The sequence below is a fragment of the Sphingomonas hankookensis genome, assembly GCF_001619955.1.
GTDB classification, from domain to species: Bacteria; Pseudomonadota; Alphaproteobacteria; order Sphingomonadales; family Sphingomonadaceae; genus Sphingomonas; species Sphingomonas hankookensis_A.
This window is the reverse complement of record NZ_LQQO01000009.1, coordinates 1-40,377: the sequence shown is the minus strand read 5'-3', so window position 1 is coordinate 40,377 and position 40,377 is coordinate 1. Positions and strand designations below refer to the sequence as shown.

The window sequence follows — 40,377 nt, the reverse complement described above, 5'->3', positions numbered from 1 at the left end:
AGTCGATGGACCACTCAGAAGGGGGCAGCTCAGAAGCGCGCCGTTGCTCACGGTCAGTCCATCTTCTGTTCGCTGTACTGAACCAGTCGATCACCGTCGGCGTCCTTGAAGCTGCGGTAGTAGAGCTTCGCTTCCTGTCCGCTGCTGACCAGTACGCGACCCGAGCAATCCAGCTTGTCCGGGGTGTCGACAAGCGTTTGGGGCTCGTAGATTTTGACGATGTTGACCCCGTTTTGTCCGGCGATGCGAATTACGTCGTCGCGGATGCTCTCGCAGGTACGGACTTCGACGGGTTCGGTCGAAGCGAGATTGTCGGCTGGTTCGTCCAGGCCGCAGGCGGACAACAGAATCATCGATGTGATGGGAAGGTAGCGTGTCATGACAATCATAGCTTTTCTCCTGATTGCTGGTTCAGTTCTTCCACTGCGCTTCGGCGAAGGCGCGGCAGGTGGTGAGGCCGACGATGCCGTTGCGACCAGCCGACACACGGATCGTCTGCTCGTTAATCGGTTGGATCTCGCGGCCCCGTTTCCTCGCTTCTTCGTAGGCTCGCGCGGTGGCGATCGATCGGCAGGCCGTAAGCACGGCTTCGGTTTCTGGAATGAACTGGTAGCGGCTGTATCGGACGTCGACGCTGAAGCCGGTCGTGGTGTCGGCAACCTTGATCTTGGCGTCGTTGCCTTTGCCTTCCGCCAGCGGCTTGGAAACGTCGGCGGCGGTGGTGCAGGCGGCGAGCGCGAGCAGCCCCGCCAGAACGGTGTGCTTCGGTGACATGGTGTTCTCCTTCGTTGTTGAACTGGATCGTTCCCGGTTCGCGATGACCGGGCAAGTAAAAATGACACGTCTGGTGGACAGGCATGGACGCGCGAAGGCGGCCACATCCGCGCATGGACGTGGTGAAGCTTCTGGGTGAGAACGTGCGCCGCTATCGAAAGCTGGCGGACATATCGCAGGAGGAACTTTCGCTGCGGACGGGTATCAAACGCAGCTACATAAGCGATTTGGAGCGCGGCACGCGAAACCCAACGGTTCGGGCTCTCGGTCAGTTGGCAAAAGGTCTTCGGATTGAGCCTTCAGCGCTACTTAGTTCGGAATAGTGCACCTTAGTATATAAGGTGCCAGTATTGCCGTAGTATTGTATATCAGCTAGATTGACGCTTCGAATGCAGCGAAAGATCTAGTCAAGTGCTGCGCGAACGCAGTTGCGAATAACCGAAAAAATTCTGTCCATCTCTGGAAGGTGGGCTGCCCGACTCCTACGTTCTGGGCTATAGAATGAATTATACCGTTCCGTAACTCATAAAAGTCATTGAGAATTCTAGTTATTTCTCTAGCTCTGAAATCTCGGTGTGGATTTCCAATGGAATTGTCGAAATCGGTATGTCGACACATGCCAGTATGTACATCAGAAATACTCAGTTTTTTGCATAATTCCAATATCGTCTCATACCGCATATTATTTTCATGTTCACTAATAAGTTTGTAATCGAACTGAGATGTATTTCCGTTAACTGGATAGGCTAATAGATTATTTAAAGTTTGCTGGGCAACGTTTGCCCAATTCGAAGATCCTTTTGGTCGTATACGTGAAAGTTTCGATGCCGCGGACCTCCAATACGAATCGACAAGTTTTTCTCGGAAATTGATTTCCAGATTGTTATAACTAATTACCACTCCTTTGGCATACTCCTCAATCTGTTGGCGAATATACTCTTCAAAATGAGCTGCAAGCAGTACAATACCGGCCGCTGCCATTGTATTCTGGCCACCAGCTATAACTATTGGTAGCAATCGACCCGATATATTGACCGGATTTGCAGGGTCTTGGGCCGATGTTGTCGTGATAATTGCGACCAAGTTATCTAAAATGCCTGTTTGGCGATCAAACTCGGCATTTGCGAAATTAAAATCCTGCATCACGAATCGCACTGCGTAGGAGTTCAGTCATACTAGATATTCTCTGACGTATGTCGGCAGCGGTGTTTGCGCGTCCGCTAAACCGAGAAATCTGTTCTGATGAAGAAAGTGCTTGCCAATAACGGCGTTGGACATGCGCCTTCGCATAGATGAGGCTCTCGGCCTCAGGGTACAGTTCATCGACCGCCGCCATTACTGCGTCGTACATACTCTCGGACGGCGGGCTGTCAAAGGTGAGTCTAAAAGGCTTTCCATCAAACAGCAAAGAGCATAAGCCTAGCGTATTCTCAAAAGCAAATCGATATTGAGAAATTTCTTGTTCTGTATCTGCAACGTGTCGTTCCATACATTTATCTAAGATGGATCGCATCGAACCTTTGATGGCATCTCGTTGCCGGAGAGCAAAAAATCGAAGTACAATTTGGCAATCACCCATTGTTCGATAAAGAGTATTCTTCTTTCGATCTGGGCTCTCGTACTCCTCATCGGAGTAACTATGGTATGCTGGAATGCCCCAAATTTCGGTAAATGTAGGATGCCGAGCAAGATCAATAACTAGTTCGTTAAACATTCCTGAGAATACGGCGTTTCTAATTTCCTGTGGATTAAGATGCTTGCCGCCGGTATTCAGCCTTTCAAAAACAAACCTTTTTAGTTCTAGAACTCTTTCAGAGTGTGCATCTCTCAAGGCGCTGCGAGATTCTTTAAGAAGCACGATCGCTGACAAAGAAGCGCGTTCCAAGGTTCGCTTTGTGCGCGGCGGTAGGTCGGCGTAACGGCGTCCGTTCAACGGAGATAGAATGCTAAGTGATGTCAGCTTCACCTGATTTGCAAAGAATTCTCGGATGGCGAGTAGCCTTTGTTGGCCGTCCATGACTTCGTATCGTGCAAAATCCGCCTCAAACAGAAATATTGGTGGAACTGGTACGTTGAGGAGAAACGATTCTATTAGCAGGGATTTTTGTTTATTTGTCCATCGAGAGCGACGTTGATACTCTGGTCGTAAATTTACTGTTTTCGATTCGTCGACTACGTCTTGAATTTGAGGTAACAAAAAATTGTTTGTCTGGTAAATTGCCCGAAAAGGGGATTCAACAATCGATTTCTCAATCTCGTCGACTGTTTTGAATGATATAACATCAAAGCTTTCCTCTCCTTCATTCAGAGGATCTTCGATGTTGTAGGGGCTGGCTTCTATCACTTTCTGTTCGGGATTGGTCTGGTCGCCTTCCAAGCCGTTATTTGCCAACGGTTTAATTTGGTTTTCGTCACTCATGCCATTCTGTTCCCAATCGTCGGACATGCTGCGTTCCGCGATTTCCTAGCCGTAACCGAATTTCGCGATGCCTTGTAATCGCAGCAATCTGTTTCCTTGCATTTCCGTGGATGGGGTATTTAGCAAGCAGGGCAGGACGTAAAGCTGTTATCTGCCCATGATCAGGGTTCGCCGAGCAAGGCTCGCGAGTCAGCTGGGGTTCGTCGCGCAGTTCTTAGGCCTGCCGCTGCATGGGGGCGACTATGCGCTGATCGTCATGGTGTCGGTGCTGGGATCGGCGGCGACCGCCGGGCTGACCGGGGCGACCGTGATGCTGACACTGACGCTCACCACGCTCGGCCTGCCGCTGGAGGGGGGGGCGGGGCTGTTGCTCGCGATCTACCCGATTCTCGACTTGGGGCGCACCGCCGTCAATGTCGCGGGGCGGATGCTGGTGCCGGTTATCGTGGCGAAGTGCGAGGGGTTGCTGACTTCACCCGCCGATGCCCCGCCAGAGTTGGCCTTAGGGTGGCAGCAGCGATGCGTCGCCATAGGGTGCGGCCCATCAGCGCCGATACCAGCATGTCCGGCGTCATGTCAGCGTTCGTTAGACAATGGGTTGCTGGATACGGAAAGCGACTCGCCAGCCAGTCTGTCGAGCTTTGATTGCCTAACCAAAGCGCCCCAGTCCCAACCCAAACGGCAACGAACGCTAGCGGACTTTCACAAGGCAACGCCTCGCTAAGCTTCGTTATGCATCATAAGGAAGGTGGTGCCCCTCAAAGGCCGAAAATGGGCACTCAGAACATTGGACAATTTCGATATCGCGGCGCTGATGCAACGTCCGATGCTGGATTAATAAATAGCACGCGGTTAGTCGTGAACCCCCGAGGTTCGCATGGTCCCTGTCCATGCCATATGCTGCGGAAGAATGCCGTTACCACAGCATATGGTAGCTACGAGCGTGCGCCGGGCGGGCGAACAAAAGCCTTTTGCAGGATTTAATACATCCATTATGCTGGATGCATGGAAAATGATTCGGCTATCGTTGCGCTTGGGGCGCTGGCGCAGGCAACGCGCCTAGACGTGTTCCGCCTGCTGGTTCGGCACGAACCCGCCGGGATGGCGGCTGGCGAAATCGCCCGTCAGCTCGACGTGCCGCAAAACACCATGTCGGCACATCTCGGCATTCTCGCCCGCGCGGGCCTGGTCCGCTCCGAACGCCATAGCCGGTCAATCATCTATCGCGCCGATCTGGACGGCCTGCGCACGCTGATGCTGTTCCTCGTGAAGGACTGCTGCGCTGGTAACGCGGAACTGTGTGCGCCGCTGATCGCCGAACTCGCCCCCTGCTGCTGAAAGGACGCCCTGTGGCCGTCGATATCGTGATCTATCACAACCCCGAGTGCGGCACTTCCCGCAATGCCCTTGGGCTGATCCGCAATGCCGGCATCGAACCGCATGTCATCGAGTATCTCAAGACGCCGCCCGCGCGCGCGCTTTTGGTCGCGCTGATCGACCGCGCCGGTGTGAAGCCGCGCGATCTCCTGCGCGAGAAGGGTACGCCCTATGCAGAGATGGGCCTGAACGACACGTCGCTGTCCGACGACGCGTTGGTCGATGCGATGTTGGCGCACCCGATCCTCATCAACCGACCGCTGGTCGTCTCGCCGCTCGGTGTGAAGCTGTGCCGCCCTTCCGAAACCGTTCTTGATCTGCTACCGAGCGGCCAGCTCGGCGCGTTCGCCAAGGAAGACGGCGAACAGGTGGTCGATGCGTCGGGCCGGCGCGTCGGCTGATGCTGCTTGCGGCCCTGATCTTCGTCGCGACGATCGCGCTCGTCATCTGGCAGCCTAAGGGCCTCGGCATCGGGTGGAGCGCGATGGGCGGGGCGATCGTCGCGCTGCTCGCGGGCGTCGTCACCCTGTCCGACGTGCCGGTGGTGTGGGGGATCGTCTGGAATGCGACCGCCGCGTTCGTCGCGATCATCGTCATCAGCCTGTTGCTGGATGAAGCCGGGTTCTTCGAATGGGCGGCGCTGCATGTCGCCCGCTGGGGCGCAGGCCATGGTTACCGGCTGTTCGTCCTGATCGTGCTGCTCGGCGCAGGCGTGTCCGCACTGTTCGCCAATGACGGCGCGGCGCTGATCCTGACCCCGATCGTCATCGCCATGCTGCGGGCACTGGGGTTCGAGGACAAGGCGATGCTGGCGTTCGTCATGGCGGCGGGGTTCATCGCCGATACCGCCAGCCTGCCGCTGGTCGTCTCGAACCTCGTCAACATCGTGTCGGCCGACTTCTTCGGGATCGGGTTCGGGGAGTATGCGGCGGTGATGGTGCCGGTCGACCTGGTGTCGATCGCCGCCACGCTGGGCGCGCTGCTGCTCTTCTTCCGCCGCGACATACCGCGGGATTACGATGTGGCCGCGCTGCGCGCGCCCGGTGCCGCGATCCGGGATGCGGCGACCTTCCGCGCCGGATGGATCGTCCTTGCCCTGCTGCTCGCCGGCTTCTTCCTGCTCGAACCGATGGGCGTGCCGGTCAGCGCCGTCGCCGCTGCCGGCGCCATCCTGCTGCTGGTGATCGCCGGGCGCGGCCACGAAATACAGACCGGCAAGGTGCTACGCGGCGCACCGTGGCAGGTCGTGATCTTCTCGCTCGGCATGTACCTGGTCGTCTATGGCCTGCGGAACGCCGGCCTGACCGATTATCTGGCGGCGCTGCTCGATCGCACCGCGCAAGGCGGGGTATGGGGCGCGGCGCTGGGAACGGGCGTGATCGCGGCCGTCCTGTCGTCGGTGATGAACAACATGCCGACCGTGCTGGTGGGGGCGCTGTCGATCGACGCCACCCACGCGACCGGGGCGGTCCGGGACGCGATGATCTACGCCAATGTCATCGGCTGCGACCTCGGCCCCAAGCTGACGCCGATCGGCTCGCTTGCGACGCTGCTGTGGCTGCATGTCCTGGGGCAGAAGGGCGTCAGGATCGGATGGGGCTATTATTTCCGGGTCGGGGTTACGCTCACCGTGCCGGTCCTGCTCATCACCTTGGCGGCGCTCGCGCTGCGAATTGGACTCGCTTGATGCCGCTCCGCAACCTTGCCGACCCCGACCATCTGCCCGCGCTCGATCGGCGCTATGCGCTCGATCGGCCCGCCCTTGGGCTGGGCGCTGGTGATCCGCCGCCCCGCATCCTGCTGCTCTATGGCTCGCTCCGGGAGCGATCCTATTCGCGTCTGTGCGTCGAGGAGGCAGCGCGGCTGCTCCGCTTCTTCGGCTGCGAGACGCGCATCTTTGATCCCGCGACGCTGCCGCTACCCGACCAGTACGTCGGCGACGACCATCCGGCCGTCCATGAATTGCGCGAATTGTCGCTATGGTCGGAGGGGCAGGTGTGGTGCAGCCCCGAGCGCCACGGCCAGATCACCGGCATCATGAAGCTGCAGATCGATCACCTGCCGCTCAGCATGGGCGGGATGCGCCCGACCCAGGGCCGCACGCTGGCGGTCATGCAGGTGTCGGCCGGATCGCAGTCGTTCAACAGCGTCAACAGCCTGCGCGTGCTGGGCCGATGGATGCGGATGGTGACGATCCCCAACCAGTCGTCGGTCGCCAAGGCGTTTGCCGAGTTCGATGACGCCGGCCGGATGAAGCCGTCGAGCTATTACGACCGGATCGTCGACGTGGCGGAGGAACTGGTGCGCTTCACCGTCCTGTTGCGCCCGCATACCGCGCAACTGGTCGATCGCTATTCGGAGCGGAAGGAAGCCGGCGTGCCGATCAACGCCGCCACGGACCTGTCCAGCATCGCGACCTCGCCGCAATCCTGACGGCAACGATCGGCCCGCTGCAACGAGCTGCGCTCGAACAATCCATGTTCGCAGTTGCAATATGGTCCGATCAGTGACTATCTACGGGCCTTCGACGGACCCGAATCGTTTCGGGTGGCTCGGCCCGGCGCCTATCCCCGGGATAACCATAGCGAATTTGGGTCTCGCTCCGAGCATCGTTGATTGAACGCGTCTGACGGCGTGCGCCCCTCGCTATTGCGATCAGGTTTCTACATGACATTTGCTACTTCGCTTCGACGCGAATGGCTCTCGAACCCACGCGCGGACGTGCTTGCGGGCATCGTCGTCGCGCTCGCGCTGATCCCGGAAGCCATCGGCTTCTCAATCATTGCTGGCGTCGATCCAAGCGTCGGGCTGTTTGCCTCTTTCTCCATCGCCGTCATCATTTCGCTCGCGGGCGGTCGCCCCGGCATGATCTCGGCCGCAACCGCCGCAATTGCGGTTCTCGTCCTGCCGCTGATCCGCGATCACGGCGTCCAATACCTCTTCGCCGCCACCATCCTCATGGGGTTGATCCAGGGCGTCGCCGGGTTCCTGAAGCTCGACCTGCTGATGCAGTATGTGTCACGCTCGGTCATCACCGGCTTTGTCAATGCGCTCGCGATCCTGATCTTCATCGCGCAGCTCCCCCAGCTCACGAACGTCGGGTGGGAAACCTACGCGATGGTCGCAGCGGGGCTGGCGATCATCTACCTGTTCCCGTGCATCACCAAGGCGATCCCGTCGCCACTGGTTGCGATCGTGATCCTGACGATCGTGTCGATCTATGCAGGTATCAAGGTCAACACGGTCGACGACATGGGCAAGCTGCCCTCGTCGCTGCCGGCGTTCGGCATCCCGCAGGTGCCGTTCACGCTGGAAACGCTGCGCATCATCTTCCCCTATTCGCTGACGATGGCGGCGGTGGGCCTACTGGAATCGATGATGACCGCGCAGATCGTCGATGATCTGACCGACACTCCGTCCAACAAGCGTCGCGAGATAAAGGGGCAGGGCATCGCCAATTTCCTGACCGGGTTCTTCGGTGGAATGGGCGGCTGCGCGATGATCGGGCAGTCGGTCATCAACGTGAAGTCAGGCGGCTCTACCCGCCTCTCCACCTTCGTCTCGGGCGCATTCCTGCTGTTCCTGATCGTCGTGCTGGGGCCACTGGTTGCCCGCATTCCGATGCCGGCATTGGTCGCAGTGATGATTATGGTGTCGATCGGCACCTTCTCCTGGGGATCGATCAAGAACCTCAAGAGCCATCCGTGGCAGTCGTCGGTCGTCATGCTGGTGACGGTGCTGGTCGTCGTCTCGACGCACGATCTGGCGCAGGGCGTCGTTGCAGGCGTGATCCTTTCGGGTCTGTTCTTCGCCAGCAAGGTCAAGCGTCTGTTCGATGTGGCAACCGAGCTGAGTGCGGATGGAAGGACGCGAACCTACCGCGTCTCGGGTCAGGTGTTCTTCGCCTCGTCCGAGCGGTTCGCTGATGCCTTCGACTTCAAGGAGGTGCTGGACAATGTGGTCATCGACCTGACCGCCGCGCATTTCTGGGACATTTCGGCGGTGGGGAGCCTCGACAAGGCGATCCTCAAGTTTCGCCGCGAAGGCACCCATGTCGAGGTCATCGGCCTTAATCAGGCAAGCGCGACGATGATCGATCGCTTCGCCGTCCATGACAAGCCCGGCGCCGAAGCAGCGCTGGGCGCCCACTGAGGAGAGGGCTTATGAATCGCATATTGGCCTGTATCGACGCATCCACCTACGCAACCAGCGTCGTCGATCTGGCGGCCTGGGCCGCGACCCGGCTTGGGGCTGATGTCGAGCTGCTGCATGTCGTCCAGCGGAAGGATGCCGTGGCATCGCGCAACGATCATAGCGGCGCGATCGGCCTCGGCGTCAAAAGCGATCTGCTGGAGGAGCTGACCCGCCTTGAGGAAGCGGCGGGGCGTCTCGCCATCGAGGAAGGGCGCATCCTGCTGGACGCAGGCGGTGCCCGCCTGAAGGAGCAGGGCATCACGGTCGCGTCGATGCACCTGCATGGCGGGATCGTGGAAACGATCGTCGAGCGTGAAGCTGATGCCGCGCTGGTCATTATCGGCAAGCGCGGTGCCTCGGGCGAGTTCGCGACCGACCATATCGGCTCGAAGGTCGAACGGGTGGTGCGCGCCAGTGACAAGCCGGTGCTGATCACCTCGCGTGAGGCAAAGGCACCTGACGCCGTAGTGATCGCGTTCGACAACAGCCCTGCTGCCTGTCGGGCCGTGCGTCATGTCGCAACGTCGCCGCTGTTCGGCGGCTTGCCCGTGCACCTCGTCATGGCGGGACCGGACGATGCCAGGCATCGCGATCAGCTCGGCGCGGCAGCGGCTTCGCTTCCGGCCTGCGCCGAAACCGTCCTGCGCGATGGCAAGGTTGATGCCGTCATCGGCGATCACATGGCCGCGCATCCCGGCGCAATGCTGGTGATGGGTGCTTATGGTCACTCTCCGCTCCGCACGCTCATCGTCGGCAGTACGACAACGACGATGGTCCGCACCGTCCGCGCGCCGGTCTTGCTGGTACGCTGACATGACCGGGTGCGCGCCGGACTTGGAAGCGCGGCGTCGGCAATTACTGGCGCTGCGCGATCAGCTCGTTGCTGACGATGCGGTAGCCGAGGACATGCGCGCGCCGGTCACGCTCGATCAGGAAAGCGTCGGCCGCCTGTCGCGGATCGACGCCATGCAGGTGCAGGCAATGGCTCTGGCGGCGCAGCGGCACCGCCAGGCCGAGCGCAACCGCATCGATGCCGCGCTGAAGTGGATCGATAGTGGCGACTATGGCTGGTGCGTCCGGTGCGGAGAGGAAATCGAGGCCAAGCGCCTCGATCATGCGCCTGCGACGGCCATGTGCCTCACCTGCGCCAAGGAGGGCTAAGCCCGAAAGGAAGGCGTCATGCCGACCGGAACGATCAAATATCTCGACCGTGGTGGAGCCTGGGGCTTCATCTCCCGTGACGACAAACAGCCCAAGGTCTTCGTCCACGTCCGTGCAGCGGAGCGCGCCGGCTTCACCGAGCTGCGGCGCGGGCAGCGATGGCGTTTCGATTTGGTCGAGCGTCCCAAGGGAGGTTTCGAAGCCGACAACCTGGAAATCCTGTTAGACGACCCGCTACCGCCGGGACGATAGCCCACCGGCAAAGCCGGTAGCTCATCGATCGCCGTCTTGATGCTTCTTCCAATTCACGGGGATACGCAGGTAGGTGACGCCGTTCGCCTCGGCCTCGTCAAAATGGCCCGCGCGGATGTTGACTTGGATCGAGGGCAACAGGAGCTTGGGCACGGACAGTCCGGCGTCGCGCTTCTCGCGCATGGCGACGAACGCGTCTTCGCTTACGCCGTCATGGACGTGAACGTTCGACCAGCGCTGCTCGCCCACGGTCGTCTCCCAGCGATAGTCGTCGCGACCCGGCGCCTTGTAGTCGTGGCAGAGGAACAGCCGCGTCGCGTCGGGCAGCGCCAGCAACCGCCGGATCGAACGATAGAGCGTACGCGCGTGGCCACCGGGAAAGTCGGCACGGGCAGTGCCATAGTCGGGCATGAACAGCGTATCGCCGACGAACGCCGCATCACCGATCCGATAGGCGACATCGGCGGGGGTGTGGCCGGGGACGTGCAGCACCTCGACCTCCAGCGCGCCGATCGTGAACCGATCGCCGTCCTCGAACAGGCGGTCGAAGTCCGATCCGTCCGCCTTCAGGCCATCCATCGCGAACACGGGGCGGAAGATTTTTTGCACGTCGCGGATATGCGTGCCGATCCCGATCCATGCGCTGGTATGCGCCTTGATGAAGGGGGCGGCCGACAAATGATCGGCATGGGCGTGGGTCTCCAGCACCATAGCGATCCGCCAGTCCTGCTCGCGGGCGAAGGCGACGATGCGCTCGGCCGAGCGCGTATCGGCGACGCCACTCGCCATGTCGAAGTCGAGCACTGGATCGATCACTGCCGCTGTTCGCGTCGCAGGATCGCCGACAAGGTAGCTGATCGTGTTCGTCGGCTCGTCGAAAAATGCCTCGATGAAGGGCCGGGTCATGATTTCCTCCGTTAGCTCTTGCTAATATATTAGAGGGATCTACATAAGCAACACCTAATGGAGTGGCGGTGATGCTCAAACCCCCGATGGATCTGGCAACGTTCGAGGCGAAGGCCGGCCAGGTCGCCGACACGCTGAAGGCGATCGGTAATGCGCGACGGTTGATGCTGCTGTGCAAGCTGGTCGAGCATGGCGAGGTGACGGTCGGCGATCTGGCGCGCGATGTGGGGCTGTCGCAATCGGCCTGCTCGCAGCATCTGGCCAAGATGCGTGACGAAGGCCTCGTCACCTATCGGCGCGAGAGCCAGACGCTCTGGTACGCCATTGCCGACCCGCGCGTCGAAACGCTGCTCGCCACCCTCTATCAGCTCTATTGCAAGGATTGATGCGATGACGCTTGCGACCCTTTCCCCCGCCGACACTCGCACCGCGATCGATGCCGGTGCGCGCCTGATCGACATTCGCGGTGCCGACGAACATGCGCGGGAGCGCATCCCCGGTGCGATCAACGTGCCGCTCGATCGGATCGGCGATCTGCCGCGCGACGGCCGTCCGGTCGTCTTCCACTGCAAGTCGGGGATGCGCACCGCCGCTAATGCCGCGAAACTCGGCGCGGCAATGGGTAGCGCACCGGCCTATATCCTCGAAGGCGGCATCGATGCGTGGCGGCAGGCGGGACAGCCTACGCTTGCCGATCGATCGCAACCGCTGGAGATCATGCGGCAGGTGCAGATCACTGCCGGCGCGCTGGTGCTGACCGGCGTGCTGCTCGGCACGTTCGTCGCCCCCGGCTTCTTCGGGCTGTCGGCGTTCGTGGGGGCAGGGCTGATGTTCGCCGGCGTGACGGGATGGTGCGGCATGGCAAACCTGCTGCGCGTTATGCCGTGGAACCGGCGCGCGGCCGCCTGAGGCAATCATGGACACCGCCACCATCCTTGCCGCGCTCGCATCGGGCGGCGTGATTGGCTTGATCCTCGGTCTTGTCGGCGGGGGCGGGTCGATCCTCGCCGTGCCGCTGCTGATCTATGTCGTCGGCGTGGGATCGCCGCATGCCGCGATCGGGACGGCCGCTGTCGCCGTCACGGTGAATGCGCTCGCCAGCCTGATCGGCCATGCGCGGGCGGGCCGGGTGAAGTGGCGGTGCGCCGGTGTCTTCGCCATCTCGGGGATGATAGGCGCGGCGCTGGGTGCCGAACTGGGCAAGGCGTTCGACGGCAAGCGGCTGCTCGTCCTGTTCGGGCTGGTGATGATCGGGGTCGGCCTGTCGATGCTGCGCAAGCGCCGCACGGCGGACGCGCCTGCCGTGCGCCTGACCCGCGACAGTGCGGCGACGTTGCTACCGCGTCTGGTGCCGATCGGGCTGGGCGTCGGGCTTGCCGCCGGCTTCTTCGGGATCGGGGGAGGGTTCCTGATCGTGCCAGGGCTGATCCTGGCGACGGCGATGCCGCTGCCCTTCGCCATCGGCACGTCGCTGGTCGTCGTCAGCGCGCTGGGGCTGACCACCGCCACCTCCTACGCCCTGTCGGGTTTGGTCGACTGGGGCGTGACGGCATTGCTGGTCATGGGTGGCGTCGTTGGAACGGTCGGCGGCATCGCGACGGGTCGCTTGCTCGCCGCGCGCAAGGGCCTGCTCGAGCGGTCGTTCGGCATCGTCGTGGCCAGCATCGGTTTCTACGTGACCGCTTCGCCGATCTGAACGCCGCCGGCTGCCCCGCCACGTATCAGTAATGGGCAACATATCCACGCCTTCTGCGGTCGCGGATTTCCAGCGGCGGCCAGGGTGGATTTCCCAAGGCGTCCGCTATGCCCCCGCCGTTTCATTGCCGGATGGACATGCACTAACGTATGAAAGCCCGAGCGTGCGATGGAACAGGCAGTGACCCGTCTCATTTTGTGAGGATGATCTCTTCGCTAGCGTCCGTCCGCAGTCTGCTGTTTGCGATTTTCGTTCTGATGCTCGGCTCTGGATTCCTGACCACCTTGATAAGCATACGCTTGCAGGTGAATGGAACGGTCCCGATTGTTATCGGCTTGATCGCAACAAGCTACTTTGCAGGCTTGGCCACCGGGGCGATGCACGTTGGCAAATTGGTGGAGCGGGTCGGGCATATCCGGACGTTCGCGGTCGTAGTGGCGGTGTTGTCCGCCAGTACTTTGTCGTACACATTCTCAGAACATGCTTTGCTATGGATGCTGCTGCGTTTTATCGACGGCTTCTGTGTCGCCGGTGTTTATGTCTGCCTCGAGAGCTGGCTCAACGATCGGGCCGAAGGTCCGTCACGCGGAGGCGTTCTCGCCGGATACATGATTGCCTTGTATTTAGGCCAAGGCATCGGCCAGCAGATACTGAATGTGACCGGATCTACGCCGACAACACCATTCATACTGGCTTCTCTTCTCATCTCGCTTGCCGTTCTTCCGGTGGCTTTGACCCGAATGAACGGCCCGACCTTGCCCAGCACGGTATCACTGTCGATCTGGCGCCTGTACGCCACCTCGCCGCTGGCGATCGTCGGGGTTGCGGCCACTGGCGTCATACTTGGTGCATTTTACGGCCTTGGTCCGGTGTATGCAGGGGCGTCGGGCCTGTCCGTATCGGATACCGCCGGATTCATGACCGCGGTGATCCTGGGAGGCGTTGCCTTGCAGTGGCCGCTGGGACGCCTGTCCGACCGCTTCGATCGACGTACGGTGATTGTTGCGACCACGGCGGGAGCTGCCATCAGCGCCCTTGTTTTATCCCTGACAGTCCCGACAGGCCTCGGCCTTGCGTTGGGCACATTGTTCGGTGGTGCAAGCTTTGCACTATATCCGCTCTGTGTAGCGCATGCCAACGATCAGCTTGCGCCAGCAGAGCGCGTCAGCGCCACTGGCGGACTGGTCTTGGTCTATTCCCTTGGCGCGGCGGTTGGCCCGCTGGTGGTGTCGGCCGCGATGACTGTTCTCGGGCCGCAGGGGTTGTTTCAGGTCGTCGCCATTCTGGCGGTAAGCGTATTCGGCTTCGGCATGTGGCGCCGCTGGGTGGGAGACGCGGTGCCTGCTGAGATGCAGCAAGCTTATCAACCACTGCCCCGAACCACAGCAGTTGCGACGAAGTTGGTAACAATCGTCCCTGCTGAAGACGATACCGGCCAAGACTGACGATCCCCTTGCTCATAGCCGCAAGGATTTTGTCGGTGCGGCGGTGCCATTTGCCCCTGCCATAAGTTATTAGTGACATGTCTCCTCCGGTTTCCACCGCCACTTCGGCGTGTCCCATAGCTCGCTTCGCTAACGATGGAGCCGTGGCGTAATGCGGGGATGGCAATGGGCCGTTCGTCTCCTCACGCGTCAGATGTGGTTTCGTGCCGGACTGTTCTGCGTTTTCGCGGTGCTGCTCGCGCTGGCCAGCGCATTCCTCGGTCATACCATTTCGTACGACTTTGCCGCCAAGGTGGGGTCGAAGTCGGTCGACGGCATCCTGAATCTGCTCGCGTCCTCGATGCTCGCGGTAACCACCTTTTCATTGACCGCGATGGTTCAGGCCTATGCGGGAGCGACCAGCAGCATCACACCGCGCGCCGTCCAACTGTTGATCGATGACAGCACGTCGCAGAACGCGCTGGCGACCTTCCTCGGCAGTTTCCTGTTCGCGATCGTCGGCATCATCGCGCTGTCGACCGGCATCTACGGCAATACCGGGCGCGTCATTCTCTACGCCGGCACAATTCTGGTCATCCTGTTCATCGTCGTGACGTTCCTGCGCTGGATTCAGCACATCGCCCGCTTCGGCCGGGTGTCCGATACGATCGACCGGGTCGAGCGCGCGGCAACCGATGCCGTACGCATGATGATGCAGCCGCCCCGCTTCGGCGCTGAGGACAACGCCTCGGTCCCGAGCGACGCCCATGTCGTCCATCATGAAAAGATCGGGCGGATCACGCACGTTGACCTTGCCCAGATCGGTGAGGTCGCCGATGCGATCGGCGCGGATATCCACCTCGTCAGCATTCCCGGTCATCTGGTGGACCCGGCCAAACCGCTCGCCTGGGTCAGGGCGACGATCGACGACGATCAGGCCTGCCTGATCCGGGATGCATTCACGATCGAACATCATCGGACGTTCGATCATGACCCGCGCTTCGGTCTGGTCGTGTTGGGGGAGATCGCGGCGCGCGCCTTATCGCCCGCCGTCAACGATCCCGGAACCGCCATCGCCGTGGTCGAGGCGGCAACGCGCGTCCTGGCAGCGGCCCTGCGCCATCGGCCAGACGAGGAGCGGTCGCCGCCCGCGCGCGTGACGGTGCCGCCCTTTGCCTTTTCCGATATGCTCGAAGACGTGTTTCGCCCCATTGCCCGGGATGGGGCGGGGACGATCGAAGTCGGATTGCGCCTTCAAAAGGCCCTGGCGGCCTTGGTCGTAATCGACGACCGCTCCACGATCGATTGTCGGAACGAAGCGCAGGATGCCGTTGATAGAGGACGGACTCGGCTGTCCAGTGATCGAGATATCGCCGAACTGTCGCGCCTTCATCACACGCTGTGGGGCAACCACGGCGTTGCGGCATCATAGCATGGAAACCAGAGCAACCCGTCCGCTCAGCAGATTCCTAGTCCAACCGTTTTTCAACAATCCATCCCAACCGGTGCTACCCTGCTAATATGATCAAGAGTGAAATCAATTCCCGGGTTTTCTGGGGCGCATCCGCGATCATCGCCCTGTTGTTGGTGACGACGCTCGCCATGCCGGGGACGGCCGACGCCGCGTTCAAGGCGGCGCAGAACTGGGCGATCGACACGTTCGGCTGGTTCTATATCTCGGCGGTCGCAGTATTTCTGGTGGTGGTATTGACGCTCGGTTTCGGACCTGCGGGCAAGCTGAAGCTCGGTCCCGACGATGCGGAACCCGACTTTCCCTATTTATCGTGGCTGGCGATGCTGTTCGCTGCGGGCATGGGGATCGGGCTGATGTATTTCGCTGTCGCCGAGCCGATCCAGCATTACATCTCGCCGCCCGAGGCACCGAGCGGCACGATCCTCGCCGCGCGGGAGGCGATGGCGATCACCTTCCACCATTACGGCGTCCACGCTTGGGCGATCTATGCGCTGGTTGGCCTGAGTCTCGCCTATTTCACCTATCGCAAAGACATGCCGCTAACATTGCGGTCCGGCCTTTCGCCGATCCTAGGCAAACGGATCGACGGACCGCTGGGCGACGCGATCGACATCTTCGCGGTGTGCGGAACCGTGTTCGGCGTATCGACCTCGCTGGGCTTCGGCGTGTCGCAGATGACGGCGGGGTTGGCCTATGAATATGGCGTGCCGGACACGACGACGATGAAGATCGCGGTGATCGTGGTGGTCATGGGGGCGGCCACCCTATCGGTGTTGAGTGGAGCGGACCGCGGCATCCGCCGATTGTCGGAACTGAACCTGACCGTCGCCGTGCTGCTGATGCTGTTCGTGATGGCGGTCGGGCCGACGCTGTTCCTGCTGCGGGCGTTGGTGCAGAATTTTGGGCTGTATCTCGATCATTTCGTGATGCGGACCTTTACCCTCTATGCCTATGAACCGCGGGCGTGGATGGCGGACTGGACGTTGTTTTATTGGGCGTGGTGGATCGCCTGGTCGCCGTTCGTCGGCATGTTCATCGCCCGCATCTCGCGCGGGCGGACGATCCGCGAGTTCGTCATCGGCGTGTTGTTCGTGCCGACCGCCTTTACGTTCCTGTGGATGACGGTGTTCGGGAACACGGCGATCTCGCTCGACCTGGGGGTCGCGCAGGGTGGCATCGCCGATGCGGTGCAGGCGAACCTGTCCACGGCGCTGTTCAAGTTCCTCGAATATCTTCCCGCCGCCGGCGTCACGTCGACTTTGGCGATCGCGCTGGTCGCTATCTTCTTCGTCACGTCCGCCGATTCCGGCGCGCTGGTGATCGATACGCTGGCGTCCGGCGGGGCAGAGGAAACGCCCCGTTGGCAGCGCATGTACTGGTGCGTGCTGCTGGGGGTCACCGCCACCCTGCTGCTGATCGCTGGCGGTCTTGGCGCGTTGCAGTCGGCGACCCTGCTGGCGGCCTTGCCGTTTTGCTTCATCATGCTGCTGCTGGCGGTCGGCCTAATTCGCCAGACCAACGCCGATCTGTCGGGCGTAATACTGCCGGGCGATACGCCGTCGATCAGCGAGCGGATCAAGCGCCTGCTGGTCCCGGCACGCCGTGCCGACATCCTGCGACAAATGGCAGACAGCGGCGAACCCGCGCTTCGATCGGTGCAGGAGGCGATAGAGAAGGAAGGCTGGAACGCGAGTGAAGTGGAACAGCACGCGGACTCGGTCGAACTCACCATCACCGCAGCGGATGGTCGTCCGTTCGTCTATCGCCTGACGCCACGATCGCGTCCGCTTGCCGCCTATACTGCGCTGGATGCACCTGAAAGTCGTCGCAGCCTGACGTGGATACTTGCCGCACAGACCAATGGTGAAACCGGCTTTCGCGATCTGTCCGGATTTACGGCCGACCAGATCGCGAGCGACGTCCTGACGCAGATGGAGCGGTGGCGCCTTGCCGATACCAAGGTCCAGCGGACTTGAGCGGTCCCCGACGATCGAGTGGGTTGTGAATCGTTTGCCCATCGTGCAATATCGACCCAGGGTGTTCGCCGATCGCTGGTGCGGGCAGGTTCTAACGTTGGTCGGGCCGCCAACGCGGAACCTTTGCGCCCGGAGTATCGGCTTGCCCGAACGAACCTTCCTGCCTGCCGCCTTGCACATCGTCACATAGCGGGGAATTGCAGGTGGCTTTGCTGACCCTCATTTCCATGCCGTTCCTCGCGGTCATTCTGTTGATGGTGACCCGGCGAGCATCGCGGCAGGTCCATATGCTAATCGCTGGGACCGCCAGCGCGGGCGGATTGGCCATTCTGTTGTCGCAAGCGAACGCGGTGCTTTCCGGCCGGACGCCGATGGCAGGCATGGCGTGGCTACTGACGCTCGGTCTCGATTTCCGCCTGTGGCTTGACCCGCTGGCGTTGCTGTTCGCGGGGTTGATCCTCGGCATCGGGCTGCTGGTGATCGTGTATGCGCAAGGGTATCTGGCAAAGAACGAGCCGACGGCGCGGTTCCTGTCGTTCCTGATGTTGTTCCAGGGTGCGATGGTCGGGATCGCCCTGTCCGGCAATGTGCTGCTGATGCTGGTGTTCTGGGAGCTGACCAGCCTGGCGTCCTTCCTCTTGATCGGTTTCTGGCGCGACCGTGCCGACGCGCGACAGGGCGCACGGATGGCGCTGACCATCACCGGCGGGGGCGGTCTCGCCTTGATCGCGGGCATGATGCTGCTGGGCAAGGCGGCGGGCAGCTATGATCTGGCGACGATCCTGGCACGCGCCGATCTGGTGCAGGCCTCGCCGCTCTATCCCGCGATCCTGGTCCTGATCCTGGCGGGGGCGTTCACCAAGTCGGCGCAGTTTCCGTTCCACTTTTGGCTGCCGCACGCGATGGCCGCGCCCACCCCGGTCAGCGCCTATCTCCATTCCGCGACGATGGTGAAGGCGGGGGTGTTCCTGCTCGCGCGGCTGTGGCCGGTACTGGCAGGAACCGATCTGTGGTTCGGTATCGTCGCGTCGATCGGCCTGGTCACCATGGTGTTCGGCGCGGGCGTCGCACTGTTTCGCCACGATCTGAAGGCCATCCTCGCCTATTCGACGATCAGCCAATTGGGGCTGATGGTGATGCTACTCGGCTTCGGGACGGGCGCGGCGGTGACGGCGGCGGTCTTTCACATCCTCAACCATGCGGCCTTCAAGGCGACGCTGTTCATGCATGCGGGTATCGTGGACCATGAGACGGGCACGCGCGACATGCGGCGGCTGGGCGGCCTGGCGGCGGTCATGCCGCTGACCGCGACGCTGGGCGTGCTGGCCGCCGCCGCGATGGCGGGTCTGCCGCCGCTCGGCGGGTTCATTTCCAAGGAGATGATGCTGGAGCAGAGTGCCCATACCGCGTGGGCGGGACAGGCCTTGCTGGTGCCCGTGCTGGCGACCATCGCGGCGATGCTGTCGGCGGCCTATTCGCTGCGCTATGCGGTGGCGCTGCATTTCGGCGCGCGGCGTACCGGCGATGTCGCTGCGCCGCACGATCCGGGGGCCATGCTGCTGGGGCCGCCCGCGATATTGGGAGCCGCCGCGCTGGCGCTCGGACTGTTGCCGATGACGCTGGCGGGGCCGTTGGTGGCCGCTGCCAGTGCCGCGGTGACGGGCGGCGCAGCGCCCGAACTGCATCTCGCGCTATGGCATGGCGTCAATCCGGCGCTGCTGATGAGCGTGGGCGCGGTCGCGATCGCGATCCTGGTCCTGTGGTGGTATCCGGCCGTGGCCAGAACCGTTGCCCGCATCCCGTCACCCGACGCCAAGCATCTGTTCGACCGAAGCCTGACGGCGATCGTCGAGGGGCTGCGTCGCGTGTCGGGCATGATCCATGTCGCGTCGCTGCAACGCTATCTGGTGATCTTGTTCGTCGTCGCGCTCGCGCTTGGCAGCGACGCCGCCTTCCGGTCCGGCATCGCCGCCGGGGATCGGCCGACCACGCCTGCGTCGCTGGCGGCCATCGTCGCCTGGGCCGCGCTCGTCGTCGCGACGGTCGCCGTGGTGGCGGTCGACCGGCGGCGGTATCTCGCGCTGATATTCATCAGCGTCATCGGCCTCGTCATGGCGCTGGCGTTGATCCACCTCTCCGCCCCCGATCTCGCGCTCACCCAGATTTCGGTCGAGGTGGTGACGATCCTGCTGATGCTGCTGGCGCTGCACCTGTTGCCGGGCAACCCGCCTCGCCTGTCGAAGATGCCGCGAAGGGTGCGTGACGGCGTGATTGCCATGGCGGGCGGGCTGGGCACCGGCTGGCTTGCCTGGGCCATCATGACGCGGCCGGTGCGCGCGGGGGTTTCGCGCTTTCACTGGGACAACAGCTATTCCGGCGGGGGCGGGACCAACGTCGTCAACGTCACGCTGGTCGACTTTCGCGCGTTCGACACCCTGGGGGAGATCACGGTGCTGGGCATTGCGGGCCTGGCCATCTTCGCCCTGCTCGAACCCGCGGTGCACGGTGTTGCCGGTCGACGACTGCGCGAATGGCGGTCGGGGGATCGTTTCTCGCCCGAGCGCCACCCGATGATGTTCGTCATGGCGACCCGGCTGCTGCTGCCGCTGGCATTGCTGGTCGGCATCTACATCTTCCTGCGCGGGCACAATCAACCGGGCGGCGGCTTTATCGCGGCGCTGATCTTCTCCATCGCGATCCTGCTGCAATATCTCGCGTCCGGCTTCGACTGGACCAATGTCCGGCGACGGATCGGTGAGCATCAGCTGATCGGGTTCGGCGTGCTGATCGCGGTCGCGACGGGGCTGGGCTCGCTGGTGTTCGGCGCGCCGTTCCTGACGAGCAGCTTCGGGTATTTCCACCTTCCGTTGATCGGCGAGTTCGAACTGGCGACGGCGATGCTGTTCGATCTGGGCGTCGCCTGCGTCGTCGTGGGTGCGGTGATGATGGCGCTGGAACAGCTCGCCCATGTCGCGCAGCGCGCGGCAAGCCAGGACGGCGAGGACGCGGCATGAGCCTGGAGTTTCTGGTCGCGTCCGCCATCGGCGTGCTGGTCGCCGGCGGCATCTACCTCGCCCTGCGCGGACGGACGTTTCAGGTCGTGCTGGGGCTGACGTTGCTGTCCTATGCGGTCAACCTGTTCCTGTTCGCGATCGGGCGGCTGATCGTCGATCGCCCGCCGCTTTATGCCAAGGGGGTGGCCGACCATGCCGATCCCCTGCCGCAGGCGCTGGTCCTGACCGCGATCGTCATCACCTTCGGCATGACCGCGCTGACCGTCATCCTGTCGCTGCGCAGCTTCCTGGAAAGCGGATCGGATCAGGTCGACGGCTTGACCGAACCGGACAAGGAGGGGGAGGCATGATGCTTGCCGACCATCTGCTCGTGGCCCCGGTCCTCCTGCCGGCGGTGACTGCGCCGGTCGCCATGCTGCTGATGCGGCGTCATCGCTCACTCGCGCTGGCCGTGTCGCTGGGCGGGGGCATCGCGATGCTGGTCGCAAGCATCGCGCTGTTCGTGATGGCGCAGGACGATGCGATCCGCAGCTATGCGCTGGGTGCATGGCCTGCGCCGTTCGGCATCGTCCTGATGCTCGACCGGCTGGCCGCGACGATGCTGGTGCTGGCGGCGGTGCTGGGGATCGTCGTGCTGGTCCATGCCGTCGTCACCGGCGCAGACCAGCGGGGCTGGCATTTCCATCCGCTGTTCCATTTCCAGCTAATGGGACTGAACGGCGCGTTCCTGACCGGCGACCTGTTCAACCTGTTCGTCTTCTTCGAAGTGCTGCTGATCGCGTCCTATGGCTTGATGTTGCACGGGCAGGGCGCGCTGCGGCTGAAGGCGGGCGTGGCCTATGTCGTGGTCAATATCGTCGGGTCGGCGCTGTTCCTGATCGCGCTCGGGCTGCTCTACGGCCTGACGGGCACGCTCAACATGGCGGACCTGGCAGTGAAGGTCGCGGCACTGGGGGCGGGGGATCAGGGGCTGCTGCGCGTTGCCGGGCTGTTGTTGCTGACGGTGTTCGCGCTGAAGGCGGCGGTGGTGCCCATCCATCTCTGGCTGCCACGCACCTATGCCGCGACGATGCCGGTGGTCGCGGCGCTGTTCGCGATCATGACCAAGGTCGGCGTCTATGCGATGATCCGTACCGTGCCGCTGATCTTCGGGGCCAAGGCTGGTGCGGCGGCGTGGGTGCCCGCGCCCTATCTGCTCCCGGCGGCGCTGCTCGGGGCGATCCTTGGCTTTGTCGGGGTGTTGGTGGCGCGCGGCATGCGCGAACAGGCGGCGTTCGCGGTGCTCGCGTCGACCGGCACGCTGTTGATGGCGGTATCCTTCTGGCAGGAGGCGACATTGGCCGCCGCGCTCTATTATCTCGTGCAGGCGACGCTGGCCGGGGCAGCCCTGTTTCTCGTCGCCGATGTCACGATGCGGCGGCGCGGCCAATATGCCGATGCGATCGTCCCCAGCCCGCGCTTCGCCGGGCAGGATGGCGCGGGGCTGCTATACCTGATCGCGGCGATCGCGGCGGTCGGGCTGCCGCCGCTGGCGGGCTTTGTCGGCAAGCTGCTGATCCTCGATGCCAGCTTTGCCCTGCCGGGTTGGCAATCGGTTTGGACGACGATCCTTGTGACGACCCTGGTCGGCGTCATCGGTTTTTCGCGCAGCGGGTCGACCCTGTTCTGGAAGGAAGCTCCACCGGCCACCGCCGCCATTGCAGGCGCAAGCCGGTCGCGCGCCGAGTTCGTGGCCCCGGTTGTTCTTCTTGCCCTGCTGGCGGTGCTGACTGTCACGGCCGGTTGGGTGACCGCGCAGACGCGTGCGACGGCGGCGCAGGTCATGGCGCCCGAACGCTATGTCGCGGCGATATTGGGGGCGACGCGATGAAGCGGCTGCTGCCCCATCCCGCGCTGTCGGCGATGCTGCTGATCGTCTGGCTGCTGATGGCGAACACCATCACCATGGGCGGCATCGTGCTGGGCGGAATCTTCGCGCTGATCCTGCCGAAATTCACCCAGCCCTTCTGGCCCGACCGCCCCCGGATGCGTTTCGGTCGCGCCTTTCTGGCCTATCTGGCGATCGTGGTGTTCGACATCGTCGTCGCCAATTTCCAGGTCGCGCGGCTGATCCTGTTCCGGCGCAATCGCGATCTTCGCGCCCGCTGGTTGATCGTGCCGATCGAGCTGACCACGCCGGAGGCGATCACGATGCTGGCAGGCACGATCAGCCTGACGCCGGGCACCGTGTCATCCGACGTGTCGGCAGATGGCCGTTACCTGCTGGTCCACGCGCTTGACGTCGCCGACGATGCTGCGGAGGTGGCCCGGATCAAGACGCGCTATCAGGCGCGCTTGCAACGGATTTTCGTATGATCGCCATCGCGCTCCACATCGCCGCGGGCTGCATCGCACTGGCGCTGTTGCTGAACCTCTGGCGGCTGCTGCGCGGGCCCGCGCTCGGCGACCGGATCGTCGCGCTCGACACGATGGTCATCAACGCCATCGCCCTGATTGTGCTGATCGGCATGATCGGCGGCAACGACACCTATTTCGAGGCTGCGCTGCTGCTCGCCATGGTCGGGTTCGTCAGCACCATCGCCTATTGCAAATTCATCCTGCGCGGGGACATCGTGGAATGAGCCTCATCGCCGATATCGTCATCGTCACCCTTCTGCTGTTGGGGGCGGGGTTCGCGCTGATCGGCAGTTGGGGGCTGGTCCGCCTGCCTACGACCATGGAGCGGCTGCACGGGCCGACCAAGGCGACAACCCTGGGCCTCGGTGCGCTGCTGATCGCTTCCGTGGTCTATTTCCAGACGCGGCTCGGCATCTGGACCGCGCACGAATTGCTGATCTCGCTGTTCCTCTTCATCACCGCGCCGATCTCGGCCAACATGATCGCCAAGGTCCATCTCCATCGGGCGCGAACGGGTGCCGCCAACGAACCGATCGGTATCGCCGGTCCGCCACCGCGGCCAGGTGAGGAGGGCGACTGGGCGACGTTCGAAGCGCCGAAGCGGGAAACCCCCGCATCGACCGCGAACAGCTGACGCTCGCCCCGTGGAAATCGGCCATCAGACACCGGATTACCACCTGTACCGCCGCAGCCGTACGCCGGTCTGGTTGGCGCTGTCGTGGCGGGCGCTGCTGGCGCTGGCGCTGATCGGCGTCGCACTGGCCGTCCACTGGTTCGACCGTGAAGGACTGCGTCAATCGTCCGGTGAGCCGGTCACCTTCGCGGACATTCTCTACTTCACCATGATCACGGTCACGACCGTCGGTTACGGCGATATCGTGCCGGTCACCCAGCAGTCGCGGATGTTCGACACTTTTGTCGTTACGCCGATCCGGTTGTTCGTGTGGCTCATCTTCCTGGGGACCGCCTATGACTTTCTGCTCAAGCGCGTGTGGGGACGATGGCGCATGTCGGTGATCCAGCGCCAGTTGCGTGACCATGTCGTGATCGCCGGCTTCGGCAACAGCGGATCGGAAGCGGCCAGCGAACTGATCCGTCGGGGCGCACACCCGGACACGATCGTCGTCATCGACGAAAGCCCCGCCGCCCTGCGCCTGGCTGAAGCGCTCGACGTCGCTGTCATGGAAGGCAATGCCACGCGCGACGCCGCGTTACAGGCGGTTCGGGTCGGTACGGCCCGCGCGCTGATCGTGGCCGCTGGGCGCGACGACACGTCGATCCTGATCGTCCTGACGGCGCGTCGCATCGCGCCGACCTTGCCGATCAGCGTGGTGATCCGGTCGCTCGATAACGAGGCCATCGCCCGGCAGGCCGGCGCCGATACCGTCATCAACCCTGCTAGCTTTGCTGGATTGCTCCTCGCCGGATCGACGCACGGCGTCCACCTCGCTGATTACATGGCTGATCTGGCGGCGACCGATGGCCGCGTCGCACTGCGTGAGCGGTGCGTCACGGCGGAGGAGATCGGAATCCCCCTGCGGGCGATCACGTCAGGGCTTGGCCATCGAATCTATCGGGGCGGAACGATGATCGGTTTCTGGGAACCGGGGGCGAACCGTCTCGTAGCGGGCGACGTGATCCTTGAGGTCGTGCCTGCAGCGGGCCAGGACTCGGATGGCCCGGCATGACCGACTGGTTGGTGGCCATCGACGCCCATCGCGCCGTGTTGGGGCTGGTATTCGTCGTCGCCCTGTTCGTCGCCTTTGCGCTCGAACGCTTTCCGCCTGTCACGATTGCGGTGGCGGGGGCCGCGATCATGATCGCGCTGGGTTGGCTGACGCCGCCCCTTGTCACCGCCGCGTTCGCCAATTCGGCACCGATCACCATCGCGGCGTTCTTCATCCTGTCGGGCGCATTGGTGCGGACCGGCACGATCGAGGCTCTGGCCAGCCTGATCGTTCGGCGAGCAGGCCGCGCGCCCCGGCGAACCGTGGCCGAAATGTTGACCGGTGCGGCCATCGCGCCGGCCTTCATCAACAATACGCCGGTCGTCATGGTGCTGATCCCGCTGGTCCGGCGGCTAGGCCGAACCGTCGGTATTCCGGCCACCCGGCTGCTGATCCCGCTCTCGTATCTCTCGATCCTGGGGGGCACACTGACCTTGGTCGGCACCTCGACCAACCTGCTGGTCGACGGCGTGGCACAGGCGAACGGACAGCCGGGGTTCGGCATTTTCGAGATCACCACGGTTGGGCTGGTGACCATGGCGGCGGGGGTGGCGACGATGCTGATTCTCGGTCCCCGATTGCTGCCCGCCCGACCCGACAATGCCATCGCCGACCGGCACCAGCTCCCCTATCTCACTGAGATCGCCCTGCTGCCGGAGGCGTCATCCCAAAGCCCGCGCATCGCCGACCTGTCGTTCCTGCGGCGTGATGCAGTACGTCTGATCGCCGTCCGGCGCGGATCGCGGGTTGATCGCAACCCGGATCCCGACATGGTGCTGCTGCCCAGCGACCGGTTGATCGTCAGCGCCACGGCCGACGAACTCGACGATCTGGCGCGAAGCGAAACGTATATGGTCGGTCTTCAGAATGTGGGGCGTCCGATCCGCCTGTCCGATGGGGCGCGTTCGGACGATGTGCAACTCATCGGCCTGACGATCAGCCCGACGCATCCGGCACTGGGCCGCGAGTTGCGCGATATTCCCTTTCTGTCGAACCTGCCGGCACGCGTTCTAGGAATCGGTCGGGCGCGGCATTTGCCGGGACCCGACCTCGCTAGCGTAAGGCTGCGGGCCGCCGACAGTCTGCTGGTCGCGGCGGATGCTACCGCCATGGCCGAACTGCGCGCCAACACCAATTTGATCGCGGAGGATACCAGCCATATCCGCCGCTTCCGTCGGCAGCGCGCACCGATCGCGATCGGTGTGCTGGTCGGCGTGATCGCGCTGGCTGCGCTCGGCATCCTGCCTACCGCGCTGCTGGGCATGATCGGCGTCGGTATCGTCCTCGTGACCCGGTGCGTCGATGCCGAAGAAGCATGGCGATCGATCGACGGCAGCGTGTTGGTACTTATCTTCGCCATGCTCGGCATCGGCAGCGCGCTGGAGGCAATCGGGACCGTCGACCTGATTGTCGGTGCAATCTCTCCATGGCTGGCGACCCTGTCGCCGCTAGGAGTAATCCTCGTCCTGTATTTCTTGACCTCCGCCCTGACCGAAACCGTCACGAACAACGCGGTTGCCGTCATTATGACGCCGGTCGCCATCGGGCTGGCACAGGCGACCGGGCAAGATCCCCGCGCGCTCATCATCGCCGTGATGTTTGCGGCGTCGGCTAGTTTCGCGACGCCCGTCGGGTATCAGACCAATACGATGGTCTATGCGGCAGCCGATTACCGCTTTTCCGATTTTGTCAGGATCGGATTGCCGATGAACGTCTTTGTTGGCCTGTCCACCTGCCTGGCTATCAGTTGGCTTGTATAGCTTCGGTGGGTCCGAACTGGCTTTGCAAGCTGCTCGACTGATAAGAATAGGCCGTTTGCCGCACCATCATCGTTTATCAGAACGAACTGCCATGGCTGAACCACGTAAAGGATGTGGTAACGGCTCGGGAAAAATGAAAAGATGGCGCATATCTCCGCACAATGGCATTGTTATCAATCGACTTGAGGCATTCTACCTTAGCCGATGAAGAAGCGGTGCTCAGGGATGACGTCGAGCAAATATAACGATTGGTTAGGTGCAGTGGCATTGCCATGATGATCATTCAATTCGCGACTTCTTCGTTCGGTAAGGAAATCGAGCGATGCCTTGGCGGCTTTCCATGGCCGGCTTGACGCGTCCGGCTTGCCCCCCGCGTAATCGAAAATCGCCTCACGATAGAATGCGAGTAATCCTTCCAGTCGGCTGACGTATCCGTGATATTGCTGGCAGTGTTCATACGGCGCCAACGGCGTCGCGAGCACTTTGCCCGCAATCAGGGCGTCGACCATTACCGGCAATTGTTGCTCTGCCTGCATGAGACGGCGGATGGCCACGGCCAAGGCCGCGAGCGGCGGCAACCCGTACCACTCGGTTGCGAACACCCTGGCCCCAACGCCGCGCGTCTGCGGCGTCGCGGTTCGCGCCATCAGCGCATCGTCTTCGCGAAGGCGTCCTGCGACGTGCTGCATCAGGCGGGGCAGATCGAGTTGTTTGCCGCCATGTTCCAGCATATCGGGATGCTTGCGAATCCGCTTTGCGATCATGCGGATGAGTGGATCGGCATGCTTCGTCAGCGGCAGGTTCACGCCGCTCGGCACGCATGCGCTTTCGCCAAAGCGCCAGTCGCCCGAGCCGAAGTACAAGTCGAGCGCGGTCTCTAGCGCGGTACGACGCGCCCGCATCTGGTTGAGCGCCCGTTCTGGTGCAATCGATTGGCTGGACCCGGGTACCAAGTAACCGAACGACGGGGTCTTCGTCAGCCTCGCTCCAACCATTTGCACGTCATGTGCGCACCAGATCAATGCCTGTGCGACGAGCAGATTGCGCAGCTTCGACATGGAGGTAGGATCGTTGCTTGCCAAGTTCCGCAAGCGACGGATTACCAGCCCGAACCTTCCGCCGACCAAGGCTGTATAAAGTTCCTGGTCGCAATCGCGCAGCGTTACCAAGGCGTGAATATGGAAGTCGAACGCCGTTTTCGGTGCAAGCTTTCCTGCCCAGCCACCGACGATGACGTCGATATTGTTGTCCGCACCATTGCGCATCATCAGCCCGCGCAGGAATGTCTCAAGCGCCCCGCGATCGGTCGGGATCAGATCGAGCGGGGGCAGTTCTTCCTTGGCGTCAAGGATCGCTGCGGGCAATGACCGGATGTCGCCGAGGGTGGGCGAGAAGAGACGTCGGCCGTAATCTGCCTCAGCGATGCCTTCGGCATAGATACGGCCATGCATGTCGCTGACCAGCGTGGTGAAGTCCCCACCACTGGCGATCGCACCTGCGAGCAGTGTATCGATGTCGGTCTTGCGCCCGGAGGTGTCGAGAAATTGATGATAGCTGCCTTCGTAACGCTGCTGGCCGAAGGCCGCCTGCTGCTTGCGCCGCTCCTTGCGGCTGACCCGGACCTGCGTCACAGCTTGCCGACTATGTCGTCGATCCGCGCCTGCAGCGCCCCGGCGCTTTCCGCCAGTCGCCTGCACAGTCCCTCGGCGTGACGATAGGCGTCATGGCCGGTCCGCTTTGCGGCGATCTCCGCATCGAACGCGGCCATCGCGTCCTTGAATCGTCGTTCGAGGCGCAGGTGGGCAGCATATGCCTCATCTATCGATGGGTGGTCATCATTCATCGTCTTCCTCCAGATGGGGCGGGAGCGAAGGCTCACGCCAGAAAGCGGGATTGCCGCCGCGCGCGCGGAGCCATTCGAAGGCAGCGCCACGGGTTGCGAGATCGGGGGCGGGTTCGCCGAGCAGGCCGACCAGCGCATCGATGAGCGCGGCCTGCCCGATGGTGATCGGCTTGCGCCGCCACGACGCGCGCGGGTCGAGTGGCCCGGTCTCGATAAAGCGCCGCACTTCCTGTTCGTAGAGCGCGGTGCGCCTGCGCCATTGCAGGATCACGCCCCACTGTTGGCACCAGGTCAGGCGTGCGGGATCGCTGAAGATCCAGCGGACGATATCGCCGAACAATGGCCCGGCGCTGGCCGCCGTGGCGGACTGCATCCAGCGCGCCATCCGTTCCGGATGCGCCATCAGCCCGAGCAAGGCGGTGTCGTCGCTGCCGTCGATCCCGACCAGCACGAGGGCCGAGCCGAGCGCGTACTTCCGGGCATCGGTCGATCCCGGTCCGCCACGCCGCTTGTCAGCCGCGCGGTACTGGCGCCGCAGTTCGGCAGCGCTGGTGGCCGCGATCGCGACTTTGCTCGCAACGCGATCTTCGCTCGCGGCAAGATTGGTAGCCAGATCGCGAAGGCGATCAGCAGTGATTTGGGCGGTGCTCATGCCCATCGCGGTACCCACGACCGTCGCCGCCAAGCGTCAACCTAGTGGCACAAAGTTGATCGACGCCGCGCGCATCTTTCCGGGGCTGAGTTGACGAGACACCAGTAGGAGTAAGGCAGAAGGTGACAGGTGAGAGGGGGTGGTGCGCGATAAAGGTTTGTCTTGCCAGAAGCAGACAAACGGCGCGCCCACCCCCTCATCCGACACGAAGGGCAAGGCAGGTGACGATCGACTATGCGGTGTTGAAGGCGCGATCGGCGGAAGTTTCCGCCGCGCTTGCCGATGCGCGTAGCGCGCGGAACCTGTCGAGTCGTCGCAAGCGTGCGGACGAGCGTGACGAGCAGATCGCGGAAGGCGCGCGACGTCGACGCAAGGCGATCACGGACCAAGAGGCAGACGCGTTCCTGAAGCGACGCCTGCGGATCAGGGTGGCTGATGCCGATCGCCCGCGGACAGGATCACGCACGCCGCGCCGGTTGTTTACGCGTGGCGTCGAGCAGATGCTGAAGGGGACGACGGGACTCACCGACGCGCGTGGCCCAGATGGTCGCCACTCGATCCACTATTCCTTCACTGCGCGCGGCCTCGGGTCGAAGAAGGGACGGCGCTGGCGTGCTGGCGAGGCGGAGCGCGCCGCACTCTATTCGGTGCGTGAAGATGCGTTGGAGAATGGGGAGCTGGGCTGGTGGTCAAACGTCGCCGCCGACCGTAGCGAGCTCGTTGCCCATTATCGTGCGTCGGAGGCGCTGGAAAAGCACGACCGTGCCAACGCCACCGTCTATATCGTCGAGGTCATCGCATTGCCGGCTGAGCTCACTGCCATGCAACGGCGGCAGGCGGCCGAGCGCATCTGTCGCCGGCTGGAAACGCTGGGGCTGGCCTATACCATCGGAATCCACTTGCCCGACGCGGCAGGCGACCAGCGCAATTTCCACCTGCACTTGGTTTACTCGATGCGGCCGTGCCAGCGGATCGCGCCCTATGAATGGGATTTCGCCACCGCCAAGCGGACCGAGATCAATACGCCGGCCGGGATTTTGCAGCGCCGTTGCGCCGTGGTGGTCGCAATCAACCAGACGTTGCGGGAAGCCGGTATTGCCAAGCGCTACACGCCATTGTCCAACCGCGAGCGCGGTATGGCCCCGCCGGAACGCGGCAAGGTCGGGCAGCAGGAAACCGCGTTGGCGCGCCGGTTGGCCGCGCTTGAGGATCGTCACGCACGCTTGGCGGCATTGCAGGCCCATACGCGATGGGTGAGGCAGACGCTGCTTAATGCCGCGGACCGGCTGGACGTGGCACGGCGGAAGGTGACACGCTGCCTTGCCGCGACGTCCATCGCGCTTGGCCACGACGTCGCCGATAGCATCATGCCCGCAGAACATCGCGGCAAGGTCAGGGAGGCGCTCGATCGCGCTTATGACATGGTGGGTCGTTCAACAGCGGCTGCTGATCTCCGCCTGGAGTCGGCGCGGCGCGCAGTGCAAGCTCGTCGCGCCTTGGGGGCGACACATATCCCGGTGTCGATGAACGGGATTGCTCGTGTCGATGACCGTGCGGGCGACATCAAGCGCCTCGACAACATCGCTATCCACGCGGACGAGACTATCCGGCAGATCCAAACCGACGTCACACAACCCCGCCAGCGAATGCCGTCGACGGAGGAACTGATGTCCGACACGGCAACCGAGAATAACAATACAGTCACGCCCGCCGGCGAATCTGACCCCGCGGCTGCTATCCGTAGTGCTGCAACGGCATATGCCGAGTTGGTGAAGGCCGAACAGGCTGCGCAGACGCTCGCGCGGGCTATGGTCGACAAGGCTCTGGCTTCACTGAAACGCAAAGCCAAGGCGATACGGCGCGACGCCAACGGACTGTTCGTCGCCGACATCGCGGGTCTGCCCATCACCGAAAGAAAGGTACTGGCCCAGCACATGGCCGATCCACGCGTGCAGGAAGCACTGGCTGACCTGTTCGCCCGCGAGATTGCGAATGCATCGATTAGCTTGGGTGAGTTGACGACCGCAGCAGTGGGCCTCGGCCAAAACGGTCGCCTCAGCAACGAGCCCGGACGTAAACGACATGACAGAACCCATGATCAAGCGCTTCCTCACCGACGCGCCGGTATCCGATCCCCCGCAGGGCTGGCCGGCTTGCGCGACCTGCGCGCAGTCGGTGTGGATGATCGACCGCGAGACGCCGCGGGCGTTCTGCCAGACCTTCGGCGGGATGACATTCGGCGAGGAAGCGCGGTTCATCTCGAAGTGCGAGGCGCACCAGCCGATCGCCTGACCGACGCCACAGGCGTCGCAGTCGCCGCAACGTCCGGGCAGGCCCCGGGTCACCGTGACCCAGGGACTAGCCGAGGATTGCGGGAGCAAGCGGAGGATGCTGCCCGGGATGGGGCGCATCAGCCAGCTTGGCCAAAGGGGCGCGATGACCCCAGTGATGGAATAGTGTCCGGCCAAGGCCGTGACGATCACGGGCGGTAAGACGCCTGAAAAGGCGGGGTCACAGCGCGATCCTGTTTCGCTAAAGAAAGTACGGGCAGCATGATCCCACCCGACCGGGCGGTGATCCTGCTGCCGAAAGCCTTGCGATGCCCTTCTTTTTCAATCGGTCCGCGCCACAACCGCGTTCGACTGCTCGCCATTATGCTTTGGCGGATCGAATAGTGGCTGCGCTACGACAGTAACGCTATCCGCTGCACCTTCGATCTGCCCTTTGATGCGCTGCGAGCCGGATACAGCGGGCATATACCTGCTCGACTAAAGGGGAGCGATGAGGACACGACCTTGGTGGTCTTAAAGAAGGGCGAGTACGACCGATGAGGTTGATGGAGCATTTTGCCCGCGATCGTCGCTTGAGATTGTTAACCTCCTCGGCGTAGAGTCGGCCTGTTCGCCAGCAGGCGGACCGAGGCGTGAGAACCTTGCGATTAGTAGCCGAATGCCCGGCCCGAACCAGTTTCGGCCGGGAGGCGTACGCGGATGTCCAGGGCTCTTTCGAGGGCCTAAAGGCGTGCGCGCTCGTCTAATCGCGGGTTCTCAACTTCCGGCTTTCGGGTCGGCATCGCCTCGTCAATCTGGGGCGGTGCCGTCGGCTGGAAGGCCATGTCGGCACCGACGCGAACGGGGGTTCGGTCGTGGGTGCGTTCAGAAAGGGTCGTGTCAGACGGCTCATAACTATCAGAAATACGGCGGTGGTGACCGCGACGATGCTGCTGGCTGCATGCGGCGGCGGCGGCGGTGGCGGCGTCAATTCGTCCGGGTCGATCCCGGCACCCAGTCCATCACCGCCGCCGACACCCACTCCACCGCCGACGGCAGCCGACAGTGCGGAATACAAGGCGTCGGGTGCCGTGGTCGGCATGAAGGCGGCTTATGCCTATGATCGCGGCATCACTGGCAAGGGCGTCACCATCGCCGTCATCGACACCGGCATCAATGTCGACGAGCCGGAGTTCAAGGGCCGCATCTCGGCGGACAGCACCTCGTTCGACCAGAAGATCGCCCGCTGCGCCACCTGCGCCACCGAGATCGTCCGCTACGACCTCAAGGACAACAACGGTCACGGCAGCGGGACCGCATCGGTCGCCTTGGCGGCCCGTGACGCCAAGGGCATGCAGGGCGTAGCGCCGGAGGCGACTCTGCTCGCGCTCAAGATCGCAGGCCCAGACATGTCGAACGTCAGTCCGACGTCCGGCCCGGTGCCCGAGGGCGGTGGTCCGAACTCGGCGCTGATCGCGCCGGCGATCACCTACGCGGTCGAGAAGGGCGCGTTCGTCATCAGTATGAGCCTGAACGGCTTCGCCGGCGGCAAGATCGCCGGCGAGCAGCGCAAGGCGATGGATCTGGTGCGGACCAGCGACCGTCTGTTCGTTCAATCCGTGTCGAACGACGTCGGCCAGGACAGCTTCGCGGGTCAGGTCACCGAGAACATGGTCGGCACCGACATGACCAACAAGGACTGGTTCCTGTTCGGCATCCGTGTCGACCGGAACCTGCAGGCTCCGAGCGGCAACGGCACCCCCGGCGCGCTGGCGGATCGTACCCTCGCGGTGGTCGCATCGAACATCGACGTCGTGGGCAAGGATGGTACCATCACGACCGTCACCGGCAACAGCTTCGCCGCGCCGGCGATCGCCGGCGCGGCGGCCCTGCTCAAGCAGTACTGGCCGCAGCTCGGCGGCAAGGCGATCAGTCGCATCCTGCTCGACACGGCCACCGATCTCGGAACCCCCGGCGTCGACCAACTCTACGGCGTGGGACTGCTCGACGTCGGGACGGCGATGCAGGCGCAAGCGCCGGCCAGTTCCTTCGTCGCTGCGCAGACGGCGCTGGCGAAGTTCTCCTCGGTGACCATGTCGGCACCGTTCGGTGGCGCGTCCGTGATCGGCCGTAGCATCGGCGGCATGACCGTGTTCGACCGCTACGGCCGCGACTACCGGATGACGGCGGCGACCGGCGTTCGCACGCGCGGCACCGGGCTGCTGGCCGGCGGCATGCTCGCGCCGGTCGACCCGCCGTGGCTGACGTCCGCCTCCACGAGCACCGATGCCCGTCTCGGCTTCACCTCCACCGTTCCCGACTATTGGCGGCAGGCCCGTCCGAGCCGACCGTCGATGGTCTCGTTCTCGCCCGCCCCCGGCCAGTCGGTGACGCTCGGTGCGAACGTCGTCGTCGGCGGGAGCGGCGGCGTCGCCGGATCCCCGTTGCGCGCGGTCGTCGCGACCCCGGTCGGCATGTCCTCGGCATGGTCCGGAAATGGCTGGGCCGCCGGCTTCTCGTCCGGTTCGTCGCGCGACGGACGTGCATCGTTGCGCTCCGCCTCCTTCTCCATGCCGTCTGGCTTCGGCTTTGCACTCTCCGATCTCGCCGAACGGGGTCGCGTGCTGGGCATGAGCCAGGACGTCGGTGTTGGACAGCGTGGGGCGAGGACGACCATGGCTTCGCTTACGATGCGACGAATGGTCGTCGGCATCCCCGTCTCCGCACGCGTCACCGCCGCCACCACCAGGGTGGAGGGCGGATCCGACACGATGCACTTCACCGGTCCGGTCATCGGCACCGCCTTCGCGGTCGAGGGCGCACACGGCCTGTTCGGGGGTACGGGGACTTTCGGCCTGTCCTCGCCGCTCCGCGTCGAACGCGCCCGCGTCATGATGCTGATGCCGGTGTCGTACGACCTCGTCTCCGGCACGCTGACGACCAGGACCGGCACCATCGATCTGACCCCGGACGCGAGGGAGCTTGACCTTGAGTTCGGGTGGTCCCGTGCGCTGACGCCGACCTCCTCGGTGCGGTTCGGTGTCGCCCATGCCTTCGATGCCGGACATGTCGCGGGTGCGACCGACACGGCGGGATACGTGACGCTGGTGCTGCGATGACCCGGCACCTCGCCGCACGCGCACCGCCTTCGGGCTGACGCGCCCACTCGCGCATAAGCCGAACACCATCAGGACTTGCGACGCCGGGAAGGCTTCCCGGCGATCGACGTCGCGTGTCCATCGCAGAAGGAAGACGAAAATGATCAGAACGATGACGATCGCCACGATGCTGCTGCTGGCGGTACCCGCATCCGCCAAGCCCGCACCGGCCGGCATGAGCCCGTTGCGGATGGACGTTGCCGGGGTTCGGCTGGCTATGCCGATCGAGCAGGTTCGCACTGCGCTCGCCGCCGCATCTTATAGTTGCAAGCCGTTCGGCAACGAGTCCGATTTTGCCGCGCGGGTGGCGGCCGAGGTGAAGGACCGCACCGGTGCCCGCGGCCCTGTTCCCTACACCACCGGGACGATGCAGTTCGACTGCCATGGGCTGAACGGCGAAGGCCTGACGATCCGTTTTGCGCAAGTACAGGCAGGAAGCATCGTCGACAATTTCTCACTTCGCATCGACGGCAGGACGGTCGATCTGCCCGCGTTGCGCAAGCAGTTGGCGGCGAAGTACGGACGACCGACCGTAGGTACCGACTTGCGGGGGTCTTGGTGTGACGCGGGCTACCGCTGCGGCGATGGCATGGTCTTCAGCGAGGGGCCGACGATCATCATCGATACCTCGAACGCCGTCACCATCAACGCAACCCGTGGCACCCGCGCCAGCAAGGCCGACGATGCCGCCATCATGGCTGCAGCTGACCGGCTGGTGCCGAAGAAATCCCGTGCGGCATTCTGAGCGGAGGCGGAGATGCCCTATCTGATCGGCATGATTCTCGGCGACACCCTCGCCAGGATCGGCTTCTTTCGTGCCGCGGGGGCGGCCATCGTGCTGGCCGCTACCGGCTTTCTCGCCCATCGCCTGGTCGCAGCCAACTTGGATCCCGACCATGCCTATATCGCCGCTGCCGCAGCACCGATGGCATTATTCGGCTGGGCGATCTGGCATCCGGCGGCGTCGCGCTTCCGACTGTGGATCGTGGACGGCGTCTATCTTGCCGCGCGGCTGGCGATGTGGTGGGCCGCAGCCGCATTCGCCATCGGCCTTGTCGCAGCCCAGTTCCGCATCGACCGCTGGTTGGCCGGGGAATGGCCGCAAGCAGCGACCGCCGCCTTTTTCTGGCTGGTGCAGCGGGCACTGGGCGCGCAGGTCGCCCGCTCGCACCGGATCATGGGCGAGCGCAGCGTCATCAAGGTTGACGCATGAGGGGCGCGCTGACGCTGCGGATCGTTGCGGCGCTCGTGCCGGTGCTGACGTCCACCGCCACAGTGGATGCGGCACCTCGACCCGCAGTGCTGGAGGCAACGACGAGGGCGGATTGGCGGGCGGCTGGCCTTGACGGTACCGGCTGCTACTGGTCGCCCCGCCGGGGCGGACCGATCCACTTCGTCGCTGCCGGTAACACGGCGATGACCAAAGTCGGCGGTCGCATCGTCATCCTAAAACCACGACGCGATGCAAAGCCCCTTTTCCCGTTCATCCATGACGCTTGGCGGGCCGATGACCTGACCATCCGGGTCGTGGACACCGCCCGGATTCGGGCGATGGGTTACGAAACGGTCACTACCGACGCGGTGCTGATCGTCACCCGTCGCAACGTGACGATCCGGCTGCGCGGATCGATGATCTGCGGCTCGTAATCCTGATGATCACGAAGGTTTGACCAACCTTTTCCTGCATTCGGTCGAATGACGATGCGCCTTCATCGCGAAGGCGAAGGTAGACCGGCCGGCCCGGCCGGGGATGATTTGGGAAGTGCCTGCGGCTGTGCCGTAGAGGCGAAATGATGGTGCGGGGCCGGCGAGCAGCCCGCCGCTCCCGCACAATATCTAGGACTTCCATGTACATCGTAAATCGAGAGCGCGAGCTCGCAAAGGCGCGCGCGCTGTCCGGGGCACTGGCCATCGCCGAGCGCGCCGGTTGGCGGATCGACCGGTCGGTGCCGATCATTCCGCCGCCTTTTCGCAATTATCTGCACATCGCCGCCGCCGAGCTGCTGCTAGTGCCGTCGATTGAGCCGTCACGCGGGGATCTCGACACGGTCGAGCGCGGCACCCGCATCGCCCGGTGCGACGCGCTGGTGGTGAAAGCGTCGAGCATTGGCCACCGGACGCTGTATTGCGCGGTCGGCGAGTGGCAGCGCCATGGCACCGTCTGGCATCATGCCCGCCGGTTGTGGCTGTCGCGCAGCAACGAGGGGTGGCTGGTGCCCGATCCCGCGGAACCGGACGAGAGCGGGGCCGTCTTCCGCCTTTCCCCCGGTCGTCTGCGCGCGATGATGCCGGCACGGCTGTCCGCCGCCGATGGCGGCTGCGATCTGACGCCGGGGCTGGCGAGGGCCGACGCTTTCCTTGCCGCCGTCTGGGGGGATTGCTGATGAGCAAGCCGCTACCGTGGATCAGCCCGTCAGATGCCGACGACATGCTCTACGATGATCCGATGGGATCGCTGCCCGATTTCGGCTACGCGCTGCTGCGCAAGAGCGCAAAGAGAAAGCAGAACCGCGTCGCCGATCTCGCTCGCGCAAAACTCCAACCCAGCAAACCGAACGACCGCGACTGGCTCGCGGATGGCCTGTGGCCGATCACCTGCGCATCACACCGCATCTTCACGGCGCCCGGTGTCGCGGTCGAACCCGGCGTGTTGGAGGGCATCTTCCACGACTACGACACCAAAGCGAAAGCGCATCAGAAATTGCTGGCGGTCGTGCTGACGTACCGTTTCCCGCATAGCTGGCAACCCGCCGACATCCTGTCGCTGGTCGGCAAGTACGCGCTGGAAAAACTGGCGCTGCAGCGGCGGCTGACCAGCATGACGGTCGTCCATATGCCGGGCGACGAACTGTCCGCCCGCCGGCCCCACGCTCATGTCGTCTGCATGGCGCGCGTCCATCGCTCTTCTGGCTGGGGCGAGGTGCATCCTGATCTTGTCGCCAAAACCGCGCAGGCGCGGTTCCAGCAGGAATGGGAGGATTTCTACGATGTTTGGCTGCCGCTTTTCCGCGACGGCTGACCCCTGAAGGCGGGATACGCAGCGATCCCGCCCGCCTGCCGGGGGCAAGGCACGAAGGAAGGAGGACGGTCCCCGATCCGGGGGATGAAAATGGAGAAGACGATAATGACGACCGACAAGACCACGATCATCCGCCGCCACACCGAGGCAGTCGCCCAGATGCTGGTTGGCAGCCGCGCGATGAAGCCCGGCGCGGCGATCCTCGCCGGCGAAATGGGCGGAGCCGAAGGGCGGCTGCGTATCGGTGCCATCGCGCACAGCAGCGGCAATGATCTGGTATATCTGGATTTTGCCGATGCCGAAGACGGCTACCAGTTGACCGGCATCTCGCTGTGCGCGGTACGTGACAGCATCTGCCACCTGCAGACCGACTGCCGCCTGTATCTGAGCCGCAATGGATCGCGGGCGATCATCCTGCCGCAGTCCGGCATCCGTAAGGCGTACCGGCTGGCGCCGGGCGAACTGATCCAGGTGGCCAACCAGCCGGCTGACCGTGACGAAGGCATCGCCCGCGCCGAGGCATGGCTCGCTAAGCTGGTCGCTCGCGGTGCGGCCTTCGCCGATTACGCCGCCGTCCGGACCCGGCCGCTGGCAGCCTGATCCAACCGGCTGACACGGTCGGTCGATCATCGCCTCGACCGATCATGACGGCTCAACATCCCGGTGAAAGAACCTCTCTACCTATAAAGCGGACGACCTCACAAATTCGGACAGTGGCCAATAAATATTTCATGCTTCTGTCCGAGAATGCTGAGCCGTCCGCTTTATAGAGTAAGGGAGGCCGTCATCTCAGCCGTCACGCCGACACCAACACCGGTTCAGCCGCCCGCCGATGTCTATTCGACTGCCGAGGTCAACGCGATGCTGGAGGCACTGACGACAACCGACCATCAGCGTCTGCTGCGGCGGTCGCGCTATCTGGCGCAGGGACATTACATACTTTCCGGTGACCTGCGGCAGGAGGCGTTCGTCCGGGCGCTCGACGGTCGTCGCCAATGTCGGCGCGGCTACGACATCGTGAACTTCCTGATTGGGATCATGCGCAGCCTGACCTCGCAGGAACGCGAAGCCGAACGCGACGGCCTGCACCCGGTCCCGCTCGACCTCGACGACGATACGCTGGCGATGGCCTCATTGGCGCCCAGCCCGGAGCAGGTCGGGCATGATGCGCTGCATTACCGGCGGACCCTCGCCGCGATCCAGCAGTCGATCGGGAACGACCCGCAGTTGGTCACCTTGCTGGATGCGGTGCTCGACGGCGAGAAGGGGATCGCCTTGCAGAACCGGCTGGGGCTCGATGCCAAGGGCCTAGCATCGTTGCGCAAGCAATTGCAGCGCAAGCTGGCGGCCGCCGCCAAGGACAGGAGCATACCATGACCACCGACGCGGACGAACTGATGCAGCTGCGACTGTTGGACGACTTCCTCGACGGTGAGGATGTCGAACCTGATCTGGCCGACCTGCAGGCGGAGATCGCGCAGGCACAGCTGGCGGTAAAGAAGGCGAACTTGCGCGCGATCCGCGCCAAACTCGATGCCGGAGCCGACGCTCGGGTCGTCCCGATCGATCGAGCGCGTCTGCGGGCACAATTGCAGCTAGCCATGTCGGGCGATGCCGACTTGCGCATGACGCTGGCTGCCCGCGGCAACGACGACCATGATATCGACGACCTGATTGACGACCTGGCCGAACTCGACCACGAAACAGGCGACCGCCCTGCGTGACGGACGCGGTTGATCCGCCCGCCGAGCGCCTGCTGCATGACCTCGGCATCACCGAACCGGGCGAGATCGATGTCGAGGTCATCGCCTGTGCCGTCGGTGCGGCCGTGCGCTATTGTCGCTTGGCCGTTGGCGATGCGCGGATCGTCGGCCTGGGCGACAGGGCGATCATCACGGTCGATGATCGGGCCAGCCGTGTCCGGCAGCGATTCTCCGTCGCGCATGAACTCGGTCATTGGCATCATCATCGCGGCCAACAGCTGATCTGCCGTGGCGCCGCCGAGCAACAAGACGGAGCGGCGGGCTGTGAACGTGAGGCGGACGGGTATGCTGCCGGCCTGCTCATGCCCCGCTTCATGCTGGAACCGCTCGTCGCTGGCGTCCCGATGTCATTCGATCTGATGCATCAGATCGCCGCCACGTTTGGCGTCAGCACAATGGCGGCTGCCTTGCGACTGGCCGACCTTCATCCTGCGGCATTCGCCCTTATCGTCGAGGAAGCGGACGGGCGTAGATGGTTCAGACGATCATCAAGCCTGAACCCTCGTTGGTTCGTCCGGTCTGCAGCATCAGACATGAGCGCAACGGCTGATCGATGTCGATTGCCCCGCGCGAATGTCGCGTTCGCTGCGCCAGCGCAGCAATGGTTCTTGGGCCAAGGTGTTAGAGACGCGGAAGCGATGTACGCCATCGACCGGGTGGCATGCGGCCGGGCAGTACACCTTGTTGTAGTGAAATAGTTTGACGGTGAGCTACGGAAGATACCTGGTGGAGAGCCGCCCGTCCGCTTTAGGGCGACGAGTCTAGCTAATCGCCCGTTCGTTCAAGCTGTGGCGGGCAGGGCCTAAGGCTGGGTCAGGCTGATTTTGAGCGTTCCGCCGATCGCCGGCCGATCGCGTCCCAGAAGGAGCTATTCATGACATTGGAATAATCGATCGGCAGCAGCTCCATCCAGCCGATGACCTGGAGGAGGGTAAGGAGGCCGAGCCCGATCGCGGAGCCGGCGAGTTGCTCGCCGAGCAGGTTCGTCTCGAACGCCGAGCTAAAGTAAAGCGCGGACTTGATGCCGTCGGCGCCCAGAACGGCGCTGGGCGTGAACAGGAGGTCGGGGCCAAGGATTAGCAGGTCGGGTGAGCAGCCCCCATCGGGTGGTCCGGGTTATT

At 63.4% G+C, this 40,377-nt stretch carries 43 protein-coding genes, 1 pseudogene and 1 other annotated feature; of the genes and pseudogenes, 35 read left to right on the top strand and 9 right to left on the bottom strand.

Translation table 11 applies throughout. The features are described from left to right. Window positions 1–53 precede the first annotated feature (53 nt). Window positions 54–389: a hypothetical protein gene (locus AVT10_RS06815; protein WP_066689546.1), complete on the bottom strand. Its 336-nt coding sequence runs from the start codon at window positions 387–389 to the stop codon at window positions 54–56. A 22-nt stretch (window positions 390–411) separates the two neighbouring features. Continuing rightward, complete coding sequence (locus tag AVT10_RS06810; RefSeq protein ID WP_066689545.1) at window positions 412–774, bottom strand: hypothetical protein; 363 nt, start codon at window positions 772–774, stop codon at window positions 412–414. Between the two features lie 83 nt (window positions 775–857). On the opposite strand from AVT10_RS06810, the gene AVT10_RS17725 reads away from it, so the two are divergent. Beyond that, a complete protein-coding gene (locus tag AVT10_RS17725; protein WP_332307283.1) occupies window positions 858–1,097 on the top strand; it encodes a helix-turn-helix domain-containing protein in 240 nt (79 codons plus the stop codon). Between the two features lie 49 nt (window positions 1,098–1,146). Here AVT10_RS17725 and AVT10_RS18150 read toward each other — a convergent pair whose 3' ends face one another. Both AVT10_RS18150 and AVT10_RS17720 read right to left on the bottom strand, forming a co-directional pair. Further along, entirely contained in the window at window positions 1,147–1,917 is a 771-nt protein-coding gene (locus AVT10_RS18150; protein ID WP_232307909.1) for a HEPN domain-containing protein, read from the bottom strand. Next, on the bottom strand, window positions 1,904–3,220 hold the full coding sequence (locus AVT10_RS17720; RefSeq protein WP_084401437.1) for a DUF262 domain-containing protein: 1,317 nt from the start codon (window positions 3,218–3,220) through the stop codon (window positions 1,904–1,906). The genes AVT10_RS18150 and AVT10_RS17720 overlap by 14 nt, the downstream gene beginning before the upstream one ends. Window positions 3,221–3,392: 172 nt before the next feature. Between AVT10_RS17720 and AVT10_RS17715 the strand changes: the two are divergent. From AVT10_RS17715 to AVT10_RS06775, 7 genes and pseudogenes are all read left to right on the top strand, one after another. After that, window positions 3,393–3,671: pseudogene (locus AVT10_RS17715) on the top strand (cation:dicarboxylate symporter family transporter); the annotation flags it as partial. Window positions 3,672–4,198: 527 nt separating this feature from the next. Continuing rightward, the gene (locus tag AVT10_RS06800) at window positions 4,199–4,531 is read left to right on the top strand and encodes an ArsR/SmtB family transcription factor (protein ID WP_066689543.1); all 333 of its coding nucleotides are present in this window, start codon (window positions 4,199–4,201) and stop codon (window positions 4,529–4,531) included. A gap of 11 nt (window positions 4,532–4,542) precedes the next feature. Further along, on the top strand, window positions 4,543–4,971 hold the full coding sequence (gene arsC, locus AVT10_RS06795) for an arsenate reductase (glutaredoxin) (protein WP_066689542.1): 429 nt from the start codon (window positions 4,543–4,545) through the stop codon (window positions 4,969–4,971). After that, the gene (locus tag AVT10_RS06790; protein ID WP_066689541.1) at window positions 4,971–6,257 is read left to right on the top strand and encodes an arsenic transporter; all 1,287 of its coding nucleotides are present in this window, start codon (window positions 4,971–4,973) and stop codon (window positions 6,255–6,257) included. The genes arsC and AVT10_RS06790 overlap by 1 nt, the downstream gene beginning before the upstream one ends. Then, window positions 6,257–7,003 (top strand): arsenical resistance protein ArsH, encoded by a 747-nt coding sequence (arsH, locus tag AVT10_RS06785; RefSeq protein WP_066689540.1) that lies wholly within the window; start codon window positions 6,257–6,259, stop codon window positions 7,001–7,003. Before AVT10_RS06790 ends, arsH begins: the two co-directional genes overlap by 1 nt. Before the next feature lie 93 nt (window positions 7,004–7,096). Beyond that, window positions 7,097–7,151, top strand: a sequence feature (sul1 is cis-regulatory element that is thought to sense ions involved in sulfur or methionine metabolism; They are found in Alphaproteobacteria). A gap of 86 nt (window positions 7,152–7,237) precedes the next feature. Further along, window positions 7,238–8,722, top strand: coding sequence for a SulP family inorganic anion transporter (locus AVT10_RS06780; RefSeq protein ID WP_066689539.1), 1,485 nt, complete (start codon window positions 7,238–7,240; stop codon window positions 8,720–8,722). A gap of 11 nt (window positions 8,723–8,733) precedes the next feature. Beyond that, window positions 8,734–9,576, top strand: a complete 843-nt coding sequence (locus AVT10_RS06775) for a universal stress protein (protein ID WP_066689538.1) — start codon at window positions 8,734–8,736, stop codon at window positions 9,574–9,576. Between the two features lie 43 nt (window positions 9,577–9,619). Here AVT10_RS06775 and AVT10_RS18720 read toward each other — a convergent pair whose 3' ends face one another. Beyond that, entirely contained in the window at window positions 9,620–9,880 is a 261-nt protein-coding gene (locus tag AVT10_RS18720; RefSeq protein ID WP_232307910.1) for a hypothetical protein, read from the bottom strand. Here AVT10_RS18720 and AVT10_RS18715 point away from each other — a divergent pair. After that, entirely contained in the window at window positions 9,857–9,925 is a 69-nt protein-coding gene (locus tag AVT10_RS18715; RefSeq protein WP_232307908.1) for a hypothetical protein, read from the top strand. The two genes, AVT10_RS18720 and AVT10_RS18715, sit on opposite strands and share 24 nt — an antisense overlap. A gap of 18 nt (window positions 9,926–9,943) precedes the next feature. Beyond that, window positions 9,944–10,177 (top strand): cold-shock protein, encoded by a 234-nt coding sequence (locus AVT10_RS06765; protein WP_066689537.1) that lies wholly within the window; start codon window positions 9,944–9,946, stop codon window positions 10,175–10,177. Window positions 10,178–10,198: 21 nt separating this feature from the next. Here AVT10_RS06765 and AVT10_RS06760 read toward each other — a convergent pair whose 3' ends face one another. Next, window positions 10,199–11,083 (bottom strand): MBL fold metallo-hydrolase, encoded by an 885-nt coding sequence (locus AVT10_RS06760; RefSeq protein ID WP_066689536.1) that lies wholly within the window; start codon window positions 11,081–11,083, stop codon window positions 10,199–10,201. A 71-nt stretch (window positions 11,084–11,154) separates the two neighbouring features. Here AVT10_RS06760 and AVT10_RS06755 point away from each other — a divergent pair, with 71 nt between their 5' ends. The 14 genes from AVT10_RS06755 (at window position 11,155) to AVT10_RS06690 (ending at window position 26,551) form a co-directional block, all read left to right on the top strand. Continuing rightward, the gene (locus AVT10_RS06755) at window positions 11,155–11,469 is read left to right on the top strand and encodes an ArsR/SmtB family transcription factor (RefSeq protein WP_066689549.1); all 315 of its coding nucleotides are present in this window, start codon (window positions 11,155–11,157) and stop codon (window positions 11,467–11,469) included. Between the two features lie 4 nt (window positions 11,470–11,473). Next, entirely contained in the window at window positions 11,474–11,992 is a 519-nt protein-coding gene (locus AVT10_RS06750; protein ID WP_066689535.1) for a rhodanese family protein, read from the top strand. A gap of 7 nt (window positions 11,993–11,999) precedes the next feature. Further along, the gene (locus tag AVT10_RS06745) at window positions 12,000–12,779 is read left to right on the top strand and encodes a sulfite exporter TauE/SafE family protein (RefSeq protein ID WP_066689534.1); all 780 of its coding nucleotides are present in this window, start codon (window positions 12,000–12,002) and stop codon (window positions 12,777–12,779) included. Window positions 12,780–12,982: 203 nt separating this feature from the next. After that, window positions 12,983–14,224: an MFS transporter gene (locus AVT10_RS06740; protein ID WP_066689533.1), complete on the top strand. Its 1,242-nt coding sequence runs from the start codon at window positions 12,983–12,985 to the stop codon at window positions 14,222–14,224. A 151-nt stretch (window positions 14,225–14,375) separates the two neighbouring features. Beyond that, complete coding sequence (locus AVT10_RS06735; RefSeq protein WP_232307906.1) at window positions 14,376–15,635, top strand: DUF2254 domain-containing protein; 1,260 nt, start codon at window positions 14,376–14,378, stop codon at window positions 15,633–15,635. Window positions 15,636–15,724: 89 nt separating this feature from the next. Beyond that, window positions 15,725–17,653: a BCCT family transporter gene (locus AVT10_RS06730; RefSeq protein WP_066689531.1), complete on the top strand. Its 1,929-nt coding sequence runs from the start codon at window positions 15,725–15,727 to the stop codon at window positions 17,651–17,653. A gap of 203 nt (window positions 17,654–17,856) precedes the next feature. Continuing rightward, on the top strand, window positions 17,857–20,667 hold the full coding sequence (locus AVT10_RS06725; RefSeq protein WP_232307905.1) for a monovalent cation/H+ antiporter subunit A: 2,811 nt from the start codon (window positions 17,857–17,859) through the stop codon (window positions 20,665–20,667). Next, window positions 20,664–21,017, top strand: coding sequence for a Na+/H+ antiporter subunit C (locus AVT10_RS06720; RefSeq protein WP_198158513.1), 354 nt, complete (start codon window positions 20,664–20,666; stop codon window positions 21,015–21,017). Before AVT10_RS06725 ends, AVT10_RS06720 begins: the two co-directional genes overlap by 4 nt. Beyond that, window positions 21,014–22,537, top strand: a complete 1,524-nt coding sequence (locus AVT10_RS06715; protein WP_066689529.1) for a monovalent cation/H+ antiporter subunit D — start codon at window positions 21,014–21,016, stop codon at window positions 22,535–22,537. Before AVT10_RS06720 ends, AVT10_RS06715 begins: the two co-directional genes overlap by 4 nt. Next, on the top strand, window positions 22,534–23,022 hold the full coding sequence (locus AVT10_RS06710) for a Na+/H+ antiporter subunit E (protein WP_066689528.1): 489 nt from the start codon (window positions 22,534–22,536) through the stop codon (window positions 23,020–23,022). The genes AVT10_RS06715 and AVT10_RS06710 overlap by 4 nt, the downstream gene beginning before the upstream one ends. Beyond that, complete coding sequence (locus AVT10_RS06705; RefSeq protein ID WP_066689527.1) at window positions 23,019–23,288, top strand: K+/H+ antiporter subunit F; 270 nt, start codon at window positions 23,019–23,021, stop codon at window positions 23,286–23,288. Before AVT10_RS06710 ends, AVT10_RS06705 begins: the two co-directional genes overlap by 4 nt. After that, window positions 23,285–23,698 carry a Na+/H+ antiporter subunit G gene (locus AVT10_RS06700; protein ID WP_066689526.1) on the top strand — a complete coding sequence of 138 codons (414 nt, stop codon included), beginning with the start codon at window positions 23,285–23,287 and terminating at the stop codon, window positions 23,696–23,698. The genes AVT10_RS06705 and AVT10_RS06700 overlap by 4 nt, the downstream gene beginning before the upstream one ends. Window positions 23,699–23,708: 10 nt before the next feature. After that, window positions 23,709–24,752, top strand: coding sequence for a potassium channel family protein (locus tag AVT10_RS06695; RefSeq protein WP_066689525.1), 1,044 nt, complete (start codon window positions 23,709–23,711; stop codon window positions 24,750–24,752). Next, window positions 24,749–26,551: an SLC13 family permease gene (locus AVT10_RS06690; RefSeq protein ID WP_066689524.1), complete on the top strand. Its 1,803-nt coding sequence runs from the start codon at window positions 24,749–24,751 to the stop codon at window positions 26,549–26,551. Before AVT10_RS06695 ends, AVT10_RS06690 begins: the two co-directional genes overlap by 4 nt. A 197-nt stretch (window positions 26,552–26,748) precedes the next feature. Here AVT10_RS06690 and AVT10_RS06685 read toward each other — a convergent pair whose 3' ends face one another. The 3 genes from AVT10_RS06685 to AVT10_RS06680 form a co-directional block, all read right to left on the bottom strand. Next, window positions 26,749–28,182, bottom strand: a complete 1,434-nt coding sequence (locus AVT10_RS06685; RefSeq protein WP_066689523.1) for a hypothetical protein — start codon at window positions 28,180–28,182, stop codon at window positions 26,749–26,751. After that, window positions 28,179–28,319 (bottom strand): hypothetical protein, encoded by a 141-nt coding sequence (locus AVT10_RS18145; RefSeq protein ID WP_157092706.1) that lies wholly within the window; start codon window positions 28,317–28,319, stop codon window positions 28,179–28,181. Before AVT10_RS18145 ends, AVT10_RS06685 begins: the two co-directional genes overlap by 4 nt. A 67-nt stretch (window positions 28,320–28,386) precedes the next feature. Next, window positions 28,387–29,046, bottom strand: coding sequence for a hypothetical protein (locus tag AVT10_RS06680; RefSeq protein WP_157092705.1), 660 nt, complete (start codon window positions 29,044–29,046; stop codon window positions 28,387–28,389). A gap of 221 nt (window positions 29,047–29,267) precedes the next feature. On the opposite strand from AVT10_RS06680, the gene AVT10_RS06675 reads away from it, so the two are divergent. The 11 genes from AVT10_RS06675 to AVT10_RS06625 all read left to right on the top strand — a co-directional run bounded on the left by AVT10_RS06675 (window position 29,268) and on the right by AVT10_RS06625 (window position 39,954). After that, on the top strand, window positions 29,268–31,538 hold the full coding sequence (locus tag AVT10_RS06675; RefSeq protein ID WP_066689521.1) for a MobA/MobL family protein: 2,271 nt from the start codon (window positions 29,268–29,270) through the stop codon (window positions 31,536–31,538). Between the two features lie 713 nt (window positions 31,539–32,251). Beyond that, window positions 32,252–34,435 (top strand): S8 family serine peptidase, encoded by a 2,184-nt coding sequence (locus tag AVT10_RS06670; protein WP_232307904.1) that lies wholly within the window; start codon window positions 32,252–32,254, stop codon window positions 34,433–34,435. Window positions 34,436–34,586: 151 nt separating this feature from the next. Beyond that, on the top strand, window positions 34,587–35,219 hold the full coding sequence (locus AVT10_RS06665) for a hypothetical protein (protein WP_157092704.1): 633 nt from the start codon (window positions 34,587–34,589) through the stop codon (window positions 35,217–35,219). Between the two features lie 12 nt (window positions 35,220–35,231). Next, window positions 35,232–35,687, top strand: coding sequence for a hypothetical protein (locus tag AVT10_RS06660; protein WP_066689519.1), 456 nt, complete (start codon window positions 35,232–35,234; stop codon window positions 35,685–35,687). Then, window positions 35,684–36,121 (top strand): hypothetical protein, encoded by a 438-nt coding sequence (locus AVT10_RS18140; RefSeq protein ID WP_157092703.1) that lies wholly within the window; start codon window positions 35,684–35,686, stop codon window positions 36,119–36,121. The genes AVT10_RS06660 and AVT10_RS18140 overlap by 4 nt, the downstream gene beginning before the upstream one ends. Window positions 36,122–36,321: 200 nt before the next feature. After that, window positions 36,322–36,858, top strand: coding sequence for a hypothetical protein (locus AVT10_RS06650; protein ID WP_066689517.1), 537 nt, complete (start codon window positions 36,322–36,324; stop codon window positions 36,856–36,858). Beyond that, entirely contained in the window at window positions 36,858–37,493 is a 636-nt protein-coding gene (locus tag AVT10_RS06645) for a hypothetical protein (RefSeq protein WP_066689516.1), read from the top strand. Before AVT10_RS06650 ends, AVT10_RS06645 begins: the two co-directional genes overlap by 1 nt. Before the next feature lie 105 nt (window positions 37,494–37,598). Then, window positions 37,599–38,093 carry a hypothetical protein gene (locus tag AVT10_RS06640; RefSeq protein WP_066689515.1) on the top strand — a complete coding sequence of 165 codons (495 nt, stop codon included), beginning with the start codon at window positions 37,599–37,601 and terminating at the stop codon, window positions 38,091–38,093. A 147-nt stretch (window positions 38,094–38,240) separates the two neighbouring features. Next, window positions 38,241–38,870 (top strand): hypothetical protein, encoded by a 630-nt coding sequence (locus tag AVT10_RS06635; RefSeq protein WP_157092702.1) that lies wholly within the window; start codon window positions 38,241–38,243, stop codon window positions 38,868–38,870. Next, the gene (locus tag AVT10_RS06630; RefSeq protein ID WP_066689513.1) at window positions 38,867–39,217 is read left to right on the top strand and encodes a hypothetical protein; all 351 of its coding nucleotides are present in this window, start codon (window positions 38,867–38,869) and stop codon (window positions 39,215–39,217) included. The genes AVT10_RS06635 and AVT10_RS06630 overlap by 4 nt, the downstream gene beginning before the upstream one ends. Beyond that, a complete protein-coding gene (locus AVT10_RS06625; RefSeq protein ID WP_066689512.1) occupies window positions 39,214–39,954 on the top strand; it encodes an ImmA/IrrE family metallo-endopeptidase in 741 nt (246 codons plus the stop codon). The genes AVT10_RS06630 and AVT10_RS06625 overlap by 4 nt, the downstream gene beginning before the upstream one ends. Window positions 39,955–40,377 lie beyond the last annotated feature (423 nt).

Coding starts and splice junctions, on each gene's coding strand:
- AVT10_RS06635 (WP_157092702.1), top strand. CDS start 38,241: ATGCTGAGCCGTCCGCTTTATAGAGTAAGGGAGGCCGTCATCTCAGCC.
- AVT10_RS06630 (WP_066689513.1), top strand. CDS start 38,867: ATGACCACCGACGCGGACGAACTGATGCAGCTGCGACTGTTGGACGAC.
- AVT10_RS06660 (WP_066689519.1), top strand. CDS start 35,232: ATGCCCTATCTGATCGGCATGATTCTCGGCGACACCCTCGCCAGGATC.
- AVT10_RS06740 (WP_066689533.1), top strand. CDS start 12,983: ATGATCTCTTCGCTAGCGTCCGTCCGCAGTCTGCTGTTTGCGATTTTC.
- AVT10_RS17720 (WP_084401437.1), bottom strand. CDS start 3,220: ATGTCCGACGATTGGGAACAGAATGGCATGAGTGACGAAAACCAAATT.
- AVT10_RS06800 (WP_066689543.1), top strand. CDS start 4,199: ATGGAAAATGATTCGGCTATCGTTGCGCTTGGGGCGCTGGCGCAGGCA.
- arsH (WP_066689540.1), top strand. CDS start 6,257: ATGCCGCTCCGCAACCTTGCCGACCCCGACCATCTGCCCGCGCTCGAT.
- AVT10_RS06815 (WP_066689546.1), bottom strand. CDS start 389: ATGATTGTCATGACACGCTACCTTCCCATCACATCGATGATTCTGTTG.
- AVT10_RS18150 (WP_232307909.1), bottom strand. CDS start 1,917: ATGCAGGATTTTAATTTCGCAAATGCCGAGTTTGATCGCCAAACAGGC.
- AVT10_RS06680 (WP_157092705.1), bottom strand. CDS start 29,046: ATGAGCACCGCCCAAATCACTGCTGATCGCCTTCGCGATCTGGCTACC.
- AVT10_RS17725 (WP_332307283.1), top strand. CDS start 858: ATGGACGCGCGAAGGCGGCCACATCCGCGCATGGACGTGGTGAAGCTT.
- AVT10_RS06700 (WP_066689526.1), top strand. CDS start 23,285: ATGAGCCTCATCGCCGATATCGTCATCGTCACCCTTCTGCTGTTGGGG.
- AVT10_RS18720 (WP_232307910.1), bottom strand. CDS start 9,880: ATGATCGAGGCGCTTGGCCTCGATTTCCTCTCCGCACCGGACGCACCA.
- AVT10_RS18145 (WP_157092706.1), bottom strand. CDS start 28,319: ATGGCCGCGTTCGATGCGGAGATCGCCGCAAAGCGGACCGGCCATGAC.
- AVT10_RS06705 (WP_066689527.1), top strand. CDS start 23,019: ATGATCGCCATCGCGCTCCACATCGCCGCGGGCTGCATCGCACTGGCG.
- AVT10_RS18140 (WP_157092703.1), top strand. CDS start 35,684: ATGAGGGGCGCGCTGACGCTGCGGATCGTTGCGGCGCTCGTGCCGGTG.
- AVT10_RS06780 (WP_066689539.1), top strand. CDS start 7,238: ATGACATTTGCTACTTCGCTTCGACGCGAATGGCTCTCGAACCCACGC.
- AVT10_RS06750 (WP_066689535.1), top strand. CDS start 11,474: ATGACGCTTGCGACCCTTTCCCCCGCCGACACTCGCACCGCGATCGAT.
- AVT10_RS06810 (WP_066689545.1), bottom strand. CDS start 774: ATGTCACCGAAGCACACCGTTCTGGCGGGGCTGCTCGCGCTCGCCGCC.
- AVT10_RS06640 (WP_066689515.1), top strand. CDS start 37,599: ATGACGACCGACAAGACCACGATCATCCGCCGCCACACCGAGGCAGTC.
- AVT10_RS06690 (WP_066689524.1), top strand. CDS start 24,749: ATGACCGACTGGTTGGTGGCCATCGACGCCCATCGCGCCGTGTTGGGG.
- AVT10_RS06710 (WP_066689528.1), top strand. CDS start 22,534: ATGAAGCGGCTGCTGCCCCATCCCGCGCTGTCGGCGATGCTGCTGATC.
- AVT10_RS06645 (WP_066689516.1), top strand. CDS start 36,858: ATGAGCAAGCCGCTACCGTGGATCAGCCCGTCAGATGCCGACGACATG.
- AVT10_RS06765 (WP_066689537.1), top strand. CDS start 9,944: ATGCCGACCGGAACGATCAAATATCTCGACCGTGGTGGAGCCTGGGGC.
- AVT10_RS06730 (WP_066689531.1), top strand. CDS start 15,725: ATGATCAAGAGTGAAATCAATTCCCGGGTTTTCTGGGGCGCATCCGCG.
- AVT10_RS06735 (WP_232307906.1), top strand. CDS start 14,376: ATGCGGGGATGGCAATGGGCCGTTCGTCTCCTCACGCGTCAGATGTGG.
- AVT10_RS06665 (WP_157092704.1), top strand. CDS start 34,587: ATGACGATCGCCACGATGCTGCTGCTGGCGGTACCCGCATCCGCCAAG.
- AVT10_RS06755 (WP_066689549.1), top strand. CDS start 11,155: ATGCTCAAACCCCCGATGGATCTGGCAACGTTCGAGGCGAAGGCCGGC.
- AVT10_RS06720 (WP_198158513.1), top strand. CDS start 20,664: ATGAGCCTGGAGTTTCTGGTCGCGTCCGCCATCGGCGTGCTGGTCGCC.
- AVT10_RS06745 (WP_066689534.1), top strand. CDS start 12,000: ATGGACACCGCCACCATCCTTGCCGCGCTCGCATCGGGCGGCGTGATT.
- AVT10_RS06775 (WP_066689538.1), top strand. CDS start 8,734: ATGAATCGCATATTGGCCTGTATCGACGCATCCACCTACGCAACCAGC.
- AVT10_RS06650 (WP_066689517.1), top strand. CDS start 36,322: ATGTACATCGTAAATCGAGAGCGCGAGCTCGCAAAGGCGCGCGCGCTG.
- AVT10_RS06760 (WP_066689536.1), bottom strand. CDS start 11,083: ATGACCCGGCCCTTCATCGAGGCATTTTTCGACGAGCCGACGAACACG.
- AVT10_RS06790 (WP_066689541.1), top strand. CDS start 4,971: ATGCTGCTTGCGGCCCTGATCTTCGTCGCGACGATCGCGCTCGTCATC.
- AVT10_RS06715 (WP_066689529.1), top strand. CDS start 21,014: ATGATGCTTGCCGACCATCTGCTCGTGGCCCCGGTCCTCCTGCCGGCG.